Origin of the sequence: Phenylobacterium sp. LjRoot97 (assembly GCF_964254345.1) — a bacterium.
In the GTDB taxonomy this organism is placed as follows: domain Bacteria; phylum Pseudomonadota; class Alphaproteobacteria; order Caulobacterales; family Caulobacteraceae; genus Phenylobacterium.
This window is the reverse complement of the sequence record NZ_CAXUTH020000001.1, coordinates 1392501-1446066: the sequence shown is the minus strand read 5'-3', so window position 1 is coordinate 1446066 and position 53566 is coordinate 1392501. Positions and strand designations below refer to the sequence as shown.

Annotated in this window: 58 protein-coding genes, 1 tRNA gene and 2 rRNA genes (2 of these 61 only partly in view); 24 read left to right on the top strand and 37 right to left on the bottom strand. The window is 68.9% G+C overall.

Going from position 1 to position 53566, the window contains the following annotated elements; genetic code table 11:
• Nucleotides 1–565: the start of a M1 family metallopeptidase gene (locus ACSQ2H_RS07010; RefSeq protein ID WP_436060721.1), read on the bottom strand. The gene continues 1313 nt to the left of window position 1, outside the view; 565 of the gene's 1878 nt are visible here — the first part of the coding sequence; the start codon lies at nt 563–565; the stop codon falls past the left edge of the window.
• Between the two features lie 174 nt (nt 566–739).
• Here ACSQ2H_RS07010 and ACSQ2H_RS07005 point away from each other — a divergent pair, with 174 nt between their 5' ends.
• Nucleotides 740–1042 carry a DUF2239 family protein gene (locus ACSQ2H_RS07005; RefSeq protein WP_436063553.1) on the top strand — a complete coding sequence of 101 codons (303 nt, stop codon included), beginning with the start codon at nt 740–742 and terminating at the stop codon, nt 1040–1042.
• A gap of 22 nt (nt 1043–1064) precedes the next feature.
• Here the strand turns inward: ACSQ2H_RS07005 and ACSQ2H_RS07000 are convergent, their stop codons facing one another.
• The 3 genes from ACSQ2H_RS07000 to ACSQ2H_RS06990 are packed head-to-tail and all read right to left on the bottom strand — an operon-like array spanning nt 1065 to nt 2073.
• Nucleotides 1065–1646, bottom strand: a complete 582-nt coding sequence (locus ACSQ2H_RS07000; protein ID WP_436060720.1) for a hypothetical protein — start codon at nt 1644–1646, stop codon at nt 1065–1067.
• Nucleotides 1643–1858, bottom strand: coding sequence for a hypothetical protein (locus tag ACSQ2H_RS06995; RefSeq protein ID WP_436060719.1), 216 nt, complete (start codon nt 1856–1858; stop codon nt 1643–1645). The genes ACSQ2H_RS07000 and ACSQ2H_RS06995 overlap by 4 nt, the downstream gene beginning before the upstream one ends.
• The gene (locus ACSQ2H_RS06990; RefSeq protein ID WP_436060718.1) at nt 1855–2073 is read right to left on the bottom strand and encodes a hypothetical protein; all 219 of its coding nucleotides are present in this window, start codon (nt 2071–2073) and stop codon (nt 1855–1857) included. The genes ACSQ2H_RS06995 and ACSQ2H_RS06990 overlap by 4 nt, the downstream gene beginning before the upstream one ends.
• Before the next feature lie 169 nt (nt 2074–2242).
• On the opposite strand from ACSQ2H_RS06990, the gene ACSQ2H_RS06985 reads away from it, so the two are divergent.
• Together ACSQ2H_RS06985 and ACSQ2H_RS06980 are read left to right on the top strand one after the other, a co-directional pair.
• Complete coding sequence (locus ACSQ2H_RS06985) at nt 2243–2887, top strand: S24 family peptidase (protein ID WP_436060717.1); 645 nt, start codon at nt 2243–2245, stop codon at nt 2885–2887.
• Nucleotides 2888–2941: 54 nt separating this feature from the next.
• The gene (locus ACSQ2H_RS06980) at nt 2942–3343 is read left to right on the top strand and encodes a hypothetical protein (protein ID WP_436060716.1); all 402 of its coding nucleotides are present in this window, start codon (nt 2942–2944) and stop codon (nt 3341–3343) included.
• Here the strand turns inward: ACSQ2H_RS06980 and ACSQ2H_RS06975 are convergent.
• On the bottom strand, nt 3340–3531 hold the full coding sequence (locus ACSQ2H_RS06975) for a hypothetical protein (protein WP_436060715.1): 192 nt from the start codon (nt 3529–3531) through the stop codon (nt 3340–3342). The genes ACSQ2H_RS06980 and ACSQ2H_RS06975 overlap by 4 nt on opposite strands.
• A gap of 116 nt (nt 3532–3647) precedes the next feature.
• Here ACSQ2H_RS06975 and ACSQ2H_RS06970 point away from each other — a divergent pair, with 116 nt between their 5' ends.
• From ACSQ2H_RS06970 to ACSQ2H_RS06960, 3 genes are all read left to right on the top strand, one after another.
• Nucleotides 3648–4085 (top strand): MarR family winged helix-turn-helix transcriptional regulator, encoded by a 438-nt coding sequence (locus ACSQ2H_RS06970; RefSeq protein WP_436060714.1) that lies wholly within the window; start codon nt 3648–3650, stop codon nt 4083–4085.
• Nucleotides 4082–5509, top strand: coding sequence for an MFS transporter (locus tag ACSQ2H_RS06965; RefSeq protein WP_436060713.1), 1428 nt, complete (start codon nt 4082–4084; stop codon nt 5507–5509). The genes ACSQ2H_RS06970 and ACSQ2H_RS06965 overlap by 4 nt, the downstream gene beginning before the upstream one ends.
• Nucleotides 5510–5571: 62 nt before the next feature.
• Complete coding sequence (locus ACSQ2H_RS06960; protein WP_436060712.1) at nt 5572–5997, top strand: OsmC family protein; 426 nt, start codon at nt 5572–5574, stop codon at nt 5995–5997.
• On the opposite strand, the gene ACSQ2H_RS06955 is transcribed toward ACSQ2H_RS06960, so the two are convergent.
• Nucleotides 5994–7379, bottom strand: coding sequence for a sensor histidine kinase (locus ACSQ2H_RS06955; RefSeq protein WP_436060711.1), 1386 nt, complete (start codon nt 7377–7379; stop codon nt 5994–5996). The two genes, ACSQ2H_RS06960 and ACSQ2H_RS06955, sit on opposite strands and share 4 nt — an antisense overlap.
• Before the next feature lie 68 nt (nt 7380–7447).
• Nucleotides 7448–8800, bottom strand: a complete 1353-nt coding sequence (locus ACSQ2H_RS06950; RefSeq protein ID WP_436060710.1) for a dicarboxylate/amino acid:cation symporter — start codon at nt 8798–8800, stop codon at nt 7448–7450.
• A gap of 369 nt (nt 8801–9169) precedes the next feature.
• Between ACSQ2H_RS06950 and ACSQ2H_RS06945 the strand changes: the two genes are divergently transcribed.
• On the top strand, nt 9170–10003 hold the full coding sequence (locus tag ACSQ2H_RS06945; RefSeq protein WP_436060709.1) for a flagellin: 834 nt from the start codon (nt 9170–9172) through the stop codon (nt 10001–10003).
• Nucleotides 10004–10072: 69 nt separating this feature from the next.
• On the opposite strand, the gene ACSQ2H_RS06940 is transcribed toward ACSQ2H_RS06945, so the two are convergent.
• A complete protein-coding gene (locus tag ACSQ2H_RS06940) occupies nt 10073–11080 on the bottom strand; it encodes an NAD(P)H-dependent flavin oxidoreductase (protein WP_436060708.1) in 1008 nt (335 codons plus the stop codon).
• A 134-nt stretch (nt 11081–11214) separates the two neighbouring features.
• Between ACSQ2H_RS06940 and ACSQ2H_RS06935 the strand changes: the two genes are divergently transcribed.
• The 3 genes from ACSQ2H_RS06935 (at nt 11215) to ACSQ2H_RS06925 (ending at nt 15182) form a co-directional block, all read left to right on the top strand.
• Nucleotides 11215–12645: a methylmalonyl-CoA mutase family protein gene (locus tag ACSQ2H_RS06935; protein ID WP_436060707.1), complete on the top strand. Its 1431-nt coding sequence runs from the start codon at nt 11215–11217 to the stop codon at nt 12643–12645.
• Complete coding sequence (gene scpA / locus ACSQ2H_RS06930) at nt 12642–14792, top strand: methylmalonyl-CoA mutase (protein WP_436060706.1); 2151 nt, start codon at nt 12642–12644, stop codon at nt 14790–14792. The genes ACSQ2H_RS06935 and scpA overlap by 4 nt, the downstream gene beginning before the upstream one ends.
• Nucleotides 14793–14858: 66 nt before the next feature.
• Nucleotides 14859–15182 (top strand): antibiotic biosynthesis monooxygenase family protein, encoded by a 324-nt coding sequence (locus tag ACSQ2H_RS06925; RefSeq protein WP_436060705.1) that lies wholly within the window; start codon nt 14859–14861, stop codon nt 15180–15182.
• On the opposite strand, the gene ACSQ2H_RS06920 is transcribed toward ACSQ2H_RS06925, so the two are convergent.
• The 7 genes from ACSQ2H_RS06920 to ACSQ2H_RS06890 all read right to left on the bottom strand — a co-directional run bounded on the left by ACSQ2H_RS06920 (nt 15179) and on the right by ACSQ2H_RS06890 (nt 22054).
• Nucleotides 15179–15547: a VOC family protein gene (locus ACSQ2H_RS06920; RefSeq protein ID WP_436060704.1), complete on the bottom strand. Its 369-nt coding sequence runs from the start codon at nt 15545–15547 to the stop codon at nt 15179–15181. The genes ACSQ2H_RS06925 and ACSQ2H_RS06920 overlap by 4 nt on opposite strands.
• 18 nt (nt 15548–15565) lie before the next feature.
• Complete coding sequence (locus ACSQ2H_RS06915) at nt 15566–15997, bottom strand: DUF4112 domain-containing protein (protein ID WP_436060703.1); 432 nt, start codon at nt 15995–15997, stop codon at nt 15566–15568.
• A 39-nt stretch (nt 15998–16036) separates the two neighbouring features.
• Complete coding sequence (gene dgcA, locus ACSQ2H_RS06910) at nt 16037–17020, bottom strand: N-acetyl-D-Glu racemase DgcA (protein ID WP_436060702.1); 984 nt, start codon at nt 17018–17020, stop codon at nt 16037–16039.
• Entirely contained in the window at nt 17017–19554 is a 2538-nt protein-coding gene (locus tag ACSQ2H_RS06905; protein ID WP_436060701.1) for a polar localization protein TipN, read from the bottom strand. The genes dgcA and ACSQ2H_RS06905 overlap by 4 nt, the downstream gene beginning before the upstream one ends.
• Before the next feature lie 139 nt (nt 19555–19693).
• On the bottom strand, nt 19694–19945 hold the full coding sequence (locus tag ACSQ2H_RS06900) for a hypothetical protein (protein ID WP_436060700.1): 252 nt from the start codon (nt 19943–19945) through the stop codon (nt 19694–19696).
• Nucleotides 19946–20052: 107 nt separating this feature from the next.
• Nucleotides 20053–20580, bottom strand: a complete 528-nt coding sequence (locus tag ACSQ2H_RS06895) for a methylated-DNA--[protein]-cysteine S-methyltransferase (RefSeq protein WP_436060699.1) — start codon at nt 20578–20580, stop codon at nt 20053–20055.
• Nucleotides 20564–22054: an AlkA N-terminal domain-containing protein gene (locus ACSQ2H_RS06890; RefSeq protein ID WP_436060698.1), complete on the bottom strand. Its 1491-nt coding sequence runs from the start codon at nt 22052–22054 to the stop codon at nt 20564–20566. The genes ACSQ2H_RS06895 and ACSQ2H_RS06890 overlap by 17 nt, the downstream gene beginning before the upstream one ends.
• A gap of 257 nt (nt 22055–22311) precedes the next feature.
• Here ACSQ2H_RS06890 and cysD point away from each other — a divergent pair, with 257 nt between their 5' ends.
• From cysD to ACSQ2H_RS06875, 3 genes are read left to right on the top strand one after another with little or no spacing between them, the layout of a single operon-like run.
• Nucleotides 22312–23241 (top strand): sulfate adenylyltransferase subunit CysD, encoded by a 930-nt coding sequence (gene cysD, locus ACSQ2H_RS06885; protein WP_183776734.1) that lies wholly within the window; start codon nt 22312–22314, stop codon nt 23239–23241.
• Nucleotides 23241–25145, top strand: a complete 1905-nt coding sequence (gene cysN / locus ACSQ2H_RS06880; RefSeq protein WP_436060697.1) for a sulfate adenylyltransferase subunit CysN — start codon at nt 23241–23243, stop codon at nt 25143–25145. The genes cysD and cysN overlap by 1 nt, the downstream gene beginning before the upstream one ends.
• Before the next feature lie 60 nt (nt 25146–25205).
• The gene (locus tag ACSQ2H_RS06875) at nt 25206–26765 is read left to right on the top strand and encodes a DUF389 domain-containing protein (RefSeq protein WP_436060696.1); all 1560 of its coding nucleotides are present in this window, start codon (nt 25206–25208) and stop codon (nt 26763–26765) included.
• Here ACSQ2H_RS06875 and gdhA read toward each other — a convergent pair.
• Nucleotides 26762–28105, bottom strand: coding sequence for an NADP-specific glutamate dehydrogenase (gdhA, locus tag ACSQ2H_RS06870; RefSeq protein WP_436060695.1), 1344 nt, complete (start codon nt 28103–28105; stop codon nt 26762–26764). The genes ACSQ2H_RS06875 and gdhA overlap by 4 nt on opposite strands.
• Nucleotides 28106–28283: 178 nt before the next feature.
• On the opposite strand from gdhA, the gene ACSQ2H_RS06865 reads away from it, so the two are divergent.
• Nucleotides 28284–28706 (top strand): CBS domain-containing protein, encoded by a 423-nt coding sequence (locus tag ACSQ2H_RS06865; RefSeq protein WP_436060694.1) that lies wholly within the window; start codon nt 28284–28286, stop codon nt 28704–28706.
• Nucleotides 28707–28816: 110 nt separating this feature from the next.
• Here ACSQ2H_RS06865 and ACSQ2H_RS06860 read toward each other — a convergent pair whose 3' ends face one another.
• The 5 genes from ACSQ2H_RS06860 to ACSQ2H_RS06840 form a co-directional block, all read right to left on the bottom strand.
• A complete protein-coding gene (locus tag ACSQ2H_RS06860) occupies nt 28817–29455 on the bottom strand; it encodes a carboxymuconolactone decarboxylase family protein (RefSeq protein WP_436060693.1) in 639 nt (212 codons plus the stop codon).
• A 2-nt stretch (nt 29456–29457) separates the two neighbouring features.
• Nucleotides 29458–29988, bottom strand: coding sequence for a VOC family protein (locus ACSQ2H_RS06855; protein WP_436060692.1), 531 nt, complete (start codon nt 29986–29988; stop codon nt 29458–29460).
• A 14-nt stretch (nt 29989–30002) separates the two neighbouring features.
• A complete protein-coding gene (locus tag ACSQ2H_RS06850; protein WP_436060691.1) occupies nt 30003–31022 on the bottom strand; it encodes a zinc-dependent alcohol dehydrogenase family protein in 1020 nt (339 codons plus the stop codon).
• Nucleotides 31023–31099: 77 nt separating this feature from the next.
• A complete protein-coding gene (locus ACSQ2H_RS06845; RefSeq protein WP_436060690.1) occupies nt 31100–31939 on the bottom strand; it encodes an MFS transporter in 840 nt (279 codons plus the stop codon).
• Entirely contained in the window at nt 31936–32259 is a 324-nt protein-coding gene (locus ACSQ2H_RS06840) for an MFS transporter (protein ID WP_436060689.1), read from the bottom strand. The genes ACSQ2H_RS06845 and ACSQ2H_RS06840 overlap by 4 nt, the downstream gene beginning before the upstream one ends.
• Before the next feature lie 111 nt (nt 32260–32370).
• On the opposite strand from ACSQ2H_RS06840, the gene ACSQ2H_RS06835 reads away from it, so the two are divergent.
• Complete coding sequence (locus ACSQ2H_RS06835) at nt 32371–32994, top strand: exopolysaccharide biosynthesis protein (RefSeq protein ID WP_436060688.1); 624 nt, start codon at nt 32371–32373, stop codon at nt 32992–32994.
• Here the strand turns inward: ACSQ2H_RS06835 and ACSQ2H_RS06830 are convergent, their stop codons facing one another.
• Nucleotides 32995–34005 carry a DUF1176 domain-containing protein gene (locus ACSQ2H_RS06830; protein WP_436060687.1) on the bottom strand — a complete coding sequence of 337 codons (1011 nt, stop codon included), beginning with the start codon at nt 34003–34005 and terminating at the stop codon, nt 32995–32997.
• 75 nt (nt 34006–34080) lie between these two features.
• Here ACSQ2H_RS06830 and ACSQ2H_RS06825 point away from each other — a divergent pair, with 75 nt between their 5' ends.
• Genes ACSQ2H_RS06825 through ACSQ2H_RS06815 form a run of 3 tightly spaced genes read left to right on the top strand, consistent with a single transcriptional unit; the run spans nt 34081 to nt 37184 of the window.
• Nucleotides 34081–35352: an aminotransferase class III-fold pyridoxal phosphate-dependent enzyme gene (locus tag ACSQ2H_RS06825; protein WP_436060686.1), complete on the top strand. Its 1272-nt coding sequence runs from the start codon at nt 34081–34083 to the stop codon at nt 35350–35352.
• Between the two features lie 22 nt (nt 35353–35374).
• Nucleotides 35375–36799, top strand: a complete 1425-nt coding sequence (locus tag ACSQ2H_RS06820; protein WP_436060685.1) for an amidase — start codon at nt 35375–35377, stop codon at nt 36797–36799.
• A gap of 52 nt (nt 36800–36851) precedes the next feature.
• On the top strand, nt 36852–37184 hold the full coding sequence (locus ACSQ2H_RS06815; RefSeq protein ID WP_183777139.1) for a hypothetical protein: 333 nt from the start codon (nt 36852–36854) through the stop codon (nt 37182–37184).
• Between the two features lie 147 nt (nt 37185–37331).
• On the opposite strand, the gene ACSQ2H_RS06810 is transcribed toward ACSQ2H_RS06815, so the two are convergent.
• The 6 genes from ACSQ2H_RS06810 to rlmJ form a co-directional block, all read right to left on the bottom strand.
• The gene (locus tag ACSQ2H_RS06810) at nt 37332–38003 is read right to left on the bottom strand and encodes a cytochrome b/b6 domain-containing protein (RefSeq protein WP_436060684.1); all 672 of its coding nucleotides are present in this window, start codon (nt 38001–38003) and stop codon (nt 37332–37334) included.
• A gap of 2 nt (nt 38004–38005) precedes the next feature.
• The gene (locus tag ACSQ2H_RS06805) at nt 38006–38470 is read right to left on the bottom strand and encodes a c-type cytochrome (RefSeq protein ID WP_436060683.1); all 465 of its coding nucleotides are present in this window, start codon (nt 38468–38470) and stop codon (nt 38006–38008) included.
• A gap of 98 nt (nt 38471–38568) precedes the next feature.
• Nucleotides 38569–40590, bottom strand: coding sequence for an AsmA family protein (locus ACSQ2H_RS06800; protein ID WP_436060682.1), 2022 nt, complete (start codon nt 40588–40590; stop codon nt 38569–38571).
• 52 nt (nt 40591–40642) lie between these two features.
• Nucleotides 40643–41206 (bottom strand): sugar transferase, encoded by a 564-nt coding sequence (locus tag ACSQ2H_RS06795; RefSeq protein ID WP_436060681.1) that lies wholly within the window; start codon nt 41204–41206, stop codon nt 40643–40645.
• 66 nt (nt 41207–41272) lie between these two features.
• Complete coding sequence (locus ACSQ2H_RS06790; RefSeq protein WP_436060680.1) at nt 41273–41704, bottom strand: hypothetical protein; 432 nt, start codon at nt 41702–41704, stop codon at nt 41273–41275.
• Between the two features lie 80 nt (nt 41705–41784).
• Complete coding sequence (rlmJ, locus tag ACSQ2H_RS06785; RefSeq protein ID WP_436060679.1) at nt 41785–42606, bottom strand: 23S rRNA (adenine(2030)-N(6))-methyltransferase RlmJ; 822 nt, start codon at nt 42604–42606, stop codon at nt 41785–41787.
• A 96-nt stretch (nt 42607–42702) separates the two neighbouring features.
• On the opposite strand from rlmJ, the gene ACSQ2H_RS06780 reads away from it, so the two are divergent.
• From ACSQ2H_RS06780 to ACSQ2H_RS06765, 4 genes are all read left to right on the top strand, one after another.
• On the top strand, nt 42703–43719 hold the full coding sequence (locus ACSQ2H_RS06780) for a DNA topoisomerase IB (protein WP_436060678.1): 1017 nt from the start codon (nt 42703–42705) through the stop codon (nt 43717–43719).
• Between the two features lie 71 nt (nt 43720–43790).
• Nucleotides 43791–45008 (top strand): LLM class flavin-dependent oxidoreductase, encoded by a 1218-nt coding sequence (locus tag ACSQ2H_RS06775; protein ID WP_436060677.1) that lies wholly within the window; start codon nt 43791–43793, stop codon nt 45006–45008.
• A 2-nt stretch (nt 45009–45010) separates the two neighbouring features.
• A complete protein-coding gene (locus ACSQ2H_RS06770; protein ID WP_436060676.1) occupies nt 45011–45823 on the top strand; it encodes an arylamine N-acetyltransferase family protein in 813 nt (270 codons plus the stop codon).
• 92 nt (nt 45824–45915) lie between these two features.
• The gene (locus ACSQ2H_RS06765) at nt 45916–46125 is read left to right on the top strand and encodes a hypothetical protein (protein ID WP_436060675.1); all 210 of its coding nucleotides are present in this window, start codon (nt 45916–45918) and stop codon (nt 46123–46125) included.
• Here ACSQ2H_RS06765 and ACSQ2H_RS06760 read toward each other — a convergent pair.
• Nucleotides 46122–47102, bottom strand: a complete 981-nt coding sequence (locus ACSQ2H_RS06760; protein ID WP_436060674.1) for an aldo/keto reductase — start codon at nt 47100–47102, stop codon at nt 46122–46124. The genes ACSQ2H_RS06765 and ACSQ2H_RS06760 overlap by 4 nt on opposite strands.
• 67 nt (nt 47103–47169) lie before the next feature.
• Complete coding sequence (locus tag ACSQ2H_RS06755; protein ID WP_436060673.1) at nt 47170–47439, bottom strand: hypothetical protein; 270 nt, start codon at nt 47437–47439, stop codon at nt 47170–47172.
• Nucleotides 47440–47762: 323 nt separating this feature from the next.
• Here ACSQ2H_RS06755 and ACSQ2H_RS06750 point away from each other — a divergent pair, with 323 nt between their 5' ends.
• The gene (locus ACSQ2H_RS06750) at nt 47763–48038 is read left to right on the top strand and encodes a hypothetical protein (protein ID WP_436060672.1); all 276 of its coding nucleotides are present in this window, start codon (nt 47763–47765) and stop codon (nt 48036–48038) included.
• A gap of 58 nt (nt 48039–48096) precedes the next feature.
• Here the strand turns inward: ACSQ2H_RS06750 and ACSQ2H_RS06745 are convergent, their stop codons facing one another.
• Together ACSQ2H_RS06745 and ACSQ2H_RS06740 are read right to left on the bottom strand one after the other, a co-directional pair.
• Nucleotides 48097–48306 (bottom strand): YbdD/YjiX family protein, encoded by a 210-nt coding sequence (locus ACSQ2H_RS06745; RefSeq protein WP_436060671.1) that lies wholly within the window; start codon nt 48304–48306, stop codon nt 48097–48099.
• Nucleotides 48307–48311: 5 nt separating this feature from the next.
• A complete protein-coding gene (locus ACSQ2H_RS06740) occupies nt 48312–50369 on the bottom strand; it encodes a carbon starvation CstA family protein (RefSeq protein WP_436060670.1) in 2058 nt (685 codons plus the stop codon).
• A 91-nt stretch (nt 50370–50460) separates the two neighbouring features.
• On the opposite strand from ACSQ2H_RS06740, the gene ACSQ2H_RS06735 reads away from it, so the two are divergent.
• A complete protein-coding gene (locus tag ACSQ2H_RS06735; RefSeq protein WP_436060669.1) occupies nt 50461–50931 on the top strand; it encodes a hypothetical protein in 471 nt (156 codons plus the stop codon).
• Here the strand turns inward: ACSQ2H_RS06735 and ACSQ2H_RS06730 are convergent.
• From ACSQ2H_RS06730 to ACSQ2H_RS06710, 5 genes are all read right to left on the bottom strand, one after another.
• Nucleotides 50928–51734, bottom strand: coding sequence for an acyl-CoA thioesterase (locus tag ACSQ2H_RS06730; protein ID WP_436060668.1), 807 nt, complete (start codon nt 51732–51734; stop codon nt 50928–50930). The two genes, ACSQ2H_RS06735 and ACSQ2H_RS06730, sit on opposite strands and share 4 nt — an antisense overlap.
• A 47-nt stretch (nt 51735–51781) precedes the next feature.
• Nucleotides 51782–52252: a hypothetical protein gene (locus ACSQ2H_RS06725; RefSeq protein ID WP_436060667.1), complete on the bottom strand. Its 471-nt coding sequence runs from the start codon at nt 52250–52252 to the stop codon at nt 51782–51784.
• A gap of 162 nt (nt 52253–52414) precedes the next feature.
• A tRNA-Met gene (locus ACSQ2H_RS06720) sits at nt 52415–52491 on the bottom strand.
• 55 nt (nt 52492–52546) lie between these two features.
• A 5S ribosomal RNA gene (gene rrf, locus ACSQ2H_RS06715) occupies nt 52547–52661 on the bottom strand.
• A gap of 69 nt (nt 52662–52730) precedes the next feature.
• Nucleotides 52731–53566, bottom strand: a 23S ribosomal RNA gene (locus ACSQ2H_RS06710); it runs 1951 nt beyond the window's last position.

The following is a 53566-nucleotide window of genomic DNA, read 5'->3' as shown; positions in this document are numbered from 1 at the left end:
CGACCCGCGCCGTCCAGGTTTGCCGAATCCCCGGGCTATCTTGCGTCGGGATCCAGCTACGGTTGTTGATGTCTTGGCCTTGGCTGAACAGGTAGGGCTTGGCCTTCCCAGCAGTCAGCGACGGCGACAGCCACTGAAGCGCGCGCGCGCCAGGGCTGGATGCATAGTGGACGACGATCCGTTTGGCGCCGTTCAGCTGCACGGTCAGCGGCGCCCCTAGCTCCGCATCCGATGCGCCGAGCTTCCAGGCCAGATCACGTCCAGCTCCGTCCGTCACCTTGCTGACGGTCAGCCCCAGCGTATCGAGCACGATCTCCTTGGCCCCAGGCGCCGCGAGAACGTCCATGGCGGCCTGCCCGCTCATGGTCTTCGCATCGAAGTCGGCCGTCAGATCGAGATCAACGTGCGTCACACGCGCGACGAGCGGCCGTGCGTACGAACGCACGTCCTTGGCATCCGGCGTCGTGAGCACTGGGGCGACAGCTGAAGCCGCCAGGGTGTTCGTCGCGATGCTGGCGGCGGACAGGGCTGAAGCGAGAAGAATGGCCCGCAGGAATATGCGCATGCTGAAACGCCCCCAGGAAAGCACAGGCCCGCACGGCAGGCCGAGTCGGCCGTCATCCTAGCCGCCGGTCGAGGCAATTCTTGCCTTTGTCGTGGCTGATTGCGCATCAGCTACGCTCGCAACACGCCCAACACCTATTTATGCCCGGGTTATTTTGTGAGAAAGACGTCGACGATGCCCGACACGCATACCGCATTCGCCGGAGCCCGTAGGCTCGCCTCTGGGTCGCTTTCCACCGTCGCCCCGGCAGTAAAGGCTGCATTCGACGCAGGCGAATCCCACGTATTGGTCTTCAACGACACGTCCGGCCGGCAAGTCGATCTCGATCTGCGGGGCAGTTTGAGCGAAGTGCTTGAGCGTCTAGCGTCATCGCCTGAACAGCCGCCTCGATCGCTCGGACGTGGACGACCGAAACTCGGCGTCACGGCCCGCGAAGTCACGCTCTTGCCCTCCCAAAGCTTACCAAAATCCCGGTGAGGGTCAAGAACAAAATAGGAACTTATGCAGCTTTCTCGGCCGCTAGCATGTCCAAAGCCACCTCCAGCACCGCCTCAAGCCGGTAGATTTCCCGGTCCCCGCCATGCACGGCCTCGCGCGGCGTGAGTTCCTCGCCGCAGATCATGTCGCAGGCGGCGACCAGCGACGGCTGGCGCCGCAGGGTTTCGCGATAGATGTTCAGCGCATCGCGCGCCCGCGCATTGGCCTCGGCGCGCGCGATCACCGCGGTCAACGGCGTCTCGGCCGCCCCGCCCGGCCTGACGTCCAGTGTCGAGGCGATCGCCACCTCGCCCTGGGCCACGCGGTAGCAACGCCCATAGCGCTCGCCCGCCGCCTTCTGGGCGGTGGTCAGCCGGCCCTTGCGCGACAGCCACTCCAACCCGGCCAACCGGCGATACGGGCGCTGCCGCTCTCCAGGCGCCGACGGCGGCGCTTCGAACTCTGCACCGCGCGCCACCGACAGCGCGATCGTTTCGACCACGCCCTCGGCGACCTGGCGGGCTTCCAGCCGCGCCCGGCCCTGCTGCGCGACCCGCGCCAGGCGCTCGCGCTCCAGGCGCGCCAGATAAGCTGCTCGGCTCACCCTTCCCTCCCTCTCGTTTCGGATTGCTCGGCGCCGACCCCGACGACGGCGTCGGCCAGGCGATAGACCGCCTCGCCGCACGCGCGTTCGCCCTCCAGCGCGGTCAGGCCGGCGGCGGCGGTCGCCATCAGATCGCGCAGGAAGCGCCCGCGCGTCTCCGGCGGCAGGGTGCGCAGCGCGTGCGTCACCACATCGGCGATCGCCGGGTTCATTTCGGCCACGTCAGCGGCAGGCAGACCGCGACGCCCTCCTTGCCGACCCGGCGCTCGGAGAAGGCGCAGAAGCCGCCCTGCGCCATGACGTCGGCGACGTGCCGGTCATGGCGAGCAAAGCGCGGAACCTGGATGTCGCCGCCCCAGGGCGGACGGGCTCGGAAGTGCGCCTCAAGCCGGCGCGCCTCTCGCGGCGCGACGGCGAGCTCTACCATGGCGCGCGTCGGCGACGTCCCGATTTGTCGTAGGGTTGTATATTCTTGGCCCGTGGGGGCGCCTCTCGGCTGCGTTTCGTGTCCCATGGCGAAAATGTATGGAACATACAGTGAACGGGCAAGCGGATTCTGTATTTATTTTACACACAGGCTCGGCTAGAAGCCGCCTATGGACGATCGTTTCCAGCGCCTGCGGCTGGCCCGCATCGAGCAAGGCTATGAGACGGCCGCAGCGGCGGCCGACGCCTTCGGCTGGAACCGGAACACCTACTCGTCCAACGAAAACGGCAACGCGCCGTTCTCGTATCGTCGCGCCAAGGAGTACGCGGCCGCCTTCGGCGTGCGGCCCGAATGGCTCTACGACGCAGCCGGACCAATGCGGTCGACGGGGTCGGAAGGTCTCGCCCCTATCATCGGCAGGGTCGGCGCCAATCCCGAAGGCGACGTGCTGCTGGCCACCGGCCAGGGCAGCGGAGAGCTCGCCCCAATCCCGCCCGGCGGCACGGAGAAGGCTGTGGCGCTAAGGGTTTCCGGACACTCCATGCGCGGCTTGGCCGACGACGGCGCCCTGATCTACTTCGAGGATCAGCGCAGTTCGCCAAGTCTCGACATGCTGGGCCACGTCGTCGTCGTCGAGACCGACACCGACGAAGTGCTGGTCAAGCGCCTGCTACGCGGTTCCGGGCCTGGTCTCTACGACCTCGAGAGCCTCGCCGGCCCGACGCGCCACGATGCGCGCCTGCGCTGGGCGGCCCACATCACTGCGATCATTCCGCCCTTCCAGGCGCGCCGGATCATCATCAGCGAAGGCTGAGTTGCGGCCCGAGGTTTCGATTGCGGGATAATGTATATAATATACATTTTCTGTATGACCGAACTTGAAAACCTGATCGTCGCGGAAGCCGCCGCCGAGGCGGCGCGGATGACGCTCGCACGACGCGAACTATTCCGCGCCCGGGGCGTCGCCTGGTCGGGAATGACGCCGGACGCTCCCGCAGCCTGCCCGCCCGCGACACTGCGTGCCCGCGCTCAGGCGCGCCTCACGGCGCGGCAGGCCTGGCGCGCCAGCTCAGATGGCGGGTTCGTGGCCGCGATCGCCTTTTCTCAGACTGCAGCCCGCGAAGCCTTCACCACCGCTGAGCGAGCCCGCGCCGGCGCCGCCCGGGGTGAGACAACTGAGTGGCGGCTCCAGGTCCTCGACGAATTGTCAGCCCAGGCCCGCGCGCTCGCTGCCGGCGTGCGCCAGGCGCGTCGCGCGCTCGCGCCCTAGCAGCGTCCGCTCGCCGCCCGGCCTCGAGCCGGTCGCCAGGACCGCACCTCCCGGCGCGACCTGATTTCGTCGTGCAGCATGTCCGCCAGATCCAACACCTGTTCACGCGACATTCGCCGCGTCGCGCCGCGCACTTCTGCGGCGAGGCGGAACATCAGGTCGGACGGTAAGCCTTGATTGGCGCTCATCGTCTTGCCTCACGCTTGCCCTCAACCAGCCCACTCCCTCAATTCGCGAGCGCGCGGACTCGTTCCCGTTAATCGTGCATTTGACATAGATAGTTCGCCAACCTAACTAAATCGCCATGCCGAACTCGCCCGAGACTCTAGGCCTCGCCGACAATCTGCGCGCGCCGCTGCTGCGCGTGGCGCGCCGCCTACGCCAGGAGGCCCAGCGGGCCGGCAGTTCGGCGCTAGACGCCCTGATCCTCGGTCACATCCGCCGACACCCCGGCGTCGGGGTCAGCGAGCTGGCCCTGGCCGAGCAGATCTCGCGCCCCAGCATGAGCGGACACATCAAGCGCCTCGAAGCGGCCGGCTGGATCCTACGCATCGACGATGCGCAGGACGGGCGCCGCTCGGGCCTGCGCATCACGCCGCTGGGCGAGGCCCAGGTCGACGCGGTCCGCCAGCGGCGCAATGACTGGCTGGCCATCCGTCTGGCCCGCCTTTCGCCGGAGGACCGCGCGGCCTTGGCCGCCGCCGGCGCGCCGCTGCTGAAACTCCTGGAGTGCGAACCGTGAGCCCCGTCGACCAACCGATCCATGAGACAGGCTCCACGGCGACGACCCGCGGCTGGGTGATCCCGGCGATCATCGGGTCGGCCATGCTCATGCAGACCATGAATGCGACGGTGATCGCCAATGCTCTGCCGACCATGGCCGTCGCGCTGGGCGAGCCGCCCCTGCGCCTGAACCTCGCGATCACCATGTTCCTGCTGGCTTCGGCGGTTTTCCTGCCGATCAGCGGCTGGGTCGCCGACAAGTTCGGGGCCAAGCGGGTCTTCATGGTCTCGATGGTGCTCTTCGCGCTGGCGTCGGCTGCGTGCGGCTTCGCCCAGGACCTCACCCAGCTGGTCATCGCGCGGATCTTCCAGGGCATGGGCGGGGCGATGATGATGCCCGTTGGCCGGCTCGTCCTGCTGCGCACCACTCCCAAGGAGGAACTGGTCGGCGCGATGTCGGTGATGACCATGCCGGCCCTGCTCGGTCCGGTCATCGGTCCGATCATCGGCGGCGCGATCGTCACCTTCGCCGACTGGCGCTGGATCTTCTTCCTGAGCATCCCGGTGGCCGTCGTGGGCGTGCTGCTGGTCATGCGCTACGTGCCCAACGTCAAGGAGCAGGAGGTCTCGCCCATCGATTGGAAGGGCACCCTGCTCACCGGCCTCGGGCTCGCCGGCCTGATCTTCGGCTTCGAGAACCTTGGCCGCGGGCTGCTGCCCGACGTCCTCGTGGCGTCGATGTTCTTCGGCGGCCTGGCAGCGCTGGTCGTCTACTGGCGCCACGCCCGCGGCAATCCGCACGCCATCCTCGACCTCTCGGTCTTCAGGCTGCAGACCTTCCGCGCCTCGGTCATCGGCGGCGCCTTCATGCGCATCGCCATGGGGGCGACCCCGTTCATGCTGGCCATGCTGCTCCAGATCGGCTTCGGCCTGTCGGCGCTTCAGGCCGGCCTGATGACCTTCATCTCCGCGGCCGGAGCCCTGGTGATGAAGACGACCGCGCCGCCGATCCTGCGTCGCTTCGGGTTCCGCACGGTGCTGATCGTCAACGCCCTGATCGTCGCCGTCAGCTTCGTCGCCTATGGCCTGTTCACGCCGACCACTCCGCACTGGCTGATCCTGCTGATCCTTGGGATCGGCGGCTTCTTCCGCTCGCTGCACTTCACCAGCCTCAACGGCCTCGCCTTCGCCGACATCGGCCAGGACCGCATGAGCCGCGCGTCGACGACCTCCTCGATGGTCCAGCAGCTGGTGCAGTCGATCGGCATCGGCCTGGCTGCATCGCTGATGCATTTCTTCATGGTCGCCCGCGGCGAGGATCACCTCACGGCCGCGGCGATCTCCCCGGCCTTCGTCGTCACCGGCCTGATCACTCTGATCTCGCTCGCCTTCTTCATCCCCCTGCCCCGCGACGCCGGAGACGAGATGAACCGCCGCCGGTGATCCAATCGCCGCCTGCGGCGTTATCCGCCCGCCAAGGGGCGATCCCATTCAGGAGGCGAGCTATGATCCGTAAGGCGCGTGCGGTTTGGCGTGGAACCGGTCGTGACGGCGACGGCGACCTGACCACCGATTCCGGGGTCCTGTCCTCAACGCCCTACAGCTTCAAGACCCGCTTCGAGGACACTCCCGGCACCAACCCGGAAGAGCTGATCGCCGCCGCCCACGCCGGCTGCTTCACGATGCAGCTCGCCTTCCTCATCCAGCGCGCAGGCCTTGCGGCTGAAGAGCTGACCACCGAGGCCACGGTGTCGCTGGTCCCGGACGGCGAGGGCTTCAAGATCGATCGTTCGGCGCTGACGCTCCAGGCCAAGGTGCCCGGGATCAATCAGGTCAAGTTCGACGAACTCGCCCGCATGGCCGAGAAGAACTGCCCGGTCTCGCGGCTGCTCAACGCAGAGATCACGCTGCAGGCGACGCTGATTTCCTAGCGCCGGGCCAGCACGGCGGTCATCCGGCATTCCGCCCCTTCGGGCGGAAAGCCCAGCTCGACCGTGCCGCCATAGGCCTGCAGCGCGCTGAGCGTCAGGCGGGTGCCGAAACCCGTGCGCTTCGGCGGCTCCACCGGCGGGCCACCGCGTTCGCGCCAATGCAGTTGCAGGCGCTCGCCGTCAACGCCCCAGACGATCGATACCCGGCCCGCCCCCGACAGCGCCCCGTACTTGGCCGCGTTGGTGGCCAGTTCGTTCAGCACCATCACCAGGTTGACCGCCATTTCAGGATCCAGCGGCGCTGGCGCCTCGGGCCCGGAGATCGCGAAACCCTCAGCCGCGAACGGCGCCAAGGCCGCCTCGATCACGTCGCGCAGGTCGGCCGCTTCCCAGACGTTGCGAGTCAGCAGGTCGTGGCCGCGGGCCAGCGACTGCAGGCGGCTGTCGAACGCAGCGCGGAACGCGACGGGATCGTCCGGCGCCCCACGCAGGGTCTGCGAGGCGATCGCCTGCACCGCCGCCATGTTGTTCTTCACTCGGTGGTTCAGTTCTCCGAGCAGCAGGTTCTGGCGCTCGCGCGCCGCCACCTGCGCGGAGATGTCCTGCGAGGTGCCGATCACGTGCACCGGCCGGCCCTGGGCGTCAAACGACACCCGCGCCGCGCCGCGCACCCAGACCGCCGAACCGCCATCCCCGGCGGCGGTGGTGCGATGTTCGACGACGTAGTGGCCGTCGTTCTCTCCGGCCATCGCTGCTTCATAGGCGTCGCGTGTCGCTGGGAAGTCCTCGAAGTGAACCGCGGCGGCATAGGTCGCGTAGTTCAGCTCGCCTTCGGCGGGCATGCCGAACATTCGGCGCGTCTGCCCGTCCCAATCGACGCGGTCGGCGGCGACATCGTACTCCCAAAGCCCCAGCTCGGTCGCATTCAGCGCCAGCGTCAAGCGCGCGCCCTGCCGCTCGGCCTCGACCTGGGCGACGTGCTGCTCGGTGATGTCGATGATGATGAACACCACCTGCCCCGCCGCGCCGGCGAACGGCGTGAAGGTGCCGAGGAACCAGGCCTGATGGCCGTTGGGGAAGCGGAACGAGTACTCGATGGTCTCGGGCGCGCCATTGGCCAACACCCGGCGCAGCACTTCGAGGCGACCCTGAATCTGTTCCGGCGACACGCCCAGGTCGCGCCCCGTGCGACCGCTCAATGTCCCCGGCGCGCAGCCATAGAACTCGCAGGCGCCGCGATTGGCCATGAGGAACCGGTAGTCGTCCTCCAACGGCTCCACGACGCCGGCCAGCATCGATGAGGCGTCGAGCATTGCCTGAAGCAGCGCTTCGCCGCCGGCGCTGGCGCTCGGCCAGTCACCCTTCCGCTGCTCGTCGCCCATAAGCCCTCCGCCCGTAACAGTTCCAATCCTAGGGCCGGAATTCGCGGCTGGACAGACGGCGATCAGCCTCAGGCCGCGCGCTGCGTCGTTTCGTCCGGTTCGGTCGGCAGGTCGCCCGACGCGGCGTTGTAGATCTCCATGTCGAGCATGCCCTGCTGCTTGGCCACCAGGGTCGGGACCAGCGCCTGACCAGCGACATTGGTTGCAGTTCGCCCCATGTCGAGGATCGGGTCGATGGCCAGCAGCAGCCCCACGCCCTCGAGCGGCAGCCCCAAGGTCGATAGCGTCAGGGTCAGCATCACCACCGCGCCAGTCAGGCCGGCCGTCGCGGCCGACCCGATCACCGAAACGAACACGATCAGGAAGTAGTCACTGACCGCCAAAGGCACGCTGTAGAACTGCGCCACGAAGATCGCGGCGACCGCTGGATAGATCGCCGCGCAGCCGTCCATCTTGGTCGTCGCGCCCAACGGCACGGCGAAGGCCGCGTATGACCGCGGCACGCCCAGCGCGCTCTCAGCGACGGTCTGGGTGACCGGCAGGGTCCCGATCGAAGAGCGCGAGACGAAGCCGAGTTGGATCGCCGGCCAGGCTCCCGCGAAGAACTTGAGAGGATTGAGACCGTTGGCCGCCAGCAAGGTCGGATAGACGACGAACAGCACCAGACCTAGCCCGGCGTACACGGCCACCGCGAAGGCCCCGAGCTGGGCGAGCGCATCCCAGCCGTACAGGGCTACGGCGTTGCCGAACAGGCCGATGGTGCCGATCGGAGTGAGCCGGATGACCCACCAGAGAATCTTGCGGACGATGGCCAGCGCCGAGCCGTTGAACGCCAGGAACGGCTCGGCCGCGGCCCCCGACTTCAGCGCCGCGATCCCGGTGACCAGCGAGATCACCACGATCTGCAGCACGTTGAACGACAGCGCCGTCTTGGCTCCGTCGTCGGTCAGCGTCGTGGACGCGGCTAGGCCCAGCATGTTCGACGGCACGAGCCCGGTCAGGAAATCAAGCCAAGAGCCACTGGTGCGTGGAACCTCGGCGGCCGCCGCCGCCACGGTCGTGTTCAGCCCCGGCTTCAGCACGAGGGCCAGGACGATGCCGATGCTGACCGCGATCAGTGCCGTGACGGCGAACCACATCAAGGTCCGCCACACCAACGCAGCGGCGTTCTGAAGCTGGCGCAAATTGGCGATGCTGGCGACGATGGCCGTGAACACCAGCGGCGGCACCAGCACGCGCAGGAGCTGGACGAAGGTCGATCCGGCGAGGCTCAGGGCCTCGGACAATCCATGACCAGGCTGCCCCGCCTCGGAGCCCAGCTCGCGCGCCAGCAGGCCCAGCCCCAGGCCGAGCGCCATGCCGGCCAGGACCTGGAACCCGAATGAGGCGAAGATGCCGCCGCGTTTGCGCGCCTGCGCCATGGAAAGCTCCTAACGAAAGTCGCGCGGAGCATGGTCGGGGCTCTGCCCCCACGCCAGCGGTTTGAGCTTTTTGTGTCCTTAGAAAACCTGAAAGCGAACCAATCCGCCGCATCGTCGGCGCCGACCGGCAGATCCTGCCCACCTCAGCACGCAGTTTTTGCCGCTCCTGGCCGGCAAGATTTACCGTGTTTGACGCTTTCCGGCGGGCCCAAACGCCCGCCGCGAACGACGCTCGACGAAAAAGCTCAAGCGCATCAACGAAAAGAGGTTAACGGCCCAAACTGGCCCGCCCCTTGCTCTGGAGTCACGCAGGCAAAACGCCTCCGGCAGTCAAAATGACGTCGGTCTCCGAGAAAAGGAAACACGTGTATGTCGCTGAATTCGGTCAACACGAACAAGGGCGCGATGATCGCGCTCCAAAACCTGAACGCCACTAACAAGGACCTTGGCACCGTTCAGAACCGGATCAACACCGGTCAGAAGATCGCCACCGCCAAGGACAACGGCGCCATCTGGGCCATCGCCCAGAACCAGCGCGCTGAATCTGCCTCGCTCAATTCGGTCATCTCGTCGCTGCAACGCGGCCAGTCGGTGGCTGACGTCGCTATGTCGGCCGGCACCGCCATCTCGGACATTCTCGTCCAGATGAAGGAAAAGGTCCTGGCGGCGACTGAAGCGGGTCTGTCGTCCGCGTCGAAGCAGGCGCTCAGCGATGAATACACCTCGCTGCGCGACCAGATCGACACGATCGCCAACAACGCCACCTTCGACGGCGTGAACCTAATCGCGACGCCTTCGAGCAACAGCTCGAGCATTAAGGCGATCGCCAACGCCGACGCCACCGCGACCATCGACATCGCCCACGTGGACCTGTCGAAGTCGAACGCCAAGATCGCCGCGACGCTGAGCACGCTGACCGGCACGGTGAACTCGGCGGACGTGAAGGAAGTGGAAGACGCCATCCAGGACGTCTCCTCGGCCCTCTCGAAGCTCGGCACCGGCGCCAAGGCGCTCGACACCCACATGACCAACGTCATGAAGCTCCAGGACACCCTGGACGCCGGTGTCGGCAACCTGGTCGACGCCGACCTGGCGAAGGAAAGTGCGAAACTGCAGGCGCTGCAGACCAAGCAACAGCTTGGCGTGCAGGCCCTCAGCATCGCCAACCAGTCGTCGAGCACCCTGCTCGGACTGTTCCGATAAGACTGACGAACGCTCTGCGTTCACGGCGGCGGCGGGAAGGGAAACCTTCCCGCCGCTTTCGTTTTGGCGCTACTCGGCGGCCATCGCCAGGGCGCTGCCGCGGGTCAGCGAGGTCTTCGCCGCCAGCGCGGCCTTAGCCGCTTCGTATTCGGCCGCCAGGCGGTCGATCATGTCGCCGGCGCTCGGGATGTCCTTGACCGCGCCGATGCCCTGACCGCAGCCCCAGATGTCCTTCCAGGCCTTGGCCTTCTGGTTGCCGCCCGAGCCGAAGCTCATCTTCGACGGATCCGATTCCGGCAGGTTGTCCGGGTCGAGGCCGGCCGCCTCAATCGAGGGCCGCAGATAGTTGCCGTGCACGCCGGTGAACAGGTTCGAATAGACGATGTCGTCGCCGTTGCTGGCCACGATCATGTCCTTGTAGCCCTGCTGGGCGTTGGCTTCCTGCGTCGCAATGAACGCCGAGCCGATGTAGGCGAGGTCCGCGCCCATCGCCTGGGCTCCCAGGATGGCGGCGCCGTTAGCGATCGAACCCGACAGCGCGATCGGACCGTCGAACCACTCGCGCAGTTCCTGCACCAAGGCGAAGGGCGACAGGTGACCGGCGTGGCCGCCGGCGCCGGCCGCCACCGGGATCAGGCCATCGGCGCCCTTCTCCACCGCCTTGCGGGCGAAGCGGTCGTTGATGACATCGTGCAGCACCACGCCGCCGTAGGAGTGGATCGCCTGGTTCACGTCTTCGCGCGCGCCCAGCGAGGTGATGGTCACCGGCACCTTGTACTTCACGGCCATCTCGACATCGTGCTCGAGGCGGTCGTTGGTCTTGTGGACGATCTGGTTCATCGCGAACGGCGCCGACGGACGGTCCGGATTCTTGCGATCCCAGTCGGCCAGTTCCTCGGTGATCTGGGCCAGCCACTCGTCGAGCTGGCTCGCCGGGCGCGCGTTCAGCGCCGGGAACGAGCCGACGATCCCCGCCTTGCACTGCGCGATCACCAGCTCCGGGCCGGAAATGATGAACAGCGGCGAACCGATCACCGGGATGCGCAGGCGCTCTGCGAGAATGGGGGGCAAGGCCATGGAGTCGTCCTTATGAGATGGGTCGATCTATTTTTTACAGCGTACACACAAAATTTCGCGACGCGCAAGCGCCCCCGCCGCATGACCCCGCGTGAACTTGACGCGTCGGTTCGACAGGCCGCAATGACAGGCTGATGACCGAAACTTCGTTCGCTTCCGGCGCCTTCCCGCCCGCCACCGCCGCCGATTGGCGCGCCCTGGTGGAAAAGACCCTGAAGGACGCTCCCTTCGAGAGCCTTCAACGCACCACGCTCGAGGGTCTGCCCATCGCCCCGCTCTACGAAGCGGCGCCTGATGGAGCCCGGTTCGCCCCGCGGCCGCATGACGCCGATCGCCCGTGGGATCTGCGCGCCGCCGTGGCTCATCCGGACCCGGCGCGGGCTCGCACCGACCTGTTGGCCGACCTTGAGGGCGGCGCGGCGTCGGGCCTCATCTGTATCGATCCCGCCGGCGAGCGTGGCGTGGCTGTTGGTTCGGCCGCCGACCTGGCTCGCGTGCTCGACGGCGTGCTGCTGGAACTGGCCCCGATGGCGCTGGACGCTGGTTTCCTGGGACCGAAGGCGGCCGACTGGCTGGCCTCCGCCGCAAAGGGCTCGCCCGCCGCCCTGCTGCTGTTCCACATCGATCCGCTCAGCGCCTTCGCGCGCGCCGGCGAGAGCCCCGGCCCAGTCGAGAGCCACCTGGTCTCGGCCGCCACGGTCGCCGCGCGGCTGGCCGAATCCTATCCCAAAGCCGGCCTGTTCCTCGCCTCCGGGCGTGTGATCCACGAGGCCGGCGGCGGCGAGGCCGGCGAACTGGCCTTCGCGCTGGCCTCCGCCCTCGCCTACGCCAAGGCGCTGGTCCGTGCCGGCTTGACCATGGAACAGGCGTTCGCGGGCATTTATCTCGGTCTCTCCGCCGACGCCGACTACTTCGCCTCCATAGCCAAGTTCCGCGCCGCCCGGGTGCTGTGGGCCCAATTGACCAAGGCCTGCGGCGTCACCGCGCCGGCCCGGATCGAAGCCCGCTCCTCGCAGCGCATGCTCGCGGTGCAGGATCCCTGGACCAACATGCTGCGCCTGACTTCGGCCGGGTTCGGGGCGGCGGTTGGCGGCGCCGACGCCGTAGTGCTCGGCGCGTTCACTGACGCCATCGGCCTGCCGACCGCATTCGCGCGCCGCCAGAGCCGCAACGCCCAACTGGTGCTGATGGAAGAGGCCCATCTCGGCCGCGTCGGCGACCCCGCCGCCGGCTCGGGCTACATCGAAGCGCTCACCGACGAGATGGCCCGCGCCGCCTGGGCCCAGTTCCAGGCAATCGAAGCTCAGGGCGGCGCCGTGGCGGCCTTGGCCTCGGGCCACATCGCCGACCAGGTCGCCGCCGTGCGCGACGCCCGCGAGGCCGCTGGCCCGCCCAAGATCGTCGGCGTCACCGCTTTCCCGCCGACCCAGGACGCGCCCGTCGAGGTCGAGCGCGCGTCTGCCGTCGCCGTCGAGGGTCCTGCGCCCCGATTGCCCGGCCCCGACGGCCGCTGCCCCCCGCTCGCCCCGATCCGTATCGCCGCGCCGCACGAGGCCGCACGATGAGCCAGTTCCCCGACTTCGCCACCCTCCCCTTCGACGCCTCGGGCGCCGCGACGCCGCTCGCCACAGGCCCCGCCTGGGAGACACCGGAGGGCATCGCCGTCCGCCCGGCCTACGGGCGCGCCGACATCGAGGGTCTGAGCACCGGCTATCCGGGCCTGGCGCCGTTCGTGCGCGGGCCCTATCCGACCATGTACCTGACCAACCCGTGGACGATCCGCCAGTATGCGGGCTTCTCCACGGCCGAGGACTCCAACGCCTTCTATCGCCGCAACCTGGCCGCCGGTCAGATGGGCCTGTCGGTCGCCTTCGACCTCGCCACCCACCGCGGCTACGACAGCGATCACCCGCGGGTGAAGGGCGATGTCGGCATGGCGGGCGTCGCCATCGACTCCATCCTCGACATGCGCACGCTGTTCGACGGCATCCCGCTCGACAAGATGAGCGTGTCGATGACCATGAACGGGGCGGTGCTGCCGATCCTGGCGCTCTACATCGTAGCCGCCGAGGAACAGGGCGTGCCGCACGCCAAGCTGTCGGGCACGATCCAGAACGACATCCTCAAGGAGTTCCTGGTCCGGAACACCTACATCTATCCGCCATCGCCCTCGATGCGGATCATTTCCGATATCTTTTCATACACTTCGCGCGAAATGCCGAAGTTCAACTCGATCTCGATCAGCGGCTATCACATCCAGGAGGCCGGCGCGACGCTGGACCTGGAACTGGCCTACACCCTCGCCGACGGCATCGAGTACGTGCGTGCAGGCGTCGCCGCCGGCATGACCGTCGACCAGTTCGCGCCGCGCCTGTCGTTCTTCTGGAACGCCGGCATGAACGCCTTCATGGAGATCGCCAAGCAGCGGGCCGGGCGCCTGCTGTGGGCCCAGCTGATGAAGGACGAGTTCGATCCCAAGGACTCGCGCTCGCTCAGCCTGCGCGCCCACACCCAGACCAGCGGCTGGAGCCTCGCCGCGCACGACGTCTACAACAACGTGCCCCGCACCTTGGTCGAAGCCATCGCCGCCACCGGCGGTCAGACCCAGAGCCTGCACACCAATTCGCTCGACGAGGCCCTGGCCCTGCCGACCGACTTCTCGGCCCGGATCGCGCGCAATACGCAGCTGTTCCTCCAGCTCGAAAGCGGCCAGACCCGCGTCGTCGACCCGTGGGGCGGCTCGTACTATGTCGAGCGCCTGACCGCCGACCTCGCCGCCCGCGCCCTGGAGCACATCGCCGAGGTCGAAGCCCTGGGCGGCATGGCCAAGGCCATCGAGGACGGCCTGCCCAAGCGCCGCATCGAGGAAGCCAGCGCCCGCACCCAGGCGCGTATCGACGCCGGCCGCCAGAGCGTCGTCGGCGTGAACCGCTACAAACCCGAGGTCGCCGACGAGATCCCGGTGCTCAAGGTCGACAACACCGCCGTGCGTGAACGTCAGCTCGAAAAGCTGAAGCGCCTGCGCGCCGAGCGCGACCCGGTCGCCGTCGAAGCCGCCCTCACCGCCCTGAACAACGGCGCGGCGGGCAATGGCAACCTGCTCGAGCTCTCGGTCGACGCCGCCCGCGCCAAGGCGACGGTCGGCGAGATCAGCCTGGCGCTCGAAAAGGTGTTCGGCCGCCACGCCGCCGAGGCCTCGGCGGTCACCGGCGTCTACCTGCGCGAGTCCGGCGCCACGCCTCAGGCCCAGCGCGCCAAGGCCATGACCGACGCCTTCCGCCAGGCCGACGGCCGCAAGCCGCGGGTGATGATCGCCAAGATGGGCCAGGACGGCCACGACCGCGGCCAGAAGGTGATCGCCTCCGGCTTCGCCGACCTCGGCTTCGACGTCGACATCGGCAACCTGTTCCAGACCCCGGCCGAAGCCGCCGCCCAGGCGGTCGCCGAGAATGTCCACGTGGTCGGCGCGAGCTCGCTCGCCGCGGGCCATCTGACCCTGGTGCCGGAACTCAAGGACGAACTCGCCAAGCTCGGCCGCGCCGACATCCTGGTCGTGGTCGGCGGCGTCATCCCGCCCGAGGACTTCCAGGCCCTGCGCGACGCCGGCGTCGCGGCGATCTTCACCCCCGGCACGGTGGTGCCCGAGGCGGCGATCGAGGTGCTCGAGCGGCTCAACGAGCAGATGGGCTACGCCCAGCTCGAGAAGGCCTGACCGAGGCGGACGCTGGCGCGCCCTGCGCTTCCAAGGCAGACTGGCGGGCCAGAGCAGGAGTACGCCATGTTCATCGCCATGAACCGCTTCCAGGTCCTGCGCGGACAGGAAGGCGCCTTCGAAGCCGTTTGGCTCTCGCGTGAGACGCATCTGGAATCGGTGCCCGGCTTCCTCGGGTTCAGCCTGCTGCGCGGCCCCGAGCACGAGGATCACACGCTCTACGCCTCGCACTCGCGCTGGGCGTCGAAGGGGGCTTTCGAGGCCTGGACCAAGTCAGAGGCCTTCCGCCTGGCGCACCGCGGCGCCGGCGACAACAAGCCGCTCTACATGGGCCACCCCCAGTTCGAGGGCTTCGAAGTGCTTCAGAGCGTCGCGCCGGCCGCGGCCTAGCCCGACCCAATCATCACCAGATTACCTTCGCTGTCGCGCAGCAGGGCGTAGCGCTCCTTCGGCGACCAGGGGGCGTCGATCGGCTCCTGGTCGAACACTACCCCGCGGCCGTTTAGCTCGCTGAAGGCCTGATCCAAATCCGCGACGACGAGGATCAGGCTCGGCTGCTCGCCCGGCGCTTCATTCGCGCGCTTCTCGAACAGGATCTTGGTCGGCGAGCCCGGCACCTCGAACTCGATCCAGCGCCAACCGCTGCCGTAGTGTTGGTCCGCCGCCAGCACCAGACCCATCACGTCGCGATAGAAGGCGACGGCTCGATCCTGGTCGCTCACCGGCAGTCCCGCGAACTTCACGTGCTTGAACATCGCCGTGTCTCCGCCGCTCTAGACCGTCTTGGGCGTGATCCTCACCGGCTTCGCGCGCCGTCCCGGCTTGCCGTACCAAGTCGCCGGCAGCTCCGAAGCGCCGTGCCGCGCCTCGATATCCTTCTGCAGCGCGCGGGCCGCCATCAGGTGGCCGGGGAACAGGGCGTCCACCGCCCAGCCGATTACCGGCGGGACCGACGCAGCCGAGTCCAGCAGCACATAGGCGGCCATCCTCGCCAGCGTCGGCAACGACGCCCCGGCCACGACGCCCTGATAGAGCAGCAATCCGCCTGCACCGAGGCTGTAGGCCGTCCCGGCCACCGGCACCCAGGCCAGCACGCCGTCCAGACCGATGCCCACGGGCCCGATCCCGACCAGCCGGTCTGAGAGGCGCTTGATGCGCTCGGCGGCCCGCCAGGCCCCGTGCGCGCGTTCCTTATCATCAGCCATCACGTTCCCACGTCATCGCCAGAATATAGGAACTACAGCCTAGCCCCAAAGCTCCGGCGTAGGCGGAAAAATCAGCGAGCCGTCGAAAACCAGCCCCGGATCCCGGTCCCGGGCCAGCAACAATGGGCCGTCAAGGTCGGCGACCTTCGCACCCTGAGCGATGATCATCGCCGGCGCCATGGACAGCGAAGTCGCCACCATGCAACCCGCCATCAGGTCGAGCCCCAGCGCCCGCGCCTCGGCAGCCAGGGCCAGGGCCTCGGTGAGCCCGCCGGCCTTGTCCAATTTGACATTGACCGCGCCGTAACGACGCGCGCACGTCGCCAGTTCGCGGCGCGTATGCAGGCTCTCGTCGGCGCACAGCATGACCGGGCTGGTCCACCCCTCCAGCGCCTCGTCGGCGTCCGCGTGCAGCGGCTGCTCGATCATCTTGACGTCCAGACGGGCGAACTCCGGCGCCAGCCGGACCAGGTCGTCGAAGCTGAGTCCCTCGTTGCCGTCGACGATCAGCCGGGTCTTGGGCGCAGCGGCGCGCACCGCCGCCACGCGGTCCAGATCGTCCGGGCCGCCGATCTTCAGCTTCAGGAACGGACGCCGCGCCATCGGCCGCGCCGCCTCGGCCATTGCCTCGGGGGTGTCCAGGCTGATGGTGTAGCAGGTCTTCACCGGGTCCATGCGCGTCCGCCCCGCGGCCTGCCAAGCCGGCACGCCGCTGAGCTTGGCCTCCAGGTCCCACAGCGCGCAGTCCAGGGCGTTGCGGGCCGCCCCGGGCGGCAGCGCGTCCTGCAGCGCTTGGCGGGTCAGTCCCGCCTCCACCGCCGTCCGCGCGGCGTCGATCCGCGCGATCTCGCCCTGCACCGTCTCGCCGTAGCGGGCATAGGGCACCGCCTCGCCGCGCCCGGTCGCGCCGCCTTCGCTGATCTCGGCGACGATGACATGGGCCTCGGTCTTGGCCCCCCGCGCGATCACGAAGGCGCCGGCCAACGGCCAGCGCTCGTCCCGGACGGCCAGGCGCCGCGTCAAGCCAGGTCGCCGGCCGCCGCGTCGAACAGCAGGTAGGTTCGGCCGGCCTCCGAGCTCAGCAGCGTCTCGACGACGAAGCCCTCGGCGTCGCGCTCTGCGGCGTCCTCCAGCAGTTCGTTGTAGCGGGCCAGATAGGTCATGACCTGGCGCTTCAGCGGCTCGTCGGTGAACAGCTTGCGGGTCAGGCGCCGCGTGGCGGCCGGCGCCAGCTTGCGCACCACCGCCCGCGCGCCGTCGACGTCACGGACCTGCAGCGCCACCGCCAGTTCATGGATCCGGCTGCGCGGCAACAGCGCCGTCGGGTCAATGCCCATGGCGGAAATCTCGCCGGCCAGTATCTCCTCCAGCGGCCGGGAGGCCGCCTCCGCTTCGGCCTCCGCGCCGTCGTCGTGCTCCTCGAGCGAGGACAGCAGGTCCTTCCAGGTCCAGCCGTCGGCGGCAGGTTCCTCTTGGCGACCGCCGGCCTGCTCGAAGACGTGCGAGAATTCGGCGTCGGTCGCCGTCGGCGTCAGCCGCAGGCGCGGTCGGCCACGCTCAGCGCCCTCCTCCGCCGGCAAGGGCTCGTTGAGCTCCAGCTCGTCAGGCTCATCGGCCGGCTCGGGCGCCAGGTCAGGTTCGGGCGCCGCAACCGGCTCAGGAGCCTTTGTCAGGCTGGCGCGCAGCGACACGCGCTCGGGCCGCTCGCGCGCAGGCGGGGGCGCCAGCGGCGGCGCGCTCGCCGTCGCCACCGAGCCCATCAGCCGCACGGCCTCGCTCAACATGTCGTAGTTGCGCCGCACACGATCCTGGAAGGCCTCGTCGATCGCCTGGGTCTCGTCGGCGGTGCGCCGCGCGTGATCCATCAGTTCGTCGATGCTTTCGGCCACCGCCATGCGGACCTCTTCGGCGCGGTCGCGCGCCGCGGCGGGCAGCTTGGTCGCCCGCTCCTCGATGTCGCCCAGCATGCTGGTCAGTTCGTCAAGCGTGGCGCGAGCGGCGCGGGCGCCCTCGTCCAACTTGCTGATGGTCGCAGCGCCGGCCTGCTCGACCATCTTAGACGACTGTTCGATCAGCGCGCGCGCCTCGTCCAGCCTCGCCTCGAACACCTTGTTGGCCTGCTGGCCGGCGGTGAAGGCCGCTTCCGACAACTGGTCGACCTGGTCGCGCGCGGTCTCGGCGTGGCGCGCGGCGACTTGGCGGGTGTCTTCAGCCGCCTGGGTCATGGCGGCGATGGCGGCCCGGGTCTGATCTTCCAGGCGCGTCCGTTCGGCGGCGGCCGCCTGCGCCACGGCTTCCACCGAGTGCAGGGTCGACTGACCGAATTCGTCGCGTTCGGCCTTGGCCGTCTCTGCCAACTCGCGGAACTGCGCGGTCGCCTCGGCCATCAGCTGGCGCAGCGCCTCGCCGCCCTTCACGGCGCGATCGCCCATCTCGGCGGCCGACAGCCGCGCCTGGCCGATGAACTCCGACAGTTGCGCGGTTTGGGTCTCGGCCTGGGCGGCGAAGCCTTCGTGATCGGCGCGCAGCGCATGGGCGGCCGTGACCAGTCCGGCGCGTTGCTCGGTCAGCCCCTTCTCGACCGCGCCGATCTGCTCGGTGACGCCAAGGCCCGCGGTCTCCAGCCGGGCGATGTGGCGGGTCAGGTCCTCTGCGGCGACACGTGCGGCGTCGCTGGTCTCGCCGGCGGCGGCGGCCAGATCGGCGGCGCGCGCGGCGAGCGAGGCCTCGGCCTCGCGCAGCTGCGCTTCGGCCAGGTCGGACGCTTCGCCGACCATCTTGGCCTGGCGGGTGATGGCGTCGGCGACGGCGGTCGCCTGGGAATCCAGCGTCTGGGCCAGGCCGCCCAGTTCGCTGCGCTCGCGACCGAGGGTTTCGGACAGTCCCTGGGCGGTGCGCGCGGCGTTGGCGGCGGCGGCGGCCAGTTCCTCACTCTCGCCGGCCAGCGCCTGGCGCAGGACGATAATCGTGTCACGGGCCTCCTGCGCCGCGGCTCCGGCGCGGGCGATTTCGTCGCGCATGGCGTGGACCAAGTCGACGGTCTGGGCGCCGGCGGCCATGGCCGGGGTGACCATCTCGTCGGCCAAGGCCTTGGTGCGCCGGGCCTCGGCGCCCAGCAGTTGCCCCTGCCGCACCATGTAGGCCAGCGCCCAGACCAGGGCCGCGGGGCCGATGGCCAGCGCCGCGAACACGGCGACCGCGAACGGCTCGAAGTCGAACGGCGCGACCGACCGGCGATAGCCCCAGGCGAAGGCGATCGGCGCGCAGGCCCACAGCACCGACACCACGAGGGCCGCCATGTAGATCGTCCAGCCCGAAGACGGCGCCACCGTCGTGGTCCGGGCGACCGGAATGCGGGGGGCCAGGCCCGACGCCGACGCGCTGGCGGGCGTCGTGGTCTTGCCCTCCATGGCCAGGTCGCCGGACGGCGGCGGGGCGAAGGCGAAGGCCTGATCGGCCGCGGCGGCCTCGGCCGTATCGACGGGCTCGGGCGTCGGCGCGCCTTCTCCGTCAAGCGATTGCAGGTCGACCGGTTGATGCCGCTTCTTGATCTTCATGGCCCGTCGTAAGCGGCCTTCCACCCCAGCCGGCGAGCGCGCAAACACACGCGCGCCAAGTCATTGCACCCAGGATCGAAGGATTACCGGCGAACGCCCGCGAGGCAAAGCACTGATCGGCGGGCGCGGGCCCGCGCCCTCAGGTCCGCAGCAGTTTGGCGCGGGTCTCAGGACAGATTTCGCGGACCATGGTCGGGCCCTTGCCGGACTTGGCGATCACCCGCGGCGCTGGGGCGGAGGCGGCCTTGCGGCTGGTCGTGCGGGCGACCGTGCGCTCGGCCGGAACAGGCTTTTCGACCTGCTGAGCGTCCAGCGTCACGCCGAAATGCGAATAGGCCGCAGCGGATGACGACACCACCACGGCAGCCACGATCTCGGTAAAGGTCTGCATCGGAACTCTCCCGTCCGTCCGACACGATTCCAGCGAGCGACGTTATACGATGGTCGCTGTCATCGGGCGATGTGTCGCAACATGAAATTTCAGTCATGAAGCGTCGATCACTTGTCGACGAAAGCCGCTCCTTCGTGGCTGAGCAGCCAGTGCTTGCGATCAAGTCCGCCGCCGTAGCCGGTCAAGGTTCCGTCGGCGCCGATCACCCGGTGACAGGGCACGACGATCGAGACGGGGTTGGAGCCGTTGGCAAGGCCCACGGCGCGGATGGCCTTCGGACGGCCGATGCGCTCGGCCAGCCCTTTGTAGGTCAGGGTCTCGCCCGCGGGGATCGAACACAGGGCGCTCCAGACCGCGCGCTGAAACTCGGTCCCGCCGGTGCGCCAGGAGATCGTCTCCAACGCCGCCAGGTCGCCGGCGAAATAGCCCTCCAGCGCCGCGCGTGTCTCGGCCGGGGCCGAGCCCTGGACAAGGTCGGTCGGCGGGTTCTGCCGCCGCAGCAGCGTGGTCAGCCGCGCCTCGTGCGTGGTCCAGTCGAAGGCGCGCAGACAGCCGTCGGCGTCGGTGACCAGCAGCCCCTCGCCAAGCGGCGTCGCCAGGCGGTCGAGGGTCAGGACTTCAGGCGGCCTTGGCATGCTTGCTCTCCGAGGGGTTTTTCGGGTCGGCCGCCCAGAGATGCGAGGCCGCATAGGCGCGCCACGGACGCCAGCGCTCGGCTCGCGCCAGGAGCTCGACCGCGGTCGGTCGCACGCCGTCCGGGCCCTCCAGCGCCCGCATCAAGCCGATGTCGGCGCTGGGGAAGGCGTCGGGTTCGCGCAGCGCCCGCATGGCGATGTACTGCGCCGTCCACTCCCCGATCCCCGGCAGGGCGCGCAGCGCAGCGACCGCGTCGTCCAGGCTGCGGCGCATGCCGAACAGTTCCGGATCCGCGGCGGCGGCGGCGGCCAGCCCGACCAGCGCGCGGCCGCGCGCCCTGGGCATCGCCAACGTCTCGACGTCGACCAGCGCCAGCGCCGCCGGCTCGGGGAAGAAGTGGGTGAGGCCTAGCGCATTGGCCGCCTCGTCCTCCAGCCGCGCGCCGTGCTCGGCGGTGATCTTGCCGGCCAGCACCCGGGCGGCCTGCACGGTGATCTGCTGGCCGAGCACCGCGCGCACGGCCAGTTCGAACCCGTCCCAGGCGCCAGGAGCGCGCAGGCCAGGCCGCGCGGCCACCAGCGGCGCCAGATCCGGATCCTCGGACAAGTGCGCCTCGATGACCGCCGGATCGGCGGCCAGGTCGAACACCCGCCGCACGCGGGCGATCACCGCCGGCCAGACCTCGACCTTGGGAAAGCGCAGGGTGACCTTCAGGTACGCGCCTTCGCCCGGCTCGATCATCACCACGCCGCGCGCCTGGCCGACGCTGAGGGTCCGCGCATAGCGGCCGTCACGCACTACCTCGACGCCGGGAATGGCCCGCGCCGTCAGGAAGGCCTGCATCGCCTGCCAGTCATAGGGGGCGCGATAGGGCAGCCGGATGGTCGCCGCGCCGCCCTCCCCGGCCGCGACCTCGGCGCCGCCCAGCCGGCGCAGCTTGGCCGGCGGGCGGTCGAACAGCTGCTGGAAGGTCTCATTGAAGCGCCGCACGCTGCCGAAGCCGGCGGCCAACGCCACCTCGGCCATCGGCATACGTGTCTCGTGCAGCAGTTGCTTGGCCAGCAGCACCCGCCGGGTCTGGGCGACCGCGACCGGCGAGGCGCCGACATGCTGCTGGAACAGCCGCCGCAATTGTCGTTCACCGACCCCCAGCCGCTCGGCCAGGCTGTCGACGTCGCCGTTGTCGAGCGCTCCAGCTTCGATCAGGCCCAGAGCGCGGGAGACCGTATTCGAGGTGCCCCGCCATGACCCCAGGTCCGGCGAGGTCTCTGGCCGGCAGCGCAGGCAGGGCCGGAACCCGGCCTCCTGAGCGGCCGCCGCCGAGCGGTAGAAGCGCATGTTCTCGCGCTTGGGCGTGCGGGCCGGGCAGATCGGCCGGCAATAGATCCCGGTGCTGGTCACGCCGCTGAAGATGCGTCCGTCGAAGCGGGCGTCGCGCATCTGGAAGGCGCGGTAGCAGGCGTCGTCATCCATATCCATGGCGCGATGATCGGCCTATGAGCGGCGCATGTCTCGCGGTTTTCGGACATGACCGGTCTAGGTTTGGCGGCTTTCGGACGGCGCCATTTTCCTCGTCGGCCTGTCAGTAAATCTCTATCGTCATCGGTCCTCGGGTCCCGTAAGCCGTCGCTCAGGGCCAATCCGCGCGGCGCGTCAGCAGCGACGGGCGGACTTTTTCGTTGTTAGAATTCAGGGTGAGGCCCGAGGTTCACGTGCAAGGTACAGCCCTGATGCAGGCCAAGGCGCCGGCGATCGCTCCCGAAACGCTGACTCATCTTCAGCGCCTGGAAGCCGAGAGCATCCACATCATGCGCGAGGTGGCGGCCGAGGCCGAACGCCCGGTGATGCTCTATTCGATCGGCAAGGACTCCGCCGTGATGCTGCATCTCGCGGCTAAGGCGTTCTATCCGTCCAAGCCGCCCTTCCCGCTGCTGCACGTCGACACGACCTGGAAGTTCCAGGCGATGTACGAAATGCGCGAACGCATGGCCAAGGAGCTCGGCTTCGAGCTGCTGGTCCACAAAAATCCCGAGGCGGTCGCGCGGAACATCAACCCGTTCGACCACGGCAGCGCACTGCACACCGACATCTGGAAGACCGAGGGCCTGAAGCAGGCGCTCGACAAGTACGGCTTCGACGCGGCCTTCGGCGGCGCGCGCCGCGACGAGGAGAAGAGCCGCGCCAAGGAGCGCATCTTCTCGTTCCGCTCGGCCCAGCACCGCTGGGATCCGAAGAACCAGCGCCCGGAACTCTGGCGGCTCTACAACACCCGGAAGAACCCCGGCGAGAGCATCCGGGTGTTCCCGATCTCCAACTGGACCGAGCTGGACATCTGGCAATACATCCACCTTGAGAACATCCCGATCGTGCCGCTGTACTTCTCGCAGGTGCGGCCGGTGGTGGAACGCGACGGCACGCTGATCATGGTCGACGACGACCGCATGCCGCTGCGCCCGGGCGAGGTTCCGATGCAGAAGTCGGTGCGCTTCCGCACCCTCGGCTGCTACCCGCTGACCGGCGCGGTCGAGTCCACCGCCGCCACGCTGCCTGAAATCATTCAGGAAATGCTGCTCACCACGACGTCGGAGCGCCAGGGTCGGATGATCGACCACGACCAGGCCGCCTCGATGGAGAAGAAGAAGCAAGAGGGCTACTTCTGATGGCCCACCAGTCCGCACTCATCGCCGAGGACATCGAGGCGTACCTGTCCGCGCACGAGCGCAAGAGCCTGCTGCGGTTCCTGACCTGCGGCTCGGTGGACGACGGCAAGTCGACCCTGATCGGCCGCCTGCTCTATGACTCGAAGATGATCTTCGAGGACCAGCTGGCCGCGCTCGAAGCAGACTCCAAGAAGGTCGGCACCCAGGGCGGCGACATCGACTTCGCCCTGCTGGTCGACGGCCTGGCCGCCGAGCGCGAGCAAGGCATCACCATTGACGTCGCCTATCGCTTCTTCTCGACCGACAAGCGCAAGTTCATCGTCGCCGACACGCCCGGCCACGAGCAGTACACGCGCAACATGGTCACCGGCGCCTCGACCGCCGACGCCGCCGTCATCCTGATCGACGCGCGCAAGGGCGTGCTGACCCAGACCCGCCGGCACTCGTATCTGGTCTCGCTGCTGGGCATCCGGCACGTGGTTCTGGCCGTCAACAAGATGGATCTGGTGGGCTGGGACCGGCAGGTTTACGACGCGATCCTGCAGGAATATGCCGATTTCGCCGCCCAGATCGGCATCAAGGACTACACCGCAATCCCCATGTCCGCCTTGAAAGGCGACAACATCACCAGCCGCAGCGAGGCTGCGCCCTGGTACGAGGGACCGGCCCTTATGCCGCTGCTGGAGACCCTGCCTGTCGAGGACGATCTGCGCGAGCAGCCGTTCCGCATGCCGGTGCAGTGGGTCAACCGCCCGAACCTGGATTTCCGTGGTTTTTCAGGGCTGATCTCGTCCGGAACCGTGCGTCCGGGCGACAAGATCAAGGCCCTGCCCTCGGGCCGCGAGAGCACTATCGACCGTATCGTCACATTCCGCGGCGACCTTGCCGAAGCGGTGGCCGGACAGTCGGTCACCCTGACCCTGAAGGACGAGATCGACATCTCGCGCGGGGACGTCATCTCCGAGGCCGGATCGCCGCCGCCGACCGCCGACCAGTTCGAGGCGACCATCGTCTGGATGGACGACGAGGCGATGCTGCCCGGCCGCCCCTACCTGCTCAAGGTCGGGACCCGCGTGGTTTCGGCCCAGGTCACCGAGCCGAAGTACAAGGTCAATGTAAACACCCTCGAGCACCTGGCCGCCAAGCGGCTGGAGCTCAACGAGATCGGGGTCTGCAACCTCTCGCTCGACGCGCCGATCGCGTTCGACGCCTATGCCGAGAACCACGACCTCGGCGGCTTCATCCTGATCGACCGGATCAGCAACCGGACCGTCGGGGCCGGCATGCTGCACTTCGCCCTGCGCCGCAGCCAGAACATCCACTGGCAGGCGCTGGACGTCGACAAGGCCAGCCGTGCGGCGCTCAAGGGCCAACGCGGCCGGGTCGTCTGGCTGACCGGGCTCTCGGGCTCGGGCAAGTCGACGATCGCCAATCTGGTCGAGAAGCGGCTGCACGCCGACGGACGCCACACCTACCTGCTCGACGGCGACAACGTGCGCCACGGCCTGAACAAGGACCTCGGCTTCACTGACGAGGACCGGGTCGAGAACATCCGCCGGGTGGCGGAGGTTTCGAAGCTGATGGTCGACGCCGGGCTGATCGTGCTGGTGTCTTTCATCTCGCCGTTCCGGGCCGAACGCCGGCTGGCGCGGGAGCTGCAGGCCGAGGGCGATTTCGTCGAGGTCTTCGTCGACACGCCGCTCGCGGTCGCCGAGCAGCGCGACGTGAAGGGCCTCTACAAGAAGGCCCGGGCCGGCGAGCTCAAGAACTTCACCGGCATCGACAGCCCCTACGAGGCGCCCGAGAACGCCGAGATCGTCATCGACACCACCGCGATGTCGCCAGCCGACGCGGCCGAGAAGATCGTCGCCTGGCTGGAAGGCGAGCTCGACTACTCGATCTGACGATCCCTGGCCCGCTCCGCCCCGCGCGTTATGGTGGCGGTGCGAGTCGGGAGGATCGGCATGGCGGCGTCCAAGTCCGTGATCGGCCAGACGGTCGAGGCCATCCGCGAGGCCGTGGAGCCCCCTGCCCGCCTGCTCAGCGACAGCGAGCGCAGCGTCACGGCGGCTGAGATCTACGAAGCCGGCCAACTGACGCCGGCCTACGCCTTCATGCTGTTCAGCGCCTGCGGCATCGCCGCGCTCGGCCTGCTGCAGTCGTCGGTGGCGGTGATCATCGGCGCGATGCTGATCTCGCCGCTGATGGGGCCGATCATGGCGATGGGGATGGCGCTCGCCCGGCTCGACACCCGCGCCTTCCGTTCAGCGGCCGCCGCCCTGGCGATCGGCGCGGCCCTATCGGTGGCCGCCTCGATCCTGATCGTCTGGATCTCGCCGCTGAAGGACGCGACGCCCGAGATCCTCTCGCGCACGCGCCCCACCCTGCTGGACCTGATCGTCGCCCTGCTGTCGGGCTTCGTCGGGGCTTACCTGACCGTCAACCGCAAGGGCGGCGCGATCGCCGGGGTCGCCATCGCCACCGCGCTGATGCCGCCGCTGGCGGTCGTGGGCTACGGGTTGGCCACGGCGAACTGGCAGATCGCGGGCGGGGCCGGGCTGCTTTTCCTGACCAACGTGGTCTCGATCCTCGGCGCGGTCTACGGCGTCGCCCGACGCTACGGTTTCCGACCGCAGGCACGAGAGGGCCGGGCCTGGGAGACCTGGGCGCTGCTGGGGATCATGACAGCGCTGAGCCTGCCGCTGGCGGTCTCGCTGCGCAGCATTGTCATCGAGGCCCGCGAGACCGCCCGCGTGCGGGGCGTGGTGACCGAGGCGTTCGCCGGCGCCTCGCCGCACATCACCGAACTGGTGGTCGAGACCGGGCATGGCGGGACCAGCGCCGTGCAGGCCGTGGTCGTCACGCGCAAGTACGTTCCAGGCGCGCAGGCAGAGGTGGCCCGCCAGCTCAAGGCCGGCGCCACGGTCGAAATCGAGCAGATCGTCACCGACACTGGCGTCCCGCCCGCGGCAAGCAGCGGCGGCGCCTTGGCCAACCGGGTCACGCCGACCAACGCCCCAGCCGGCCCGGAGCAGAAGCTGCGCGCCATGCTGTCAGGCGTCGGACGGGTGGAATCCGTGCGACGCGACGGCGATGAAATCGAGGCCAGCCTCGTGCTCAACGGCGCGCCGGTCCTGGCCGAGTATCGGGCCGCCGAACAGGCCGCCCAGCGTTTCCTGCCGCAGACGCAAGTGCGGATCGTCCCGCCCCTCGCTGCGCTGCCAGCCGTGCCGTTCGCCTATGGGACGAGCGCCCTGGACGCCGAGGGCCGCCGAACAGCCGAGACCATCGCCTGGGCGCTGAACCGATGGGGCCTGAAGACGGCCAAGGTCGAGGGTCTGGCGACGCCCGGCTCGCGCGGACCACGCGCCGCGGACCTGCGCGTAGCCCAGGCGCGGGGCGAGGCGGTGGCGGGCGTGCTGCGCGAACGCGGGATCGACGCCAGCGTCAGCGCCAGCGTGCCCGATGCGGTCGAGGGCGCCCCTGAGCAGTACCTGGCCGCGCGGGTGAGCGCCGCGCCCTAGATTACACCCTGCGCCGACATGGCGTCGGCGACCTTCACGAAGCCGGCGATGTTGGCGCCGTCGACATAGCTGACCGAGCCGTCGGCCCGCTGGCCGTAGCGCAGGCAGGAGGCGTGGATGCCGCGCATGATCTCCAGCAGGCGGCGATCGACCTCCTCGCGCGGCCACGAGAGCCGCATGGCGTTCTGGCTCATCTCCAGGCCCGAGGTCGCCACGCCGCCGGCGTTGGCCGCCTTGCCCGGCCCGAACAGCACGCCGGCCTCTTCGAAGGCCTTCACCGCCTCGATGGTCGAGGGCATGTTCGCGCCCTCGGCGACGCAGACGACGCCATTGGCGATCAGGGTCTCGGCGTCCTCGCGGCCGAGCTCGTTCTGGGTGGCGCAGGGCAGCGCCACGTCGCAGGGCACGCTCCAGGGACGGATCCCGGCCTCGAACCGCAGGCCCAGCTTGGTCGCGTAGTCGGACACCCGACCGAAATAGTGGTTCTTCACCTCCATGAGCTCGGCGAGCTTTTCGGGCGTGAAGCCGTCCTCGTCGATCACCGTGCCGCTGGAGTCGGAGACGGTGATGACCCGCGCGCCCATCTGCATCGCCTTTTCGACGGCGTACTGGGCGACATTGCCCGAGCCGGAGACGCAGACGCGCTGGCCCTCCATCGAGCGGCCGGCGTGGTTCAGCATCTCCTCGGCGAAATAGACCGTGCCGTAGCCGGTCGCCTCCGGACGGATCAGCGAGCCGCCGAAGCTCAGGCCCTTGCCCGTGAACACCGCGTCGGCGCGGTTGGTGAGCTTCTTCATCATGCCGGCCATGTAGCCGACCTCGCGGCCGCCGACCCCGATGTCGCCGGCCGGCACGTCAGTGTCCGAACCGATGTGCCGGAACAGCTCCGACACGAAGGCCTGGCAGAAGCGCATCGTCTCGCCCCGGCTGCGCCCCTTGGGATCGAAGTTCGAGCCGCCCTTGCCGCCGCCCATCGGCAGGGTCGTCAGGGCGTTCTTGAAGGTCTGCTCGAAGGCCAGGAACTTCAGCACCGACAGGTTCACGGTCGGGTGGAAGCGGATGCCGCCCTTGTAGGGCCCGATCGCCGAGCTGTGCTGGATGCGGTAGCCGCGGTTGACGTGGACCTCGCCCTTGTCGTCCACCCACGGCACCCGGAAGATGATGATGCGCTCGGGTTCGACCAGGCGGTGGATCAGGCCCTGTTCGGCATAGGCCGGATTGCGCTCGATGAACGGCCAGAGGCTGGTCATCACCTCGGTCACCGCCTGAAGGAACTCAGGCTGTCCTTCGTTGTCGGCCGCAACGGTATTGAGGCAGTCCTCCAGGCTCTTGAACTTCATCGGATCCTCGCGACCTATGCTTTAAAGAATGCTGCGGTCTAGGGCCTCCACCGGGTCCGCACAATCAGGAGTATGGCCGCCGCCACCCCTGGTGAGTAACGCCTTCGCGAGCTTCCCCAAGGGGAACGGACGGCCCCGGCCGGGGTTCAAGCACTCCATCCACGGAAGGAGAGCTGTCTTGAAAGTCAGCGAAGTCATGACCGCCCAGGTGGTCACCGCCAAACCGAAGACCTCGATCAAGGACATCGCGCGCATGATGTCGGAGATCGACAGCGGCGTGATCCCGGTCGCCGAAGACGGCAAGGTGCTAGGCGTGGTCACCGACCGCGACATCGTGGTGCGGGTGGTCGCCGACGGCGGCGCGCTGGACGCGCCGGTCTCCGACATCATGACCGACGACGTGCAGTCCTGCCACGCCGACGACAACCTGGCCGACGCGACCGCCAAGATGGGCGCGCATCAGGTCCGCCGCCTGCTGGTCTACAGCGACGGCCGTCTGGCCGGGATCCTGTCGCTGGGCGACGTCGCCCTGGACTACGGGGCCAAGGCGGTCGGCCGGACCCTCGAAGAGATTTCGGCCGAGCCGGCCAACCAGCAGTAGGCGCTTCATCTGCCCTCCCCGTGAGTGCACCTCCCTCTCCCTGCCGGGGAGAGGGAGCTTGACCTTGGGCCGCTCCCCGGTGTTGGCCGAGATGAGTGGTGGCGAGGGCGCTAAGACCGCCGGCCGATGTCGAGGAAGTCGGCGCCGCTGAAGTCCTCGGGCGCGGCGACCTCGACGATGGGGTCGTCGCGGTCGTCCCACTCGGTGCGCAGGGCCCGGCTCATCACCGCGTGCATGTCGTACATGCAGGTGATGTAGGTCAGTTCGAGGATCTCGTGATCGCTGAGGAAGGCTTTCAGCGCCGCGAACACCGGCTCGGGCGTGCGGCCGGCCTGCAGCGAGAGGCAGTCGGCATAGGCCAGAACGGCCCGCTCCTGCGCCGAATAGCAGTCGGCGACCTGCCAGTGGGGCACGGCCGCGATGCGGTCCTCGGAAACCGCAAGCCCGCGCAAAGACTTGCAGTGCTGCGAGAACACGAACTGGCTGGCCTTGTTGAAGCCGACCCGGGTCTGGGCCAGCTCGCGCAGCACCGGGTCGAGCTTGCGGTCGGGACTGCGATAGAGCGCAAAGCCGCGGTTGCAGTGCTCCAGCACGTCCGGGACGTTGGCGAAGACGGTCCACCAGTCGCCTGGGGTGCCGGTGCTGGTTCCCGGCTGCGCGACCGGGTCGCGCTCGCCGAACAGCAGGTCGTAGCTGCGCAGGACCTTGGGGTCGGCTTCGGCGCGGGGCACCTGGCGCAGGCGCGGCATCCTCAGGCCTCCACGCGCGCGGCGCTGGCCGGCGCATGCTTGACGTCGCCTGGACCGAAGGACCGGGTGGTGGCGGCGAGCTCCAGCATGATGCCGTTCGGATCGGTGAAGTAGACCGAGCGGAAGAAGACGCCCGCGTGGTTCTCGGCGCTGACGCCCATCGGGCTGTCGTCGTGATTGACCACCATGTTCGGCAGCACCTTCACCCCGGCGTCGACCAGCCGCTGGCGGTACTCGTCGAGCTTGTCCTCGGGCACGTTGAACGCGACGTGGTTCATCGAGCCGATCGCCGACCTCGGCTCCTCCGGGAACTGCTTGACCGAGGCGATCCCCGGCGCGGCGGGCGGGGCGTCGGGCCACCAGAAGAAGGCGACCGAGTCCCCGCCCCCGCAGTCGAAGAAGAAGTGCTGGCCGCCGTCCGGCAGGGCGACAGTCTTGTAGAGCGGCATGCCGAGGATCTCGCTGTAGAAGCGGACCGTCTCGGCCATGTCCCGGCAGACCAGCGCCAGGTGGTTGATGCCCGTCGTACGCATCTCCACGCCTCCGATCAGAACTGCAGGACGATCTTTCCGAAATGCTCTCCGCCCTGCATGGCGGCGAACGCCTTGGCGACGTCCGTCCAAGGGAAAACCTTGTCCACCACCGGCTCGATGCGGTGCAGCTCGATGGCGCGGCACATGGCCTCGAACATCTCGCGCGAGCCGACCGACAGACCTTGCAGCCGGGCGCTGTTTCCGATCAGGACGCCGGGATTGACGCCCTCGCCGGCCCCGGCGACGACGCCGATGATGGCGATGTGGCCGCCGATGCGGACCGCTCGCAGGCTCTGCTGGATGGTGCCGGCGCCGCCGACCTCCATCACGAAGTCGGCGCCGACGCCGCCGGTGGCCTGGCGCACCGCCGCGGCCCAGTCAGGGGTGGTCCGGTAGTTGACCAGATGGTCGGCGCCGAGCGCCTTGGCCCGTTCCAGCTTCTCGTCCGAGGACGAGGTGATCACGGTGCGGTAGCCGGCCGCCGCGGCGAACTGCAGCCCGAAGATCGAGACGCCGCCAGTGCCCTGCAGCACCACCGTGTCGCCGGGTTCGAGCCGCGCGTCCTCGAAGAGACCGCGCCAGGCGGTCAGGGCCGCGCACGGCAGGGTCGCGACCTGCTGGTCGGTCAGGAAGTCCGGGACCTTGGAGACGCCCTCCTGGCTGAAGACGCCGAGTTCGCGGCCCGCGCCGGGGATCGGGAAGCCCAGCGACGAGCTGAGCTTTTCCAGCGTCGGGCGCCCCGCGGTCCAGTTCTGGAAGAAGAGGGTCGCGACCCGGTCGCCGACCGCCACACGGGTGACCCCAGGGCCCACCGCCTCGACCACGCCGCAGCCGTCGGAAAAGGGCGTGATGCTGCCGCCCGCGGTGGCCGAGCCACGGCTGTACATGCCGTTGACCATCAGCATGTCACGGTAGTTCAGCGACACCGCCTTCATACGGACCAGCACTTCGCCATGACCCGGCGTCGGGTCGGGCGCGTCGACCACCTTCAGGGCGTCGAACCCCCACGGCGCTGAAACTTCCAAGGCCCGCATGCATCCTCCCTAGGACTATGTCTGGCGGCATAGTCGCCCCTTCGGGCCCTCCCGCAAGACTGTCGTGGCGGAAGGCGCTACGGGTCGAGCCGCTTGACGCCGTAGAGCCGCAGGGCGCCGATGAGCCCCAGCGCCGACATCACCGCCATGGCCAGGTAGCCCTTGGCTCCGACCAGATCGAACAGCCAACCCGAGCCGATCGTCGCCGCTCCCATCAGCAGGCCGCCGGAGAGCGCCGAGTTGATGGTCTGGGCGGCCGAGGCGTTGGCCGGGGTCGACAGCTTCTCGACCAGCTGCAGCGAGGCCAGGAACGTCGCGGCGTAGGTGAAGGTGTGCAGGGCCTGCATCGGCAGCAGCAGCCAGAGCGGCGGCGAGAAGGCCAGCACCGTCCAGCGGACCAGGGCGGCGGTCCCGCCGATGACCAGCAGGTTGCGCGGGCCGATGCGGCGGCGCCACGGCTCCATGAACCACATGAAGCCGACCTCGACCGTGACGGCCAGGCCCCAGAACAGGCCGGTGGCGCTCTCGGGCATGCCCTGCTGTTTCCACGAGAGCGTCGAGAACGAGTAGTAGAAGGCGTGGGCTGACTGGATCAGGCCGACCGACACCACCGCCAGCATGAAGTTGCGGTCGCGCAGCAGCTCGCCCAGCCCGGCGAGGCGCTCGGAGAGCCGGCTGGCCCCGCCGCCCTCGCGCACCGGATCGGGCGGCAGCAGGCCGCGCGCGGCGCCGGCCGCCAGCATCGCCGCGGCGGTGATCCAAACCAGGACCAGCTCGGGCGAGTAGCGGGCCAGCAACGCGCCGACCACGACATTGGCGATGATGAAGGCGACCGAGCCGATGCCGCGCGGCCAGCCGTAGTTGAAGCCGTCCCGGCCCGCCCGGCGAAAGACGATGACGTCGGTCAGCGGGATCATCGTCGAGAGGATGGTGTTGGCCAGGAACCAGATCCCGAACCACCAGGCGAAGCCGAACGGGGCGGCAGCAGGCTGTAGGCCAGCGCCACGGCCAGCCCCATCAGGATCAGCGGCGTGCGCCGCAGGGAGAAGCTGTCGGCCCACATGGCGATGGCCGGCGCGGTGACCGCCCGGGCCAGCATCGGGGCCGAGAGGATCAGCCCGATCTCGGCGCCCGAGAGCCCGCGGGAGGCGAACCAGACCGGGATGTACGGCGAGCTCGCCCCGGTTCCGACGAACAGGGCCGCATAGAACAGACCAAGGCGGAGCGGCTGGGACATCTGCCCGACCGGCTTATGCGAGTCGCCGCCAACAATCGCGTGAGTTCAGGCGATTTGAGCGCGGCTTTTCCTTCCGCAACGGCGCCATGCCGTGCTAGCGCGAAGCTTGAAATGTCCGAACACCGTAAAGCCGCGAGCGTATCCGAACTCCTCGACCTGATCGCGGAGCGCCCGGACCGCGAGGTTTCGGTCGGCGACCTCCTCGACACCTTCGGCGATCGCGCCTTCGGGGCGCTGATGTTCGTGTTCGCCGCGCCGCTGGTGCTGCCGATGCCGCCCGGCGTCTCGGCGTTGCTGGGCGCGCCGCTCATTTTCATCACCTTCCAGTGGACGATGGGCCGCAAGACCCTGTGGCTGCCCAAGGTGATGCTGTCGCGGACCATGAGCATGGCCGACTTCCGCGCCCTGACGGTGAAGCTGAAGCCGCACTTGGCGCGGCTGGAGCGGCGGCTGCGGCCGCGGCTGACCTTCATGTACAACCCGCTGGGCGACCGGCTGGTCGGCGCGCTGTGCTTCGTGCTGTCGCTGATCGTGTTCCTGCCGATCCCGTTCGGGAACATGCTGCCGAGCTTCGCGATCGCCGCCTTCGCCATCGGCGGGGCCGAGCGCGACGGGCTGGCGGCGCTGATCGGCTGGATCGCGGCGATCCTGTCGGTGGTGGTGCTGATCGTGCTGTCGAAGGCGATCGTCGCGGCGATCCTGGCCTTCTTCGCCACCCTGCTCGGGATGTTCTGACTACTTGGCGCGGGTGCGCCAGGTCGTGGCCCAGTCGTCCGGACCGACGCCGCGGCATTCGCCCATCAGGTCCTGCGCGGTCGGCGCGAAGGCCTTGCCGTCCCAGACCCAGGTGTTGACCGCCCCGCAGTCGCCCAGGCCCCGGCCCTTCTCGAAGTTCGACAGGGTGCGGGTCGCCGGGTCGTAGTCGACGTTCATCAGCTCGCTGGTCGGCTCGGCGGCGCCGGCATAGCGGATCGGCAGGCGGTAGGCCGCGCCCTTCGCGTCCACCACCGCGAAGCTGTAGATCATGTTGTAGGCCCCGCGCGTGCACAGCGGCGCCCAGAGGGTCAGGTCGGGCGACAGGCGTGCGGAGATCGGCGCGATCTCCAGCGTGGCGATGTCGTCGTCGCAGTCGCCCATCAGCGCCATCACCGCCCGCGGCGGCTTCGAGGGCAGCCCGGCCTGGGATACCGCCGGCGCGGCCTGGACCAGCGGCGGAACCGGCGGCGCGGGCACAGCGGAGGCCGGCGCCGGTCCCCTGGCGACCAGGGCGGTGACGCCGCCGGCCCGCTTCTGCTGATCGTCCATCCAGCGCAGGGCGGCCGAACTGCCGGCCAGGGAGATCGCGCCGATCGGCTTGCCGGCCGCGGCGACCTGCAGCGCCTCGCCGTTGGCGGCGGCGGCGAGGACGGCCGATGTTTGCGAGGCGCTCAGGGCCGCCGCGGCGCGGCCGTCGCCGTCCTCGCTGGCCGCCTGGACGGTCGTGAGCGCTTTGCCATCGACCGAGAGCGACCAGGGACCGGGCGGCCCCTCCATCACCAGCCTGGCCTGGGCGGCCTCGGCCGCATGAGCGCCGCGCTCGACCTTCAGGTAGCCGGACATCTCGAACGCCTCGCCGGCGAAGCCGAAGGCCGCGCACTGCCGGGTGTTGTCGCAGGCGACCCACCAGTCCTTGAAGGTCTCGTTGGCGCCGGCCGGCGCGGCGGCGGCCATCGCCAGACCCGCCAGGGTCAGAACCTTCGCCGTCATCGCCCGCTCCCCGGTTGCCGAACTGCGTTCGCAGCGTAAGGTCTCGGTACGGCCTTCGTCGACGGAGAACTCCCCATGACGCGTAGCCACGACAGAGCCCTGCGCGAGCGCGCCGCCGCGGTGATCCCCGGCGGGATGTACGGCCACCAGGCGGTCGGCCTGTTGCCCGACGACTACCCTCAGTTCTTCAGCCGCGCCGAGGGCGCGCACATCTGGGACGCGGACGGCAAGCGCTACCTGGACCTGATGTGCGCCTACGGCCCCAACCTGTTCGGCTATGGCCAGCCGGAGATCGACGCGGCCTATGTGCGCCAGCTGGGGCTCGGCGACACCCTGACCGGGCCGACCGAGCTGATGGTGCGGCTGGCCGAGGAGATGACCCTGCTGGTCAGCCACGCCGACTGGGCGATGTTCTGCAAGAACGGCACCGACGCGACGACCATGGCGCTGATGACTGCGCGGGCCCAGACCCGGCGCAAGACCATCGTGCGGGCCAAGGGCGCCTATCACGGCGCCTCGCCGTGGTGCACGCCCAGGCCAGCCGGCACCACCGAGGCGGACCGCGCGAACCAGATCTTCTGCGACTACAACGACGTCGCCAGCCTGGAGGCGGCGGTGGCGCAGGCCGGCGACGACCTGGCCGCGATCTTCGCCGCCCCTTTCAAGCACGACGCCTTCATCGACCAGGCGGCGCCCGACGCGGCCTATGCCCGCCGCTGCCGCGAACTGGCCGACCAGACCGGGGCGCTGCTGATCGTCGACGACGTGCGGGCCGGCCTGCGGATGGCGCGCGACTGCTCGTGGTCGGTGGTGGGGGTGGAGCCGGACCTCTCGACCTGGGGCAAGTGCATCGCCAACGGCCATCCGATCTCGGCGCTGCTGGGCTCGGAGAAGGCGCGCAAGGGCGCGGCCTCGATCTATGTCACCGGCTCGTTCTGGTATCAGGCCGCGCCGATGGCCGCGGCGCTGGAGACGCTGCGGCTGGTGCGCACCACCGACTACCTGGAGCGGCTGATCGGCATGGGCGCGCGGCTGTCGGCGGGGCTGACTGAACGCGCCGCCGCAGCCGGCTTCGGCCTGCGCTGCACCGGACCGGGGCAGATGCCGCTCTATCTGTTCGACGACGACCCGGACCTGCGGAAGGGCTTCTTCTTCGTCTCGCAGATGCTTCAGCGCGGGATCTATCTGCACCCCTGGCACAACATGTTCCTGTGCGCGGCGATGACCGAGGCTGACATCGACGGGGTGCTGAACGCCGCCGAGGAGTCGCTCAGCGCGCTGAAGCGCGAGGCTGGCGGCCTGGCCCCGGTCGAGAAGCTGGCCTTCCTGGCCGGCGGCCAAAGATAAGAAAAATCAAAGGGTAGGAACGATGGACGATTTCTCCGAGCACGACGGTCTGGCGCTGGCCGCCCTGGTGGCCAAGGGCGAGGTGACGCCGCTGGAGCTGGTGGACGCGGCCATCGAGCGGATCGAGCGGCACAATCCGTCCCTGAACGCCGTGGTCTTCAAGGCCTATGACGAGGCCCGCAAGACCGCCCAGGGGCCGCTGCCCGACGGTCCGTTCAAGGGCGTGCCGTTCCTGATCAAGGACCTGGGCGTGCCGGTCGCCGGCTGGCCGCGCAGCTATGGCAGCCGCTTCGCCGCCGGCTGGGTGGACAAGGACGACTGCGGGCTGACCCGGCGCTATCGGGAGAGCGGCGTGGTGCTGGTCGGCAAGACCAACACGCCGGAGTACGGCATCACCGGGGTGACCGAGGGCGGCTATCTGGGCGCCTGCCGCAATCCCTGGAACCCCGACCACGTCTCGGGCGGGTCGTCAGGCGGCGCGGCCTCGGCGGTGGCGAGCGGGATGGTGCCGCTGGCCCATGCCAGCGACGGGCTCGGATCGATCCGCATTCCGGCCGCCTGCTGCGGGCTGGTCGGCCTGAAGGTCACCCGCGACCGCACCCCGAACCTGCCGGACGGCGACAACTACGCCATGGGCTTTTCCGTCGATCACGTGGTGACCCGCACGGTGCGCGACAGCGCCGCCATGCTGGACGCCACCGGCCGGCCCGAGCCCGGCGCGCCGTTCGAGGCGCCGCACAAGGAGCGGCCCTACATGGAGGAGATCGAGCGCAGCCCCGGCAAGCTACGCATCGCCTGGTCGTCGGAAACCCCGTCGGGCCGCCCGATCGAGCCGCAGATCCAGGCGGCGCTGGAACGCACCGCCGCCCTGCTGAAGGGCCTGGGCCACGAGGTGGTCGAGAAGGGCCTGGGCATCGACTACCGCGCGCTCTACACGGCGCGCGCGCCAGTTTCGGGCGCCAACTTCGCAGCCAACATCGCGCGGCTGGCGGCCATGCTCGGCCGCGAACCGCAGGAGCACGAACTGGAGCCGCTGACCTGGGCGGCGTTGAAGAGCGGGCGCAAGGTGACCGGCGAGCAGGCGTTCCGCGGCTGGCAGGACCTGCGCGACCTGAACCGCAAGACGCTGATGTTCTTCGAGGACGTCGACGTCTACCTGTGCCCAGTGCTGGGCACGTCGGTGCCGCCGGTCGGACTGATCGACCCGGTGGCGGTCGATCCGCAGGAGTTGAACAAGCGCCAGAGCAAGGCCTTCCCCTACACCCCGCCGTTCAACTTCTCGGGCCAGCCGTCGCTGTCGCTGCCGCTGGAGATGGACGACGACGGCCTGCCGATCGGCATGATGTTCACCGCCCGCTTCGCCGACGAGGCGACGCTGTTCCGGCTGGCGGCCCAATTGGAGAAGGAAGCGCCCTGGAAGGGCCGTCGTCCCGCGCTCTGGGGGTAGAAAGCGCCCTCCCTCCCGCGTTAGCTTGGGCCCAGGATTCTAGGAGTACTCCATGAGCGACCGGATCGAACGGCCCTGGGCCCTGATGCGCCACCACGCGGGCTGGGCCGACGTCTTCCACATCGAGAACGAGACGGCCGACTCGATCACCGGCTTCTATCCCGACCGCGAGACGGTCGGCCCGCCGGTGAACTACAGCGTGCGCGCGGTGCTGGCGCGCTTCCCGACCATGGAAGCGGCCCGTGCGGCGCGCGAAGGCGCGGTGCTGGAATGGCGCAAGCACGACGCCGGCGTGCGCGAAGCCGAAGACAAGCTGCGAGCGGCCGAGAAGGCGCGCGAGGACGCGTGGCTGAACTGCCTGCGCGGCGCGGCCGACGGCAAGTAGGACGAACGAGATGCTCCTCCTTTGGGGGAGCTGCCAGCCGCAAGGCCGGCTGAGGGGGACTTTGACGCTCTGCTCAAGAGCAGTCCCCCTCCGTCTCGGCGCCGTGCGCCGAGCCACCTCCCCCAAGAGGGGAGGATCTGGCGGACGCTAGAACCTCAAGCCCTTGGCGATCGCCCAGGCCACTAACACCGCCAGCGCCAGACCGACCAGCAGCCGCCAGGGGGCGGCGGGACGTAAGGCTTCGCCCTGGAAGGGCCGCTTGCCGGTGATCATCGCGCCGATCAGGTTCTGGCGCTTCCACGCCCAGTAGAAACCGACGGCGGCGATGTGCAGCGCGACCAGCGCCTGCAGGACGCGGAACACCGTCTCGTGCAGCTCGGCGGCGACGCGGCTGGCGTCGAAACTGACCAGATGCGACAGCGGCCCGGATTCGAGCCCGTCGAGGTCGCTGGCGAATAGGCCGAGCCCGACCTGGACCAGCATCACCGCCAGCATGGCCAGGACGCTCCAGGCGCCGAGCGGGTTATGGCCGGGGCCGTCGCTGGGGCGGCGGGCGCCGAGCGTGCGCATGTAGGCGAGCGTCGCGCCCGGCCCCTTCAGGAAGTGCGTAAACCGCGCCGTCGAGCCGCCGGCCACGCCCCACCAGAGCCGGAAGACCAGCAGGCCGATGATCGCGTAGCCCGACCAGCGGTGAACCTGCATGTTCTCACCGGCCGAAAACCAGGAGACCAGCAGCAGCACGACCAGCGACCAGTGCACAATCCGGGTCGGCAGGTCCCAGAGCGGGCGCGGCGGTCCCGCCGCGACGTCCGAAGCCATGGCTACTTCTCGACGCGGTAGACGTCGTGACAGGCCTTGCAGGTGCCGCCGGTGGCGCGGAACTGAGCCTTGATCGCCTCCACGTCGCCGCCCGCGGCGACGGTCTGCAGTTTGCCGGCCTGGGTCTGGAAGTTGGCGGCGGCGGCCCCGAACTTGGCCGAGTCGGTCCAGATGTTCGGCTTGGCCTCGGTCTTGAAGCCGGCTTCCGGGCCCGAGCCCTTGGGGAACCACTTGGTGACCTGGGCGGCCTGCGTATTCACCACCGCGGCGTTGGCGGCGATGAGCTTGGTGTCGGGCGAACCCTTCTTGAGCTCATCGCTGATCGCCTTGAACGAGGCGCCGATCTTCTTGTAGCCGGCCTGGCGCGTGGCGATCGCCGTTTCGGCGGCGGACGCGGCGATCGCGCCGGTGGCGCCGAGCGCCAGCACGAGCGCGACGGCGAGGGGTTTGGCGGGGCGGAAGGGCATCGTCGAACCTCTGCTTTTCTGGTCAGTCCAGAGTGGGCGCCCGGCCTGCGGGCGTCAATCGACGATGACCAGCGCTGATTGCGGGAATGTTGCAGCCGTCAGGTGCGCGGCTTGGCGACCGGCGCGCCCTGACGGCCGGCCTGGGCGATGAGCGCGCCGCACGAGGCGTCTTCGGCAAGACCGAGATCGACGAACGGCAACACGGCGGCCAGCGGCGCGACCAGCGCCCCGAGCGCGGCGGCCACGCCGCCCTGGGCGATGGCGCCCGAGGCTTCGACCCCGAGCTTCGGCTTGACGATCGGTCCCTCGATCGTCACCGGCGCGGTCAAGCGGATCAGCCGGGGCTCCTTGGCGTGGCCGGTCATGCGCAGGTTCATCGTCTCGTCCCGCAGGTCGATACGCCCCTCCCCCGTGCTCAGGACAGGCGTGGTGTCGAGGATGATCCGGTTGGCGGTCAGGACGCCGTCCTTGGCCTGGAAATGGGCGACGGCGCAGCGCAGATCGGTCTTGCTCTGATCCTTGGCGAGCAGCAGGCCCAGCCCCTTGGTCACATTGACCCCCATCAGTTCGGCGAAGGCCGCGCGGATCTCGCCGCCCGGGACGACGAACAGCGCCTGGCCGTCCGCGTGACCGGCCGCCTCACGCACCGAGGCGCCGGCGCCCGTCAGCTTGACGCGCCCGACCAGCGCGCCGGTGATCGGGGCTGTCCCGCCGCTGCGGATGGGGATCAGGTCCTCCAGCCTCGCCCGCGACAGCCGCAGATCGATGCTGGTCACCGGGGTGTCGCGCCGCGCATCGAGCTTGGCCTGGCCGGCGAGCGCGCCCTGCTTGAGGTCGAGGCGCAGCGGATCGGCGTCGAGGACGCCGTCCTTCAGCTTGATGTGCACCGAGCCAGCGCGCACCGGGAAGCGCGGCGAGACAATGCTGGCGGCGGCGTACTTCACATCGGCGTCCATGGCGCGGATGCGCGAGATGTCGAGCTTGGCGTCGGGCAACAGCCGGCGCTGGGCGGCCATCTGCTGGCCGACCGCCTGTTGGTTCGGCGAGGCCGTCTCGCCGACGCCACGGCCCGGCGCGCCACCGAACACGGAGGCCAGATCGTCGAAGTCCAACCGCTTCGAGCGCAGGTCGGCAGTCAGGAAGGGACGCTCGCCAGCCGTGTTGACCGAGAGATTCCCAGCCATGTCGCTGTCGCCGACGCGGCCGCCAACCGTGTTCACGCGCCAAAGCCGCTGCTCGCGCGAGAGCTGGCCCGACAGCCGGTAGGGCGGCGAGTTCGGGAACGCGATGCCGGTGAGCTCGTAGAGATTGGCCAGATCCGGGCCGCTGGCCGTGACCTGCGCCTCGAAACGCCCAAGATCGAACGGCCGGTCGATCTGGCCCTTGGCCATGATCCGGGTGGCGCCGGCCCGCACGTCGGCGTCGAACGGATAGGGCCGGCCGGCGCGGACATTGACCAAAGGCCCCCCGGTCAGCGCCAGACTGAACGGAGCGCCGTTGATCGCGCCTTTTCCGGACATGACGAAGCGCGGGTTCGCCGCGCCGCGCCGTTCGGCGGCGTCCATGGTCGCCTCCAGGCTCAACCGGCGGCGGGCGTCCTTGAACGACATCCGCCCGTCTTCGATGCGGAAGTCCTGGATCGGCGGCAGGCGCAGGGGCTTCGGCGGAGCGCCGGGGCGCAGCGACCAGTTCGCCCGCCCCTTGGCGTCGCGCAGCAGCACGAGGTTGGGACGGGTGATTTCGAGACGACGGAAGACGAGTTGGCCTCGCAGCAGCGGCAACGCCTCGATCTGCATGTCCAAGCGCTCGATCTCGGCCATGCGTAGCTTGCCGGCCCAGGCCGGTTGGCCGATCTGCAGGCGCTCGACGCTGGCGCTGGGGTTGAAACTGAACGGCCGTACGTCGAGGTCGCCGAGAATGGCGACCTCGCGGTCGAGCCGCGCCGAGGCGAAGCGCGAGATCGGGCCGCGAAGCTGGTTCCAATCGAGCAAGGCCAGCAGCACGGCGCCGCCGCCGACCACCACCGCCACCGAGCCGGCCGCGATGGCCAGCCCCTTGCGATGGGCTCTGATCCAATGTCGCACCCCGCGCTGGGGCTTTTCGCTCGCATCCTTCGGCAATGGCTCGCTCCGGAAGGTTCCAGAACGCGCCAGCGGCCGAGCGGTGGCGCCGCTAGTGCCGAACGCCCCGGCCGGAGAACGCCGCGACCAGGGTGATGACGATGATCCGGATGTCGAGCAGCAAGCCGCTGCGCGCCAGATAGTCGGCGTCCAGCCGCGCCTTGTCGGTGTTGGGCAGGTCGTCGCGACCGTTGATCTGGGCCCAGCCGGTGACCCCGGGACGCAGGGCCTCAACGCCGGCGGCGGTGCGCAGCGCCACCAGGTCGTCCTGGTTGAACAGGGCTGGGCGCGGGCCGACCAGGCTCATGTCGCCGACCAGCACGCTCCAGAGCTGGGGCAGTTCATCAAGGCTCGAGCGGCGCAGGAACCGGCCCAGCGGCGTGATCCAGGCGTCAGGATCGGTGAGCAGGTGGGTCGCCACGTTCGGCGCGCCGGTCTTCATGGTCCGGAACTTCGGCATCTTGAAGAGCTGGTTGTAGCGGCCGACGCGGCTGGACCAGTGCAGGGCCGGCCCCGGACTGTCGATGCGCACGGCGAGCGCGATCACCGCCATGACGGGGGCGAGCACGATCAGTCCGGCCAGGGCCGCCAGGATATCGAAGGCCCGCTTGGCCACGCGTGCTGTCCCCTCGCCGTCTGCAACGGGTCAGGGATAGCCCGCTGCGGGCGCCGCCGCCAAGCGTCAGGCGTCGGGCGCCGGATCGTCGGCCGGACGATCCTTCGCGCGGGGCTTGGCCGCGGGCTCGGGCGGCGCCTCGATCTCTGAGGGGGCGATCGCCTCCAGCGTCGCGGCCGCCACGTCGGCGCCGGCCTGAACCGCCTGTTCGACCATGGCCCCGGCGACCGCCGCGGTCTCGGCGAGCGCTGCAACGGGTTCGGGCGGCACGGCGTCGGCGGCGGGCGCCGGCAGCGCGGCCGACCGGCCGGAGACCGGAGCGAGCAGCGCTTCGAGATTGGTGCGATCGGCCCAGCGGGTCATCCACCAGTAGGCGACGCCGGCCGAGGCCGCGCCTGCGAACAGGAACCAGAGCGGCGAGGCCGCGCCGACGGGAATGTAGAGGGCCTTCTGGGGATCGAGGGACGCCGGCCCCTCTTCAAAGACGGCGAGAGCCATGGGTAACGCCTCCAAACAGCCAAGGTTTGTGCGATGCAGCAAACCCTAACCCGAGTTCTCGCAGGCGCAAAATGAAGCTTCTAGGCACTCCAGACCTGGGCCTTGCCGCCCTGTCCCAGCCGCGAGACCGTCCATTCGCAGATCTCGGCCAGCGGCGCTTCGAAGCCTTCCGGCGCGTTGGCCAGCACCAGGGCGCAGCCGTTCATCTTCATCGGGTCGGTCAACGGCCGCATGCGCGCCTCGGCCACCAGTAGCGGGCCGTCGTAGGCGTCCTCGGCCTCGCGCAGGAAGGCGTCGAAGGTCTCGAGGTCCTTGACCGGCATCCAGACCATGACCACCGCGCCGGGATTCCTGGCGGTCAGCGCGCCGATAGCGGCAGCGCAGCGTTCGTAATCGTCGCTCTTCTCGAACGGCGGGTCGATCAGCACCAGGGCCGGGCCCTGCTTCGGCAGGCGGGCGGCGACCTCGGCGTAGCCGTCGGCGCAGACGGTCTTGGCGGCCGGCCAGCTGGCCAGGGTGTCGGAGAGCGCCGAGTGCTCGGGCGCGCGCAGCTCGCAGCCGAGATAGGTGTCGCCCTTGCGCAGAGCCGCGGCCACCAGCAAAGGCGAGCCGGGATAGAGGTTGGCGACGTCGCCGCCGTTCAGCTTCACCACAGCCTGGCGCAGCGGCTGCATGGCCGGCGGCAGGTCGGCGGCCTGCATCAGCTGGGCGACGCCCGCCTTCGCCTCGCCCGAGCGCTGGGCCTCCTCGCCGGTCAGGTCGTAGAGGCCCCGGCCGGCATGGGTGTCGAACACGGCCAGCGGCGCGGGCGCGGCCTGCAGGCGGGCCAGCAGGTCGAGCAACGCCGCATGCTTGACCAGATCGGCGAAGTTCCCGGCGTGGAAGGCGTGACGGTAGTTCAAGGCGGCGTCCTTGCGAGGGAACCGGGCCGTGGCGGCCCATGTTGTGAGCGTCGGTTGCTTCCTGCCACGTCCGGATCAGTTCTCCAAAGGCGCTCCATGCCCCTCGACGCAGTCCCGCCGCCGGCAGGCCTTGCCTATGTGAACGATCACGAGCCGGGCCTGTCGCGGATCGCGGGCTCGAGCGGGTTCAGCTATCGCGACGCAGACGGAAAGCCGGTGCGGGACGAAGCGACGCTGGAGCGGATCCGCGCCCTGGTGCTGCCGCCGGCCTGGACCGACGTCTGGATCTGCGCCTCGCCGCGCGGACACATCCAGGCGACCGGCCGCGACGCGCGCGGCCGCAAGCAGTACCGCTATCACGACGCCTGGAGCCAGGCGCAGGCCGGCGAGAAGTTCGAGCGGCTCATCGCCTTCGGCCGCCTGTTGCCGAAGCTGCGCAGCGAGATCGAGCGCGACCTGCGCCGTCGGGGCCTGCCGCGGGAGAAGGTGCTGGCCGCGGTGGTGGCGCTGATGGAACTGACCCTGATCCGGGTCGGCAACACCGAATACGCCAAGGCCAACAAGAGCTTCGGGCTGACCACCCTGCGCGACCGCCATGCGGAGATCACTGGCGGTGGGGCGGTGTTCGAATTCCGCGGCAAGAGCGGCAAGGTGCATCGCACCGGCTTTCGCGACCGGCGGCTGGCGCGGATCGTCAAGGCCTGCCAGGACGTGCCCGGCCAGCGATTGTTCCAGTACGTCGACGAGGACGGCGAGCGCCGCGCGGTCGAGTCCAGCGACGTCAACGCCTACATCCGCGAAGCGATGGGCGAAGGGTTTTCGGCCAAGGACATCCGCACCTGGGCGGGCACGCTCTACGCCGCACGCGGGCTGGTCGAGCAGCCGCCGGCCAAGGACGCGGCCGAGGCCCGGCGGCGCGTCGTGACGACCGTGAAGGCGGCGGCCGCGCTGCTCGGCAACACCGCCGCGGTCTGCCGCAGCTCCTACATCCATCCGCTGGTGCTGGAGGCCTATGAGCGGGGGGCCCTGCCGCTGAAGCCGGGCCGCTCGCCGCGGGCCTTCGAGCTGTCGGTGCTGCGCTTTCTGGAGGCCGCACAAGAGGCCGCGCGCTGACGCGCCGTCACCCTGGCGTTGCTTGCAAAATGGGAGTTAGCCTCCGGTCAAACGGCCAAGGGAGGGCCATCATGCTCGGAAACAAACTGCGCTTCGGGGCCTTCATCGCGCCGTTTCATCCGCTCGACGAGAACCCGACCCTGGCGATCCAGCGCGACCTGGAGCTCGTGCAGTGGATGGACCAGCTGGGCTACGAGGAGGCCTGGATCGGCGAGCACCACTCGGCCGCCTACGAGCTGATCGCCAGCCCCGAGGTGTTCATCGCCGCGGCCGCCGAGCGCACCAAGCACATCCGGCTGGGCACCGGGGTGTCCTCCCTGCCCTATCACCACCCGATGATGCTGGCCGACCGCATCAACCAGCTCGACCACATGACCCGCGGACGAGTGATGTTCGGGGTCGGTCCAGGCGCGCTGGTCTCCGACGCCTTCATGATGGGCATCCCGGTCGCCAAGCAGCGCGACCGCATGGACGAGGCGCTGGACGTGCTGGTCCCGCTGCTGCGCGGGGAAGAAGTCACCCACGAGAGCGACTGGTTCAGCCTGGTCAACGCCCGCCTGCAGATGACGCCCTATTCGCGGCCGTCGGTGGAGATCGCGGTCGCCAGCCAGGTCTCGCCGACCGGAGCGCGGGCGGCGGGCAAGCACGGCGCGGGGCTGCTGTCGCTGGGCGCGACGACGAGCGCCGGCTTCAACTCGCTGGCGGCCAACTGGGGCATCGCCGAGGACATCGCCAAGGAGAACGGCCAGACCATGGACCGCAGCCGCTGGCGGCTGGTCGGCCAGATGCACATCGCCGAGACCAAGGACAAGGCGATCGAGCAGATCCGCTTCGGGCTGGAAAAGTGGATCTATTACTTCAAGGAGATCGCCAACCTGCCGATGGTGCCCGACGACTTCAAGGGCGACCCGGTGGAGGCCTATCTGGCGTTGGGCCAGGCGGTGGTGGGCACGCCCGACGACGCGATCGAACGGCTGCAGCAACTGGTCGACGAGAGCGGCGGTTTCGGGTGCTTCCTGCTGATGGCGCACAACTGGGCGCGGTGGGAGGACACCAAGCGCTCCTACGAGATGATCGCGCGCTATGTCGTGCCGCACTTCCAGCAGCTGAACGTCAACCGCCAGGCCTCGATGGACTGGGTGCGGAGCAACAAGACCGAATTTACCTCGCAGACCCGCGCTGCGGTGGGCGCCCGAATCGTCTCGCACATGATGGAAAAGGGCGCCGACAAGATCCGACCGGAGATCGTGGCGATGATCCAGGGCGCCGCGCCGCCGGCCAAGGAGTAGAGTTGAACCTTCAGGCCTATCTCGACCGCATCGGCTTCAGCGGCGTCCCGCGGGTGGACGCCGCGACGCTGCAGGCGATGCAGCGCCTGCACCTGCGCGCGATCCCCTACGAGAACTTCGACGTCGCTATGGGCCGCACCATGACGCTCGATCCGCAGGCGGCGTTCGACAAGCTGGTCACCGGGCGGCGCGGCGGCTGGTGCTACGAGATGAACGGCCTGCTGGCCGCGATGCTGCGCGAGGTCGGATTTCAGGTCACGGAGATGGCCGGGGCGGTGCTGCGCGGCGAACGCGGGCCGGCCTCGCACGCTAACCACCTCGTTTTGCGGGTCGATCTCGACCGGCCCTACATCGCCGATGTCGGTTTCGGCGACGCGCTGCTCGAGGCCGCGCCGCTGGCGTTCGGGCCGCATCACTGCGCCGGCTTCGATTTTTCGTTCGAGGCGCTGGGCGATGGTTGGCTGCGCTTCCACAACCACCCGATGGGCGGCGCGGCCTACTACGATTTCCGCAACGAGCCGGCCGACCGCGACGAGCTGGCGGGCATGTGCCGTTGGTTGAGCACCTCGCCGGACTCGGTGTTCACCCAGACCGTCTTCGCCTTCCGTCACGAAACAGATGGCGTCGCCGTGCTGCGCGGCCGGACGATGAACTTCATCCGCCCCGGCGAGAAAAGCCTGCGACTGATTGATTCCGCTGATGAATTCTCGACGATCCTGCGAGATCGGTTCGAGCTCGACATTCCTGGAGCCCGCGACCTGTGGCCAGGCGTGTGCGCCCGCCACGAGGAGCTGTTCGGCGCCCTGACCGCCTAACGGTTCCCTACCGCGACAGTCATAAAAGCGTGCCTGGACATCCCTCGGTAGCGCGGTCAAATCCGACCAAGGGGGAATCCAGGAGAGACGCGATGACCGACCTTTCCCTGCCGCCCTCCGTCACCGTCAGCCCCACCATCGTCGGGGTGTCCGTGCTGACCGACGACGGGATCACCGTCCAAGTCAGCCTGCCGCGGCCGCGCGGCCTGCACGACCTGCCGATCGAGGAGGTCGCCGACCGCGCCCGGCGGATGGCGCAGGACGCCCTGCGGGCTGCGGCGACCAGCCTCGGCGCGGCCTAGTCCTCGGTGTCGACCGAGGCCTGCATGGCCGGCGCGTAGCGCGGACCGGTCACGGTCTGCGGGTTCACCAGTTCCTCGACCTTGGCCATCACGTCGGCCGACAGCCGGACTGCGGCGGCGGCGGCGTTCTCGCGCATGTGGTCGGGGTTGGTGGTGCCGGGGATCGGCACCAGCGTCTCGTCCTTCTGCAGCAGCCAGGCCAGGCACAGCTGGGCCGGGGTGCAGCCGGCTTCCCGCGCCAGCGCGGCGAAGCCCTCGAACATCTTCAGATTGGCGGCGAACGCCTCGCCCTGGAAGCGCGGCATCGCCTTGCGGAAGTCGCCGTCCTCCAGCGCGGCCGGATCGGGCACGCCGCCGGCCAGGAAGCCGCGGCCGACCGGGCTGAACGCCACGAAGGTCACACCCAGCTCGCGGCAGGCGTCGAGCACGGCGATCTCCGGATTGCGGGTCCAGGGCGAATACTCGGTCTGCAGGGCGGCGATCGGGTGGACCGCGTGGGCCCGGCGCAGGGTCGGAGCCGAGACTTCCGACAGACCGATGGCGCGGATCTTCCCTTCCTTGACCAGGTCGGCCAGGGCGCCGACGCTGTCCTCGATCGGCACGCGCTTGTCCCAGCGGTGCAGGTAGTAGAGATCGATGACGTCGGTCTGCAGGCGGCGCAGGCTGCCTTCGCAGGTGGCCTTGAGGACGTCCGGATGACCGTTCAGCTCGCGTTGGTCGCCGTTGGTGAGGCCGCACTTCGAGGCCAGGACATAGTCGCTGCGGCGGTCCTTGAGGACCTCGCCGACCAGGGTCTCGTTGTGGCCGACGCCGTAGACCGCGGCGGTGTCGAGGAAGGTGTAACCGGCGTCGAGAGCGCCCTTCAGCACCCGCTCGGCCTGTTCGCGCGGCGGCGGCGAACCGTAGGCGTGCGAGAGGCTCATGCAGCCCAGCCCGATGGCCGAGACGTCGAAGTCGCCCAGTTTGCGCTGGTCCATGCCGTGCTCCCGATCCCTGTTCTTTGGGAGGGGAGAAGGCGTCAGACGCGCAGCGCGGTCAACCGCCTTACGGCGTGACGTTCATCTTGATGACGATGCGGCCGGGATTGGCCAGAGCGAAGGCCTCCGGCACCTCGACCTGCGCGGCCAGCTTCACGGCCTCGGCGGCCGGCGCGCCGTCGGCGTCGAGCGCCCGGCAATCCGTGAGGTTCGCGCCGTTGACCTGGCAATCGACCAACACCGCCTGCGCGGCGGGCGGCGCGAGGGCGGCGGCGGGAGCCGGCGCGGCGTAGGTGGTCGAGATCACGGCGGCGGCGGCGAGAGCAGACAGGAACATGGGACCTCGGCGTTAACGAAGGTTACTCAATGGTGAAGCCCCGTCGAAGGCAAGTGTTTCATTCCGGGGCCGTCGGGGTTGTCCACCGCAATCGTCGTGCCCAAATCGCCTGCCCTCGCCGCTTGCCGGAATCCCAGGCGCCGGCGCCCATGACGGTTGCAGCGCACAACTGCGCTACTGCACCGCAGCAAAAACGCTTGAAACCGTGTCCGTCAAAGGGCAGGAAAAAGGTCAGGCGAAACGGTCACGCGAGAATTTGAACCGTCGCCAAGGGAAACGTCGGGAGGTGGTTGGCTCCAACCCCTTTCCGGGAACTAGTGATTATGATCCGTACTCTTGCTCTGACCGCCGTGGCCGTTTTCGCCATCACCGCTCCCGCTCAAGCCGCTTCGGTCAGCGTTCCGCTGGCCGGCAAGAGCCAAGCCCAAGTCGAAGCCGATGTGGCCAAGGCCGCGCGTAACGTCTGCTTCCGCGCCACCCGCAACGAAACCCTGGCGCTCGACGCCTATTCGCGCTGCGTGAAGGCGACCGTGAAGGTCAGCCTGGACACCTACGCCACGGCCCAGGCCCCGACCAACTCGGCCCTGGCCGCGCGCTAAGCGCACCACTCCCAGTACTGTGTAGCAAAGGCCGGCGGAGACGCCGGCCTTTCGCATTTCAGCAGCAGCGGAAGCCGCCGCGGCCGCCCGCCCCGTAGCGGGCGTCCTGTCGGTCGCGGAAGAACTCGGTCCGGGTCATCGGGGCCTGGCCCGGATGAGTGCGGGCCATGTGCTCGACATAGGTCTCGTAGTTCGGCACCCCGACCATCAGCCGCGCGCCGTCACAGACGCACTGGGCGAAGCGGGCGAAGGGGTTGGGGGAGACCATGCCCCCTACTCCGCGGGAATCGCGTCGGGATTGATCTCCCGCGCAGTCCAGCCGTCGGCGCGATAGGCCTTCAGGCAGGCGACGATCCCGAACCAGATCATGCTCAGCACCACGGCGATGAAGACCGCGCAGAGCACCGCGTCGATGCGGTCGTTCCAGACGATCTTGTTCATGTCGGCCATGCTCTTGGCCGGCGCCAGCACCTGGCCCGAGGCCAGCGCATCGCCGTACTTGCGCGCATGCGACAGGAAGCCGACCGCCGGATCAGGCGACAGCAGCTTCTGGAAGCCCGCGGTCAGGGTGCAGATGCAGAGCCACACCGCCGGGATGATGGTGACGAACGCGTAGCGGTGCCGCTTCATCTTGAAGATCACCACGGTGGCCATGATCAGCGCGATCGCCGCCAGCATCTGGTTGGAGATACCGAACAACGGCCAGAGCGTGTTCACCCCGCCCAGCGGATCGGTCACCCCCTGGTGCAGGAAGAAGCCCCAGGCCGCGACGCAGAGGCCGGTGGCGGTCAGGTTCGCCGTCCATGACGAGGTATCCTTGAACTTCGGGATGAAGGTCCCGAGCAGGTCCTGCAGCATGAAGCGCCCGGCGCGGGTGCCGGCGTCGACCGCAGTGAGGATGAACAACGCCTCGAACAGGATCGCGAAGTGGTACCAGAAGGCCATCATCGCCTTGCCCCCCAGCACGTGGGAGAAGATGTGCGCCATGCCGACGGCCAGCGTCGGGGCGCCGCCGGCCCGCGAGATGATGGTGGTCTCGCCGACGTCCTTGGCGGTCTGCTCGATCAGTTCGGGGGTGATCGGATGGCCCATGGCGCCGACCGCGGCCGAGGCGCTTTCGGCGGTGGTCCCGACCACGGCCGCGGGGCTGTTCATCGTGAAGTAGACGCCGGGGTCGAGGATCGAGGCGGCGATAATCGCCATGATCGCCACGAAGCTCTCCATCAGCATGCCGCCATAGCCGATGAAGCGGGCGTTGACCTCGTTGTCGATCAGCTTGGGGGTGGTGCCCGACGAGATCAGGGCGTGGAAGCCGGAGACCGCGCCGCAGGCGATGGTGATGAACAGGAACGGGAACAGCGTGCCCGACCAGACCGGCCCGCCGCCGGCGGCGAACTGGGTGATCGCCGGCATCTGCAGCTCGGGCCGCATGATGACGATGCCGATGGCCAGCGCCAGAATCGCGCCGATCTTGAGGAAGGTCGACAGGTAGTCGCGCGGGGCCAGCAGCAGCCAGACCGGCAGCACCGCGGCGACCGCGCCGTAGCCGATCAGGATCCAGGAGAGCTGCAGGCCGGTCAGGGTGAACATGCCGGCCAGTTGCGGCGAGGCCGCGACCCACTGGCCGCCGACAATGGCCAGGATCAGCATGACGAAGCCGAAGATCGACACCTCGGCGATCCGGCCGGGGCGGATGAAGCGCATGTAGACGCCCATGGCGATGGCGATCGGCACGGTCGCGGCGACCGTGAACGTGCCCCAGGGGCTGGAGGTCAGGGCCTTGACCACGATCAGCGCCAGCACCGCCAGGATGATGACCATGATCATGAAGGCGCCGAACAGCGCGATGACGCCGGGGATCGGGCCCAACTCCTCGCGGATCAGCTCGCCCAGCGACTTGCCGTCGCGGCGCATGGAGATGACCAGCACGAGAAAGTCCTGGACCGCCCCGGCCAGCACCACGCCAGTCAGGATCCAGAGCACGCCGGGCAGATAGCCCATCTGGGCGGCGAGCACCGGTCCGACCAGCGGTCCGGCCCCGGCGATGGCCGCGAAGTGGTGGCCGAACAGCACGTACTTGTCGGTCGGAACATAGTCCAAGCCGTCGTTGCGGGTGATCGCCGGCGTCGCGCGCGCCGGGTCCAGGCGCATGACGCGCTGGGCGATGTAGAGGCTGTAGTAGCGGTAGGCGACAAGGTAGACGCAGATCGCCGCGGTCAGGATCCAGAGCGCGTTGACGTGCTCGCCGCGGGACGTGGCCAGGACGCCCAGCGAGCCGGCGCCGATGGCGGCCAGCAACGCCCAGGGGCCGTGTTTGCGCACCAGTTCCATTCGGCCGTCTCCTCCCCTGCCGCGCCAGCACTCGGCGCCTGCCTAGCTACAACCGATTGAGCCCCCGCGTGAACCTCTCTAGGACGCGCACATGACAATGCCGCAGATCGCCGGGCCGCTGGCGGCCGCGCTGGACGTCGTGGCCGAGGGGTGCACGGGTCTCGCCGATCCCTGGTGGGTGTTCGGCAGCGCCGGCATGGCGCTGGTCGGCGTGCCGGGTCTCAGTCCCCCTGACGTCGACCTGATCGTCAGCGAACGCGATGCGCGCACGCTGCTGGCCCGCTGGAACACCGCGCCGCTCGAGGCGGCCGCCTCGCCGCTGTTCCGCTCGGCCATCTTCGCCAAGGCGCAGGTCGCGGCCCTGCCCATCGAGATCATGGCCGGGTTCGAGGCGTTCTCCGGCGGCGCCTGGGCGCTGGTGGTTCCGGCCACGCGCCAGGCCGTCGACTGGAACGGCCGGCGCCTGTTCACGCCGAGCGCGGCCGAGCAGGCCGCCATCTGCCGCAGGTTCGGACGGCCGAAGGATCTGGCCCGCGTCGCCCTGCTGGAAGCGCTCGCCTAGTCGCGGACGCGGACGATCAGCGACTGGCTGGCGGTGGCCATCAGCTCGCCGTCCTGGGCGAACAGGTACATCGCCCCGTGTCCGAAGCCGCCGTGAACGCCGGTGATGCGGATGTCGCACAGCACCCACTCGGTGGCCACGATGCGCCGATAGCGGATGGTGTTGTCCAGGCTGTTGCCGCCGGCGTTGAGGCCGAGCGCATTGCCGACCGCGCCGGGAATGAAGTCGGCCATGATCGCCAGCATGCCGGCGTCGATCGCCACGCCGTCGCGCGGGCGGATCCACAGCAGCAGGCGGCCGTCCTCGGCGCCGTCGCCGGCGTCGGTGCCGCCGTAGTTGCCCTTGGCGACCCGGACCTCGATGCGGCTGTGCAGGTCATCGCCGCCGCCGCGCCAGTGATCGGCCGGGGCGCAGTTCTCGGGGGCGTCCACCTGCGGCATGGTCAGCCACTGGCGGGAAATGTCGCTGGGCCGCGAGCCGAGGGCGGCGTTGACGGTGAGGATCTCCTTGTCGCCGACATGGCTGATCACTCGGGCCTGGCTGTTGTACTTGCCGGCCGCCGGCACCCAGACGTCCAGGTCCACGACGCTGGGCGGGCGGGCATAGGACAGGTACTGCGCCGTCGCCCAGATCACCGGACGCTCGCAGGTCCGCTCCAGGGCGGTGATCGCCGAAGCCATGCCGACGCCGCCGAACATGAACAGGTTGTCCCGCGATCCGACGCAGACCGCCGGGGTCAACGGCAGGTACCAGCGGTGCGGGTTGTGGGTGGCTCGAAGGTCGAAGAACTGGGGCGCGCTCATGGCGCTCTCCATGAGAGCACCTGAGCTTCAGCGCAAGCCCGTTCGGCTCAGCGCGACGCCGCCGCGGCCTCGGCCTCGTTGTGCAGGCGCCGGTCGGCCTCTTTCATGAGCGCTTCGGTCGACTGGTTGGCCGCCTCGCGGGCGCGGATCTCGTCGACCAGCCGCTGGTCGGCGTTCTGGCCGTGCAGCGCATAGAGGAAGGCGCCGAAGCCGCCGACCGCGGCGACGGTCAGCACCAGGGCGGCGATGGCGGCGATGCTGGTCCAGGTCTTGGACTCCTGCCCGGGAGGGGCCGGCTTCAGATAGGCCGCGCCGATGAACACGACGCCGGCCAGGAAGGTGGCGCAGCCGCCGGTGTGGATCATCGCCCGTTGGCCAACCAGGTCGACATTGGCGATCACGCTGGGCGCCAGGCCGATCAGGCGGTTGCCTTCGGTCAGCTGCGAGACCTCGATCGTACCGGCGAAGACGACCTGAGCGAGGCCCAGGATGGCGAGAATCCATCCGGCGATGATCATGAAAGCGCTCCCACACAAGCTCTAGGCGCGGCGAATCCCGCCGACCGTCAAAGTCTACGCTGTGCGCAACAGATTGCGGCGAGGAAAGGACGCCGCAGGCGCGCCCGGCCAAGCGGGCAACAAAAAACCCTCCAGCGAAAGCGGGAGGGTCGAAAAGAACCTTGGGTGCGGGGACAGGATTTGAACCTGTGACCTTCAGGTTATGAGCCTGACGAGCTACCGGGCTGCTCCACCCCGCGTCAGGGTGTTTGTAGATTGTGTATTGAAGGGTTGTTTGACGTATCCGTTTGGTAGACCTGGCGGCGACCTACTCTCCCGCGCCTTAAGACGAAGTACCATCGGCCCAGAGAGGCTTAACGACCGAGTTCGGGATGGGATCGGGTGGGGACCTCTCGGTATAACCACCAGGTCAACGAAACGGATACGTTGAAGAGAGAAGACATCAAGCAAAGCGCAATAGTCATGAGTTTGACTAAGAACGATCAAGCCTATCGAGCGATTAGTACCAGTAAGCTGCATGCCTCGCGGCACTTCCACACCTGGCCTATCAACGTGGTGGTCTACCACGGCTCTCGGCGAAGCCTTGTTTTGAGGTTAGTTTCCCGCTTAGATGCTTTCAGCGGTTATCTATTCCACACTTAGCTACCCTGCTGCGCAGCTGGCGCCACGACAGGTCCACCAGAGGTGTGTCCATCCCGGTCCTCTCGTACTAGGGACAGATCCTCTCAAGCTTCGTACACCCACGGCAGATAGGGACCAAACTGTCTCACGACGTTCTGAACCCAGCTCACGTACCACTTTAATCGGCGAACAGCCGAACCCTTGGGACCTGCTCCAGCCCCAGGATGTGATGAGCCGACATCGAGGTGCCAAACTTTGCCGTCGCTGTGGACGCTTGGGCAAAATCAGCCTGTTATCCCTAGAGTACCTTTTATTCGTTGAGCGATGGCCCTTCCACGCAGAACCACCGGATCACTATGGCCGACTTTCGTCTCTGCTCGACTTGTCAGTCTCGCAGTCAGGCGGGCTTATGCCATTGCACTCGTCGAGCGATTTCCGACCGCTCTGAGCCCACCATCGCGCGCCTCCGTTACACTTTGGGAGGCGACCGCCCCAGTCAAACTGCCCGCCACGCCATGTCCCGAACCCGGATAACGGGCTGCGGTTAGACGTCAGCGACAACAAGGGTGGTATTTCAAGGATGGCTCCACCGGAACTGGCGCCCCGGTTTCATAGCCTCCCACCTATCCTACACATGTTGCCGCTAACGCCAAGGCGAAGCTGCAGTAAAGGTTCATAGGGTCTTTCCGTCTG

Bases quoted from the DNA above. Each gene is read 5' to 3' on its own strand.
- ACSQ2H_RS06915 (WP_436060703.1), bottom strand. From the start codon at position 15,997: ATGGCTGATGATAAGGAACGCGCGCACGGGGCCTGGCGGGCCGCCGAG.
- gdhA (WP_436060695.1), bottom strand. From the start codon at position 28,105: ATGAAGTTCAAGAGCCTGGAGGACTGCCTCAATACCGTTGCGGCCGAC.
- ACSQ2H_RS06810 (WP_436060684.1), bottom strand. From the start codon at position 38,003: ATGGCTTCGGACGTCGCGGCGGGACCGCCGCGCCCGCTCTGGGACCTG.
- ACSQ2H_RS06920 (WP_436060704.1), bottom strand. From the start codon at position 15,547: ATGTTCAAGCACGTGAAGTTCGCGGGACTGCCGGTGAGCGACCAGGAT.
- ACSQ2H_RS06750 (WP_436060672.1), top strand. From the start codon at position 47,763: ATGATCCGTACTCTTGCTCTGACCGCCGTGGCCGTTTTCGCCATCACC.
- ACSQ2H_RS06995 (WP_436060719.1), bottom strand. From the start codon at position 1,858: ATGAACCCGGCGATCGCCGATGTGGTGACGCACGCGCTGCGCACCCTG.
- ACSQ2H_RS06755 (WP_436060673.1), bottom strand. From the start codon at position 47,439: ATGTTCCTGTCTGCTCTCGCCGCCGCCGCCGTGATCTCGACCACCTAC.
- ACSQ2H_RS06990 (WP_436060718.1), bottom strand. From the start codon at position 2,073: ATGGTAGAGCTCGCCGTCGCGCCGCGAGAGGCGCGCCGGCTTGAGGCG.
- ACSQ2H_RS06890 (WP_436060698.1), bottom strand. From the start codon at position 22,054: ATGGATGACGACGCCTGCTACCGCGCCTTCCAGATGCGCGACGCCCGC.
- ACSQ2H_RS06845 (WP_436060690.1), bottom strand. From the start codon at position 31,939: ATGATCCCGCTGACCGACGTCATCGTCTTTCGCCGGGCGGGCCGGGAC.
- ACSQ2H_RS06740 (WP_436060670.1), bottom strand. From the start codon at position 50,369: ATGGAACTGGTGCGCAAACACGGCCCCTGGGCGTTGCTGGCCGCCATC.
- ACSQ2H_RS06955 (WP_436060711.1), bottom strand. From the start codon at position 7,379: ATGGGCGACGAGCAGCGGAAGGGTGACTGGCCGAGCGCCAGCGCCGGC.
- ACSQ2H_RS06820 (WP_436060685.1), top strand. From the start codon at position 35,375: ATGGACGATTTCTCCGAGCACGACGGTCTGGCGCTGGCCGCCCTGGTG.
- ACSQ2H_RS06985 (WP_436060717.1), top strand. From the start codon at position 2,243: ATGGACGATCGTTTCCAGCGCCTGCGGCTGGCCCGCATCGAGCAAGGC.
- ACSQ2H_RS06735 (WP_436060669.1), top strand. From the start codon at position 50,461: ATGACAATGCCGCAGATCGCCGGGCCGCTGGCGGCCGCGCTGGACGTC.
- ACSQ2H_RS06805 (WP_436060683.1), bottom strand. From the start codon at position 38,470: ATGCCCTTCCGCCCCGCCAAACCCCTCGCCGTCGCGCTCGTGCTGGCG.
- ACSQ2H_RS06780 (WP_436060678.1), top strand. From the start codon at position 42,703: ATGCCCCTCGACGCAGTCCCGCCGCCGGCAGGCCTTGCCTATGTGAAC.
- ACSQ2H_RS06935 (WP_436060707.1), top strand. From the start codon at position 11,215: ATGACCGAAACTTCGTTCGCTTCCGGCGCCTTCCCGCCCGCCACCGCC.
- ACSQ2H_RS06860 (WP_436060693.1), bottom strand. From the start codon at position 29,455: ATGCCGCGCCTGCGCCAGGTGCCCCGCGCCGAAGCCGACCCCAAGGTC.
- scpA (WP_436060706.1), top strand. From the start codon at position 12,642: ATGAGCCAGTTCCCCGACTTCGCCACCCTCCCCTTCGACGCCTCGGGC.
- ACSQ2H_RS06790 (WP_436060680.1), bottom strand. From the start codon at position 41,704: ATGGCTCTCGCCGTCTTTGAAGAGGGGCCGGCGTCCCTCGATCCCCAG.
- ACSQ2H_RS06830 (WP_436060687.1), bottom strand. From the start codon at position 34,005: ATGACGGCGAAGGTTCTGACCCTGGCGGGTCTGGCGATGGCCGCCGCC.
- ACSQ2H_RS06925 (WP_436060705.1), top strand. From the start codon at position 14,859: ATGTTCATCGCCATGAACCGCTTCCAGGTCCTGCGCGGACAGGAAGGC.
- ACSQ2H_RS06875 (WP_436060696.1), top strand. From the start codon at position 25,206: ATGGCGGCGTCCAAGTCCGTGATCGGCCAGACGGTCGAGGCCATCCGC.
- ACSQ2H_RS06855 (WP_436060692.1), bottom strand. From the start codon at position 29,988: ATGCGTACGACGGGCATCAACCACCTGGCGCTGGTCTGCCGGGACATG.
- ACSQ2H_RS06905 (WP_436060701.1), bottom strand. From the start codon at position 19,554: ATGAAGATCAAGAAGCGGCATCAACCGGTCGACCTGCAATCGCTTGAC.
- ACSQ2H_RS06850 (WP_436060691.1), bottom strand. From the start codon at position 31,022: ATGCGGGCCTTGGAAGTTTCAGCGCCGTGGGGGTTCGACGCCCTGAAG.
- ACSQ2H_RS06940 (WP_436060708.1), bottom strand. From the start codon at position 11,080: ATGGCCTTGCCCCCCATTCTCGCAGAGCGCCTGCGCATCCCGGTGATC.
- ACSQ2H_RS06775 (WP_436060677.1), top strand. From the start codon at position 43,791: ATGCTCGGAAACAAACTGCGCTTCGGGGCCTTCATCGCGCCGTTTCAT.
- ACSQ2H_RS06730 (WP_436060668.1), bottom strand. From the start codon at position 51,734: ATGAGCGCGCCCCAGTTCTTCGACCTTCGAGCCACCCACAACCCGCAC.
- ACSQ2H_RS06825 (WP_436060686.1), top strand. From the start codon at position 34,081: ATGACGCGTAGCCACGACAGAGCCCTGCGCGAGCGCGCCGCCGCGGTG.
- cysN (WP_436060697.1), top strand. From the start codon at position 23,241: ATGGCCCACCAGTCCGCACTCATCGCCGAGGACATCGAGGCGTACCTG.
- ACSQ2H_RS06970 (WP_436060714.1), top strand. From the start codon at position 3,648: ATGCCGAACTCGCCCGAGACTCTAGGCCTCGCCGACAATCTGCGCGCG.
- ACSQ2H_RS06765 (WP_436060675.1), top strand. From the start codon at position 45,916: ATGACCGACCTTTCCCTGCCGCCCTCCGTCACCGTCAGCCCCACCATC.
- ACSQ2H_RS06960 (WP_436060712.1), top strand. From the start codon at position 5,572: ATGATCCGTAAGGCGCGTGCGGTTTGGCGTGGAACCGGTCGTGACGGC.
- ACSQ2H_RS06840 (WP_436060689.1), bottom strand. From the start codon at position 32,259: ATGTCCCAGCCGCTCCGCCTTGGTCTGTTCTATGCGGCCCTGTTCGTC.
- ACSQ2H_RS06900 (WP_436060700.1), bottom strand. From the start codon at position 19,945: ATGCAGACCTTTACCGAGATCGTGGCTGCCGTGGTGGTGTCGTCATCC.
- ACSQ2H_RS06745 (WP_436060671.1), bottom strand. From the start codon at position 48,306: ATGGTCTCCCCCAACCCCTTCGCCCGCTTCGCCCAGTGCGTCTGTGAC.
- ACSQ2H_RS06980 (WP_436060716.1), top strand. From the start codon at position 2,942: ATGACCGAACTTGAAAACCTGATCGTCGCGGAAGCCGCCGCCGAGGCG.
- ACSQ2H_RS06945 (WP_436060709.1), top strand. From the start codon at position 9,170: ATGTCGCTGAATTCGGTCAACACGAACAAGGGCGCGATGATCGCGCTC.
- cysD (WP_183776734.1), top strand. From the start codon at position 22,312: ATGCAGGCCAAGGCGCCGGCGATCGCTCCCGAAACGCTGACTCATCTT.
- ACSQ2H_RS06950 (WP_436060710.1), bottom strand. From the start codon at position 8,800: ATGGCGCAGGCGCGCAAACGCGGCGGCATCTTCGCCTCATTCGGGTTC.
- ACSQ2H_RS07005 (WP_436063553.1), top strand. From the start codon at position 740: ATGCCCGACACGCATACCGCATTCGCCGGAGCCCGTAGGCTCGCCTCT.
- ACSQ2H_RS06725 (WP_436060667.1), bottom strand. From the start codon at position 52,252: ATGATCATCGCCGGATGGATTCTCGCCATCCTGGGCCTCGCTCAGGTC.
- ACSQ2H_RS06835 (WP_436060688.1), top strand. From the start codon at position 32,371: ATGTCCGAACACCGTAAAGCCGCGAGCGTATCCGAACTCCTCGACCTG.
- ACSQ2H_RS06815 (WP_183777139.1), top strand. From the start codon at position 36,852: ATGAGCGACCGGATCGAACGGCCCTGGGCCCTGATGCGCCACCACGCG.
- ACSQ2H_RS06760 (WP_436060674.1), bottom strand. From the start codon at position 47,102: ATGGACCAGCGCAAACTGGGCGACTTCGACGTCTCGGCCATCGGGCTG.
- ACSQ2H_RS06975 (WP_436060715.1), bottom strand. From the start codon at position 3,531: ATGAGCGCCAATCAAGGCTTACCGTCCGACCTGATGTTCCGCCTCGCC.
- ACSQ2H_RS06895 (WP_436060699.1), bottom strand. From the start codon at position 20,580: ATGCCAAGGCCGCCTGAAGTCCTGACCCTCGACCGCCTGGCGACGCCG.